The following is a 55,181-nucleotide window of genomic DNA, read 5'->3' on the forward strand; positions in this document are numbered from 1 at the left end:
CGTCGGACGCGCCCAGGGCTCGCCGGTGCGGTGCTGCTCGTAGACCGTCTCGATGCGGTCCTCCAGCTCGTCGGCAAGCTTGTGGCCGCCGCGTGCGAAGAACTTGATGCCGTTGTCCGGCATGGCGTTGTGGCTCGCGGAGAGCATCACGCCGATGTCGGCGCCGAGCGCGCCGGTGAGATACGCCACGGCGGGGGTCGGCAGCACGCCGACCCTCAGGACGTCCACGCCCGCGCTGGCCAGGCCCGCCACGACGGCGGCCTCCAGGAACTCTCCGGAGGCGCGGGGGTCACGGCCCACCACGGCTGTCGGCCGGTGTCCCTCGAAGGTGCCTGCCTCGGCCAGTACGTGCGCCGCAGCGACCGAGAGCCCGAGCGCGAGCTCGGCCGTCAGGTCCGCATTGGCGACACCGCGCACGCCGTCCGTGCCGAAGAGTCGTCCCACTGGTGTCCTCCGAAGGTGCTCCGAAACCACAAAACCAAAGTACTCAAAACAGGGCACAGCAAGGCAATGCGCAGCAAAGTGAGGCGCGATCGAGGCCGCCGGCCCTATAAACGTCTTAAGCCGTTATACGCCCGCGGGCGCCGATAAACGAACGCCCCAGCAGCACGAGGTGTGCCGCCGGGGCGAACGTGTAAAGCAGACGAGCAGGCGATTTAGCGCTTGCTGTACTGCGGGGCCTTGCGGGCCTTCTTGAGACCGGCCTTCTTGCGCTCGACCGCACGGTCGTCACGGCAGAGGAAGCCGGCCTTCTTCAGCGTGGCGCGGTTGTTGTCCACGTCCGCCTCGTTCAGCGAGCGGGCCACGCCGAGGCGCAGGGCGCCGGCCTGACCGGAGACGCCGCCACCCGAGATGCGGGCGATGACGTCGTAGCGGCCGTCGAGCTCGAGCACCTTGAAGGGCTCGTTGACTTCCTGCTGGTGCACCTTGTTGGGGAAGTAGTCCTCAAGGGTGCGACCGTTGATCTTCCACTTGCCGGTGCCCGGAACGATCCGGACGCGGGCGATGGCGTTCTTGCGACGGCCAAGGCCGGCCGCGGGCTGCGGGTCGCCGAAGCGGCCCGCGAGCGACTCGGAGGTGTACTCACCCTCGACGGGGACCTCCGACTCGAAGGTGGTCACCTCGGCGAAGGTCTCTTCGCCCTCGGTGCCCTCGACGGGCGTCTCAACAGTGGTCTCGGCCACGATTCTCCTCAGATCTTTCTTTACGTCTTAGGGGGGAGGCCGGAACTACTGCGCGACCTGGGTGATCTCGAACGGGACCGGCTGCTGCGCAGCGTGCGGGTGCTGGTCACCCGCGTAGACCTTCAGCTTCGAGATCATCTGACGACCCAGGGTGTTCTTGGGGATCATGCCCTTGATGGCCTTCTCGACAGCCTTCTCCGGGTTCTTGGAGAGCAGCTCGTCGTAGCGCACGGAGCGGAGACCGCCCGGGAAACCGGAGTGGCGGTACGCCATCTTCTGGGTCTTCTTGTTGCCGGAGAGGTGAACCTTCTCGGCGTTGATGATGATGACGAAGTCGCCCATGTCCATGTGGGGGGCGTAGATCGCCTTGTGCTTGCCTCGGAGGAGGTTCGCAGCCGTGGTGGCCAGACGGCCCAGGACGATGTCCTCGGCGTCGATGATGTGCCACTGGCGAGTGACATCGCCGGGCTTGGGGCTGTACGTACGCACTTCGTAGCCTTCGCTTCTTCAGTGGATGGGGTCCAGACACACGGCACCCCTGAAGCGATCGTGCAGCTGGGGCACACAATGCCGGGGACGCTGCCCGTATGCGTGCCACTGGTAACTGCTCCAGGGAACCTACGTAAGGGCCCTTCGCGTGAGAACGACGAAGCCAATACGCATAACAGTCCCCGACACTACCCGCCCCGCCCCGGACGGGTCAAAACGACCCCGCCCGGGGTACCCCTCAGCGTGCGCGTTCCACCCTGCGCTCGTCCCAGACCGGCTCCGTGGACTCCCGTACGACCCCGTCCGAGCCGAAGACCAGGTACCGGTCGAAGGACCTCGCGAACCAGCGGTCGTGCGTGACGGCCATCACGGTCCCGTCGTACATCTCCAGCCCGTCCTGCAGCGCCTCCGCCGACTCCAGGTCCAGGTTGTCCGTCGGCTCGTCCAGCAGGAGCGCGGTGGTGCCGGCCAGCTCCAGCAGCAGGATCTGGAAGCGCGCCTGCTGCCCGCCGGACAGCCTCTCGAACGCCTGGTCCCCCTGGCGCTCCATCTCGTACCGCCGCAGTACGGACATGGCCCCGCCCCGGTCCTTGGCGTGCTCCGTCCACAGGATCTCGACGAGCGTCTTGCCCAGCAGCTCCGGGTGGGCGTGCGTCTGCGCGAAGTGCCCCGGCACGACCCGCGCCCCGAGCTTCCAGTCCCCGGTGTGCGCCACCGGCTCCCCCGCCAACAGCCGCAGGAAGTGCGACTTCCCCGACCCGTTGGAGCCGAGGACGGCGACCCGCTCCCCGTAGTAGATCTCCAGGTCGAACGGCTTCATCAGACCGGTCAGCTCCAGGTTCTTGCAGGTCACCGCCCGCACCCCGGTCCGACCGCCGCGCAGCCGCATCTTGATGTCCTGCTCGCGCGGCGGCTCCGGCGGCGGGCCCGCGTCCTCGAACTTCTTGAAGCGGGTCTGCATCGCGTGGTAGCGGTTCGCCATGTCGGGACTGTTCGCCGCCTGCTGCCGCATCCGCAGGACGAGCGCCTTCAGCCGGGCGTGCTCCTCCTCCCAGCGACGCAGGAGCTCCTCGAAGCGCGCGAACCGCTCCTTGCGTGCCTGGTGGTACGTGGCGAATCCGGCACCGTGCACCCAGACGTCCGAGCCTGCCGCGCCGGGCTCCACGCTCACGATCTTCTCGGCGGCCCGCGAGAGCAGCTCCCGGTCGTGGGAGACGAAGAGCACCGTCTTGCGGGTCTCCTTGAGCTTCTCCTCCAGCCACCGCTTCCCGGGGACGTCCAGATAGTTGTCCGGCTCGTCCAGGAGCAGCACCTCGTCCGGGCCCCTCAGCAGCGCCTCCAGGACCAGCCGCTTCTGCTCGCCCCCGCTGAGTGTGCGCACCTCGCGCCACCGGGCCTTCTCGTACGGGATCCCGAGCGCGGCCGTCGTGCAGATGTCCCAGAGGGTCTCGGCCTCGTACCCGCGCACCTCGGCCCAGTCGCTGAGGGCCTGCGCGTACGCCATCTGCGCGGCCTCGTCGTCCACGGTGAGGATCCGCTCCTCCGCCACGTCGACGGCCTTCGCCGCTTCCCTGATGCGCGGCTGGGCGACGGACACCAGCAGGTCACGCACGGTCCGCCCGTCCCGCACGGAGCCCACGAACTGGCTCATCACGCCCAGTCCGCCGCTCACCGACACCGAGCCGCCGTGCGGCTGGATCTCCCCGGCGAGCAGCCTCAGGAGCGTCGTCTTGCCCGCCCCGTTCGCTCCGACGAGGGCGACGACCGCCCCGTCGGCCACCCGGAACGAGGCATCGCCGAGCAGCACCCGCCCGTCCGGTAGGTAGTACTCCAGGTGGCCCGCTTCAAGATGTCCCATGCACAGCATTGTCACGGGCGGCGAACCCCTGGCCCAACCGGATTACACAGGCTCTAGGATTCACGGCATGAGCTTTGGGCAAGGGGGGCCCTCCTGGGGGCCGGGAGACAGCAGGACTCCGGACTGGGCGGCACTGGCCGACGAGTCCGCGGCACGCAGCCGCCGCAAGAAGTGGCTGCTGATCGGGGGCGGCGCACTGGCGACGGCCGCCGTCGCCGCGATCGTGGCCACGGCCGTCGTGACGGCGAACGACACCGGCAGCCCCCGGTCGGACAAGAACGCGAGCGATCTGCCCGCCCCCGCCGACCTGCCCTCGGACACCTCGCAGCCGCAGCCCTCCTTCTCCTCGGTCGCACCGCCGCCCCCGCCGGACCCGAAGGACTACATATCCGACGCCCGGAAGGACAAGGCACCGGTCACCGTCGACGCCTTCTTCCCCGGCAAGAAGGTCACGGCGGGCGACCGCGTCCACACCAAGGGCGCGACGAACCGCACGAACAGCTGCGCCGCGACCACCCAGGGCGCCCTCGGCTCGATCCTCACGTCGAACGGCTGCGACCAGGTCATCCGCGCCACCTACAGCAGCGGCGGCGTCGCGGTCACCGTCGGCCTCGCGGTGTTCGGCACCGAGGCCGAGGCGAAGAAGGCGGCCCAGCAGGCGTCCGGCGGCATCGCGTCCCTGAGCGGCGCGGGCGTCCCCACGTTCTGCCGCGGTGGTGCCGTCTGCCGCCGCACCGCCAACTCATACGGTCGCTACGCCTACTTCACCGTCAGCGGCTACACGAGCGGCAAGAACGTCACGACCGCGAGCAAGGACGTGTACGCGGTGGGCGACGACCTGACGGAGTTCACGTTCCGTCAGATCCACCACCGCGGCGAGGTCCAGGCATCGGCGGCGGCCGGGCTCCCCACCGCCTGACACCGCGCCACCTCTCCCCCCACGCACCAGTCCCGTCCCTCCCCTGCCCCGAGGACCCGCCGCCGTGCGTCTGACCGCCCTGTTCACCATCCCGCGCGTCCTGCGCCACAGCGACGCGATAGGCGCCGACCTGCCGCCGGACGAGGCCGTCGTCCTCGACGCACCGGACCCCTCGCTGCGGGACGCGCTGGCCGCCGCCGCGGCCGGTGACCACGGTCCGGCCGCCGAACTGCTCGCCGCCACCCGCGAGCACGCCCAGTGGGAACGCAGGGACGCCTGTGTCTCCCGGCTGGCACGGGCCTCGCTGCACCACCCCGGCTGGCTGGACAGCTGGCTCGAGGAGTCGCCGCAGGACCCCGACGCCGTACTGGTCAAGGCGGACCAGTACGTCTACCAGGCCTGGCAGATACGGACCGGCGCACGCGCCAAGCACATCGAGCACGACCAGTTCCAGGCGTTCCACGCCGTCCTGCGGGACGCGGTCCCGGTCATCTCCGAAGCCGCCGAGCTCAATCCCGGCGACCCCGTCCCGTGGCGCATCGCCCTCACCCAGGCCCGCGGCATCCAGGCACCGCGCGAGGTCTTCGACTCCTACCTCGCCGAAGCGGCCGACTGCGACCCGCACCACGAGGGCTGCCACATCCAGGCGCTCCAGTACCTCTGCGACAAGTGGTACGGCTCGCACGAGGAGATGTTCGACTTCGCCGAGCGGTCGGCGGAACAGGCACCGCCCGGCTCCAAGCTGCACGCCCTGCCCCTCCAGGCGGTCGTGGAGTACATCGTCTCCGACGACGAGGCGCGCGACCCCGACCCGTTCACGCCCCGCGCCGAGGCGGCCGTGACCCGCGCGCAGGCACTGTCGGACAGCTACGCCCCGGGAGACCGGGAAGCGGCCGGCTTCCGCAACCACCTGGCCATGATCCTGTGGTCGATGAACCGCTTCGAGGAAGCCCTCACCGTCTTCCGCTCCATCGGGGTGCACGCCACCACCTACCCCTGGACCTACTTCGGCGACGCACGTGCCGAGTTCCTCGAAGCCCGCTCCGACACCCGGGTCGAGCTGGCGATGAAGGTCCCCTTCTTCCGCTCCCCGCCGAAGCCCCCGGCCTCCGAAATCCCTGACTGGGAAAGGGAGCTGGCGCCCCGGTCGCTCGCCATCGCCGCCACCGGACCCACCGAGGTCGCCCAGGCCGCACTGATCTGCGGCCACAGCCTGCGCACCGCCCCGGCGGGCCGTGGCCACACGTACGTCGAGATCGTCCCGGACCCCGTGCGCGGCAAGCGCGCGGCCCTGCTCCCCGAGGACCCCCTCACCTCCGCGGCGGACAACTTCACGACCGGCGAGGACTGGCCCGCCCTGGTCCTGCACCGCACCCCGGAGCGCAGCAGCTTCACGCTCCTGCACCGGGGCAAGAAGGTGGCGGCCCACTCCTGGGAGACGGCGGCCCCGGCCGCCGACCACACCGAGGTGACCGAGACTGCCACGGTGCTGGCCCGGGTCTACGGGCTGTCCGACCCCCGCCCGCTGATCCACCTCCTGCGCGCCACCGGCGACCCCGCCCGCCACCAGGGCGGCCTCGTCGCGGCCCTGGGCCTCCCGCCCCTGCCCGCGGGCTACGGCGGCGAGCAGGAGATACTCGCCGGCCTCCCGGGCGCCCGCGTCCTTGCCCGGCGCGGCTTCCTTGCGGGCATGCGGGACACGATGTCCACGAAGGACGGCGTCCACCCCGAGGCCCCGGCCCCGGCCGAGCCCCACCCGCCCCTGTGGTGGGTCCTGCGCGTCCTGGGCCTGCTGCTGTTCACCGCGGCGGCGGTCTACGCCTGGTGGACCCCCGACATCGGCTGGTTCCGCTCCACCATGTCCAGCTTCGTCGCCGTGTACTTCGCGGCCAAGCTGGTACGGGCCCTGCGCCGCCGCCGGATCAGCAGCAGCCCGCCCCCGGCAACGTCCTGACGTTCCGGGCCTCTTCGGCCCTGGCCGCCAGCAACGCGTCGGCCGGGTAGGCCACTTCCTCGAGAGTCAGCCCGTGCGGACGCACCACGTGCACCGCGGGATCGCGCACCTTCGCCGCCAGCACCTCGGCCGGCCACGCGGCCGGACGGCGCCCGTCCCCCACGAACAGGGCCGCGCCGATCAGCGCCCGCACCATGTTGTGGCAGAAGGCGTCGGCCTGCACCGTCGCGCCGAGGACCCCGGACTCCGCGTCCCGCACCCAGGACAGCTTCTGAAGCGTCCGGATGGTCGTGGCGCCCTCACGCTTCTTGCAGTACGCCGCGAAGTCGTGCTCACCGACCATCAGGGCGGCCGCCTCGTTCATCGCGTCGATGTCCAACGGCCGGTCGTGCCACAGCACATGACCCCGGGTCAGCGGATCCACTCCGCCCGGCCGGTCCGCGACCCGGTAGACGTAGCGCCGCCACAGCGCGGAGAAGCGCGCGTTGAACCCGGCGGGCGCCTCGGCCGCCCGCCAGATCCGGACATCCAGCGGCAGCCGCCCGGCCATCCGCCGCAGCAGCTTCTCCTCGTGCTCGGCCCACACCTCGGCCGGCAGATCCACATGCGCCACCTGGCCGCGCGCGTGCACCCCCGCGTCGGTGCGCCCGGCGACGGTCAGGTCGTAGGTGACCGAGGACCGCGTCACGGTCCGCAGCGCGTCCTCGATCTCACCCTGCACCGTGCGCCTGCTGGTCTGCTTCGCCCAGCCGGAAAAGTCCTTCCCGTCGTACGAAAGGTCCAGCCGTACCCGTACGAATCCGGGCTCTGCCTCATCACTCACCAGCGCATCCTCTCAAAACAGAACGGGCCCGCACCGCCCCGAAGGGTGATGCGGACCCGTACCGGGGTCTCAGGACGCTCAGGCGTCCTTGGACTCCTCGGTAGCGGCGTCGGCCGGCTTGGCGTCCTCGACGGTCTCGGCCGGAGCCTCGTCCTTCTTGAGGGCGTCTTCCTTGACCGCACGCTTCGTCGCAGCCTCGGCCTCACCGGTGGCGGCCTGCGCCACGGTCAGGGCCTCGACGAGCTCGATGACAGCCATCGGGGCGTTGTCGCCACGACGGTTGCCGATCTTGGTGATGCGGGTGTAACCACCGGGGCGGTTCTCGTACCGCGGGGCGATCTCGGTGAAGAGCGTGTGCACGATGCCCTTGTCCGTGATCGACTGCAGCACCAGGCGACGGTTGTGGATGTCGCCCTTCTTCGCCTTGGTGATGAAACGCTCGGCGACCGGACGCAGGCGGCGGGCCTTGGCCTCGGTCGTGGTGATGCGGCCGTGCTCGAACAGCGACTTCGCGAGGTTGATGAGAAGAAGCTTCTCGTGCGCAGCGCTGCCGCCCAGACGGGCACCCTTGGCGGGCTGAGGCATGGTTTTTCTCCTTGTGTGCTGCACCGGCCGTATCAGGTACCGGTGTCAGTTCCCGCGAGGCGGCTGCCCCGCGGAAGTTCTGGATCAAGCCGACCGGGGCTCGTTCGAGCCCGTCCGGCGAGGACGAAAGCCCTCACCCCGGCGCGGGCACCCGGAACCCGGGCGCCCCCGCCGGAGGCGGATCAGTACTGCTCGGTCTCCACGAAACCGGCGTCCGCGTCGTCGTCGGCGCCGAAGGCGTCGGCCGCGGCCGTCGGGTCGAATCCGGGCGGGCTGTCCTTGAGCGCCAGGCCCATGCCTGCCAGCTTCGCCTTGACCTCGTCGATCGACTTCGCACCGAAGTTGCGGATGTCGAGCAGGTCGGCCTCGGAGCGGGCCACGAGCTCACCCACGGAGTGGATGCCCTCGCGCTTGAGGCAGTTGTACGAACGGACCGTGAGCTCGAGCTCCTCGATCGGCAGCGCCAGATCGGCGGCGAGCGCGGCGTCCGTCGGGGACGGGCCCATGTCGATGCCCTCGGCGTCGATGTTGAGCTCGCGCGCCAGACCGAACAGCTCGACCAGGGTCTTACCGGCCGACGCCATGGCGTCACGGGGACGCATGGCCTGCTTGGTCTCGACGTCGACGATCAGCTTGTCGAAGTCGGTGCGCTGCTCGACACGGGTCGCCTCGACCTTGTACGTGACCTTGAGCACCGGCGAGTAGATGGAGTCGACCGGAATCCGGCCGATCTCCTGGCCCGCCTGCTTGTTCTGGACGGCGGAGACGTAGCCGCGACCGCGCTCGACGGTCAGCTCCATCTCCAGCTTGCCCTTGCCGTTCAGCGTGGCCAGGACGAGGTCCGGGTTGTGGACCTCGACACCGGCCGGCGGGGCGATGTCAGCAGCGGTGACCAGGCCGGGACCCTGCTTGCGCAGGTACATCACGACCGGCTCGTCGTGCTCCGAGGAGACGACCAGCTGCTTGATGTTGAGGATGAGGTCGGTCACGTCCTCCTTGACGCCCGGCACGGTGGTGAACTCGTGCAGGACACCGTCGATCCGGATGCTGGTGACAGCGGCACCGGGGATCGAGGAGAGGAGGGTACGACGCAGGGAGTTGCCGAGGGTGTAACCGAAGCCCGGCTCCAGCGGCTCGATCACGAACCGGGAGCGGAACTCGTCGACGACCTCTTCGGTCAGCGACGGACGCTGAGCGATAAGCATGAAGGAATCCTTCAGTCGTGGGCACCCACTATTTGATGCCCGACAGATGTAACAAGGGTACGGGCGGCACACCCCCGAAGAGGCATACCGCCCGGACCCGCACTACTGACCGACGGCCGTCACCGGCCGTCGAACATCAGACGCGACGACGCTTCGGCGGACGGCAGCCGTTGTGCGGCGTCGGGGTGACGTCCTGGATCGAACCGACCTCGAGGCCCGTGGCCTGGAGGGAGCGGATCGCGGTCTCGCGGCCGGAGCCCGGACCCTTCACGAAGACGTCAACCTTGCGCATGCCGTGCTCCTGCGCGCGGCGGGCGGCCGACTCGGCGGCCATCTGCGCGGCGAAGGGGGTGGACTTGCGCGAGCCCTTGAAGCCGACGTGGCCGGCGGAGGCCCAGGAGATCACGTTGCCCGAGGGGTCCGTGATCGAGACGATGGTGTTGTTGAACGTGCTCTTGATGTGCGCGTGCCCGTGAGCGACGTTCTTCTTTTCCTTGCGACGCACCTTCTTGGCTGCGCCCTGACGACCCTTGGGGGGCATGTCTTGACTCCAGATGGAGAGGGGAGGTGATCGGTCCTACAGCGAAGACCGCTGGTTGCTGCGAAGGTCCGGTGGCCCGGACACCCGCAGTGCGTCCGCTGAGGACTACTTCTTGCCCGGCTTCTTCTTACCGGCGATCGCGCGACGCGGGCCCTTGCGGGTACGCGCGTTGGTGCTGGTGCGCTGACCGTGGACCGGCAGACCGCGACGGTGCCGGATGCCCTGGTAGCAGCCGATCTCGATCTTGCGGCGGATGTCGCCCTGGATCTCGCGGCGAAGGTCACCCTCGGTGCGGAGGTTGGCGTCCACGTACTCGCGGATCTTGACCAGGTCCTCTTCGGCCAGGTCACGAACGCGGGCATTGGGGTTCACGCCGGTGGTGGCGAGGATCTCCTTGGACCGGGTGCGCCCGATACCGAAGACGTAGGTGAGGGCAACCTCCACGCGCTTTTCGCGCGGGATGTCAACACCTGAAACGCGTGCCATTCAATGGCTCCAGTTGTTATTTCGGGGGTCTTCCGCAGTACCACTCCCGAACGCCGACCTGATCCGTGCTGGAAGAGGTGGTACGTCCGGGTCCCCGGCCCCCGCCGGAGGTGTCGTCAGCCGAAGCTTGGACGGGCACTGCGTATGTACGTTTACGTGCGTCGCGCGAAGAGCTGCGAGATGCAGGTGGTCGTGCGTCAGCCCTGGCGCTGCTTGTGGCGCAGGTTGTCGCAGATGACCATGACCCGGCCGTGACGGCGGATCACCTTGCACTTGTCGCAGATCTTCTTGACGCTCGGCTTGACCTTCATGGGATGTCAGGTTCTCCGGGTCAGTGCCCTCACCGCGCCGTAGCAGCGGTGGCGGCAAGATCTACTTGTACCGGTAGACGATCCGGCCACGCGTCAGGTCGTACGGAGACAGCTCCACCACGACCCGGTCATCCGGGAGGATGCGGATGTAGTGCATCCGCATCTTGCCGCTGATGTGCGCGAGGACCTTGTGACCGTTCTGGAGTTCCACCTTGAACATGGCGTTCGGGAGGGACTCGATCACGGTGCCCTCAATTTCGATGGCACCTTGCTTCTTGGCCACGCTTCGCCTTTCGAATCGGCTACCTTGATCGACTTCGGCCGCCGCATGCGGACACACGGATGCACGAGAGCCGACGAGTCAGTCTACGTCAGCGGACTCCAAAAGACGAATCCGTCAAGTTTGCCCACCGGGACTGATCCTTAGACACGTATTCCCGACGCAGTCCTTGCGGACCCGGTGCCGGGACACGGCGCCAGCGGCTCAGCCGAGGGGGTCCGGCGCCACCTCGACGCCGTACTGCGCCAGCCTCGCCCGTCCGCAGTCCGGTGCCGTCAGGACCAGCGGCCCCTGCTCCGTGAGTGCGATCGAGTGCTCCCAGTGGGAGGACGGGCTGCCGTCCGTCGTGAGGACGGTCCACTCGTCGGCGAGGACCTTCGTCTGCGCCGTACCCAGCGAGACCATCGGCTCGATCGCCAGGCAGACGCCCGGAACCAGCTTGATGCCCTTGCCGCGCTTGCGGGAGACGTAGTTCAGCAGGTGCGGGTCCATGTGCATCTCGGTGCCGATGCCGTGGCCGCCGTAGTCCTCGATGATCCCGTACTTGCCCGTCGCCGGCCGGGGCTGGCGGCGGATGTAGGACTCGATGGCCTTCGAGATGTCCACGAGCCGGTTGTTCACCTTCATCGCGGCGATCCCGGCCCACATGGACTCCTCGGTCACCCGGGAGAGCTCGACGAGCTCCGGAGCGTGACCGGTGCCCACGAAGGCCGTGTAGGCCGCGTCCCCGTGCCAGCCGTCGATGATGGCACCGGCGTCGATCGAGATGATGTCGCCGTCCTTGAGGACGGTCTTCTCGTCCGGGATGCCGTGGACGACGACCTCGTTGACCGAGGTGCAGATCGTCGCGGGGAATCCGCCGTAGCCCAGGAAGTTCGACTTCGCTCCGTGATCGGCGATCACCTTGCGTGCGACCTCGTCCAGGTCCTTCGTGGTGGCTCCGGGGACGGCCGCCTCGCGCGTCGCGGCGTGAATGGCAGCGACCACCAGGCCCGCCTCGCGCATCTTCGCGATCTGCTCGGGGGTCTTGATCTGCACCATTGCTCGGCGCCTCTCTGCGTTCGATGGGGACGGTCTGGGCCGTACTCCACGATACGGCGCAAACAACAGGCCGCGACGCCCTGAGGCGCCGCGGCCGGCTGCAGTGGTGGAACGCGGGGCGTCAGCCCTCGTCGGAGCTCTTGAGAGCCTCCATGGCCCGCTCGGTCACATCGGTGACCTTGCCGAGCGCGGAGATCGTCACGACCAGGCCCTGGGCCCGGTAGTAGTCGATGATCGGCTCGGTCTGCGTGTGGTAGACCTCGAGCCGGGTACGAACCGTCTCTTCGCTGTCGTCGTCGCGCTGGTACAGCTCGCCGCCGCACTCGTCGCAGACTCCGCTGGTCTTCGGCGGGTTGTACGTCACGTGAAAGACGTGAGCGCTCTCGTTCCGGCAGATGCGGCGGCCGGCGATGCGCTTGACCACCTCGTCCTCGGGGACCTCCAGGTCCAGCACCGCGTCCAGCTTGACGCTCTCACTCCTGAGCATCTCGTCAAGCGCCTCGGCCTGCCCCACGTTGCGGGGGAAGCCGTCGAGCAGGAAGCCGTTCACGGCGTCCGGCTGGGACATGCGGTCCTTGGCCATTCCGATGGTGACTTCGTCCGGCACCAGCTGTCCCGCGTCCATGTAGGCGCGGGCCTGCTTGCCAAGGTCGGTGCCCTGGCTGATGTTGGCGCGGAAGAGGTCGCCCGTGGAGATGTGCGGAATCGACAGGTTCTTGGCAAGGTACGCAGCCTGCGTTCCCTTGCCGGCACCGGGCGGCCCGACGAGGACGATTCGCATCAGCGGAGGAACCCTTCGTAATTGCGCTGCTGGAGCTGACTCTCGATCTGCTTCACGGTTTCCAGACCCACACCCACGATGATCAGGATGCTTGTCCCGCCGAACGGGAAGTTCTGGTTGGCACCGCCGAAGCCTGCCAACGCCATCGTCGGCACGAGTGCGATCAGACCCAGATACAGCGAGCCCGGCCAAGTGATCCTGTTGAGCACGTAGCTCAGGTACTCGGCGGTCGGGCGACCAGCCCGGATACCCGGGATGAAGCCACCATACTTCTTCATGTTGTCGGCGACTTCCTCGGGGTTGAACGAGATCGCCACATAGAAGAAGGCGAAGAACACGATCAACAGGAAGTACGTCGCGATGTAGTACGGGTGGTCACCCTTGACGAAGTGGTCCTGGATCCAGGTCGCCCAGCCCGCAGTGGAGTTGGAGAACTGGACGATCAGAGCCGGGATGTAGAGCAGCGAAGAAGCGAAGATGACGGGAATCACACCCGCCTGGTTCACCTTCAACGGGATGTAGGTGGACGTACCGCCGTACGACCGGCGGCCGATCATGCGCTTCGCGTACTGCACCGGAACCCGGCGCTGGGCCTGCTCGACGAAGACGACGAGGCCGACCATGACGAAGCCGATGAGGATGACGGTGATGAACTCGATCCAGCCGTCGGCGAGCTTGCCGCTCTGCTTGATGGCCCACAGCGCGCCGGGGAAGCTGGCGGCGATCGAGATGAACATCAGGATCGACATGCCGTTGCCGATGCCGCGGTCGGTGATGATCTCACCGAGCCACATGACGGCGGCAGTTCCGGCGGTCATGGTGACCACCATGACGACGGTCGTGAAGATCGACTGGTTGGGGACGATCTGGTCGGCGACGGGGCAGCCGCTGAACAGCGCCCCGCTGCGGGCGGTTGCCACCAGACCCGTGCCCTGGAGGATCGCCAGCGCCACGGTCAGATAACGCGTGTACTGCGTGATCTTTGCCTGGCCCGACTGCCCCTCCTTCTTGAGGGCTTCCAGTCTGGGGATGACGACGGTCAGCAGCTGAAGAATGATGCTGGCCGTGATGTACGGCATGATGCCGAGCGCGAAGATCGTGATCTGCAGCAGTGCACCACCGCTGAACATGTTCACCAGGCCGAAGAGGCTGTTATTGCCCTTACTGGCCTGGTCAACACAAATCTGGACGTTCTCGTAGCTCACCCCGGGTACGGGAATGTGCGCCCCGAGACGGTAGAGCACGATGATGCCGAGCGTGAAGAGCAGCTTCTTGCGCAGGTCGGGCGTCTTGAACGCCCGGGCGAACGCGGTGAGCACGGTGCCTCCTGCGACCCCCGCGCAATGCGTAGAGGTGACGGTCTTGAGGATCGACGATTAGGTAACAGTCAATGGTCCCCGGGCGCTTGCCCAGGACTTACCACAGCAACAGTGGACGCCACCTTACCGGCGGACATGCCCCCTAGGAACGACCAACCGGGGATGCCCCATATGAGAGGCATCCCCGGTCGGATGTTCAGACCACCGAATTGTCCGTGTTGTCTCAGACGAGTTCGGTGACGGTGCCGCCGGCGGCGGCAATCTTCTCCTTGGCGGAGCCGGAAACGGCGTCAACCGAAACCTGCAGTGCCACGGAGATCTCGCCCTGTCCGAGGACCTTGACGAGGTGGTTGTTGCGCACAGCGCCCTTGGCGACCAGATCGGCCACCGTGACCTCTCCACCCTCGGGGTAGAGCGTCGCGAGCTTGTCCAGGTTCACGACCTGGTACTCCGTGCGGAACGGGTTCTTGAAGCCCTTGAGCTTCGGGAGACGCATGTGGAGGGGCATCTGGCCACCCTCGAAGCGCTCCGGAACCTGGTAACGAGCCTTCGTACCCTTGGTACCACGGCCTGCGGTCTTACCCTTGGACGCCTCACCACGACCCACACGGGTCTTGGCGGTCTTGGCGCCCGGGGCAGGCCGGAGGTTGTGGGCCTTCAGCGGGTTGTTCTCCGCCATATCAGTCAACCTCCTCAACCGTCACGAGGTGGCGGACGGTGTGAACCATTCCGCGGAACTCGGGGCGGTCCTCCTTGACAACTACGTCGTGCAGGCGCTTGAGCCCGAGCGAACGCAGGGTGTCGCGGTGGTTCTGCTTGCTGCCGATGTACGACTTCGTCTGCGTGATCTTGAGGCGAGCCATTACGCACCCGCTCCCGCACGTGCACGAAGCAGAGCCGCGGGGGCGACGTCCTCGAGGGGCAGACCACGGCGAGCCGCGATCTCCTCGGGACGCTGCAGGCCCTGGAGGGCCGCCACGGTCGCGTGCACGATGTTGATCGGGTTCGAAGAACCGAGCGACTTCGACAGGATGTCGTGAACGCCGGCGCACTCCAGAACGGCGCGCACCGGGCCACCCGCGATCACACCGGTACCGGGGGAAGCAGGCTTGAGCAGGACAACGCCCGCAGCCTTCTCGCCCTGGATCGGGTGAGGGATGGTGCCCTGGATACGCGGAACCTTGAAGAAGCTCTTCTTGGCCTCTTCGACGCCCTTGGCGATGGCCGCGGGAACTTCCTTGGCCTTGCCGTATCCGACACCGACGGTGCCGTCACCATCGCCCACCACGACCAGCGCGGTGAAGCTGAAGCGACGACCACCCTTCACAACCTTGGCGACGCGGTTGATCGCGACGACGCGCTCGACGTACGCGGTCTTCTCGGCGGCGCTGGCGCCACCGTCACGGCCCTTCCGGTCCCGCCGCTCGCCGCCACCGGCACCGCTTCCGCGGCGCTGGGGTCCAGCCATTGGAATTACCTCTCTCTGTTACGTCCGCTGTGCGTAGGAACCGGGGCTTAGAACTTCAGCCCGGCTTCACGGGCGGCGTCAGCCAGAGCGGCAATCCGCCCGGCGTACTGGTTACCACCGCGGTCAAACACGACGGCCTCGACGCCTGCGGCCTTGGCGCGCTCGGCGACCAGGGCCCCGACCTGCTTGGCCAGGGTGCTCTTGTCACCCTCGCCACCACGGATGGAGGCGTCCAGGGTCGATGCCGAGGCGAGCGTGTGGCCCGCGACGTCGTCGATGACCTGAGCCACCATGTGGCGGTTGGAACGCGTCACAACCAGGCGCGGCCGCTCCGGCGAACCGGAGATGTGCTTGCGGACGCGGATGTGGCGGCGCTTGAGGGCGGCACGCTTGTAGGCGTCACCCTTGGCGATCTTTACACCGTATGCCATGGCTTACTTACCCGCCTTTCCGACCTTGCGGCGGATAACCTCGCCGGCGTACTTGACGCCCTTGGCCTTGTACGGGTCGGGCTTCCGCAGCTTGCGGATCTTCGCGGAGACCTCGCCGACCTTCTGCTTGTCGATGCCCTCGACACTGAACTTCGTGGGCGACTCGACCTTGAAGGTGATGCCATCCGGAGCCTCGATGAGGATCGGGTGGCTGTAGCCCAGGGCGAACTCCAGGTTGGAGCCCTTCGCCTGGACCCGGTAACCGACACCGCTGATCTCGAGCGCCTTGCTGTATCCCGCGGTCACGCCGGTGATCATGTTCGCCACCAGCGTGCGGGACAGGCCGTGAAGGGCCTTGTTCTGACGCTCGTCGTTAGGGCGGACGACGTTGAGCACGCCGTCCTCACCCTTGGTGACCTCGATCGGCGCGGCAACGGTGTGCGAGAGGGAACCCTTGGGGCCCTTCACCGCGACCGTGCGGCCATCGATGGTGACGTCCACACCGGCGGGAACCTGGATGGGGAGCTTGCCGATTCGCGACATGAGCTATTCCTCCGTTCCCGACTACCAGACGTAGGCGAGGACTTCCCCACCTACGCCCTTCTTGCTGGCCTGCTGGCCGGTCAGGAGACCGTGGGACGTGGAGATGATCGCCACGCCCAGGCCGCCGAGAACCTTCGGCAGATTGGTGGACTTTGCGTATACACGCAGACCCGGCTTCGAAATGCGCTTGATGCCGGCAATCGAACGCTCGCGGTTCGGCCCGAACTTCAGCTCGAGAACGAGGCTCTTGCCGACCTCGGCGTCCTCGACCTTCCAGCCGGTGATGAAGCCCTCCTGCTGGAGGATCTCCGCGATGTGCGACTTGATCTTGCTGTGCGGCATTGCGACATCGTCGTGATACGCCGAGTTCGCGTTACGCAGACGCGTGAGCATGTCTGCGATGGGATCAGTCATGGTCATGAGTTGGCCTTCGGCCTCTCTCGCCGGGGTTTCCTGTATGCGCCATCCCTCTCCCCACTCAGTGGCGGGACGGGTGCGGTGCGGGGACCTACGGCGTAGTAAGTCGGTCAGGGCGGCAGGCGCCCAACCCTTCAAGCCTACGGCATGAAGAACAGGGCTCCTGCCGACCAGATACTTACCGAGAGCTTTCTGGTCCTCCCAAGCCCCTAGGGGCGAAGGAGAATTACCAGGAGCTCTTGGTCACGCCCGGCAGCTCGCCACGGTGAGCCATCTCACGAAGGCACACGCGGCACAGGCCGAACTTGCGGTAGACGGAGTGGGGCCGGCCGCAGCGCTGGCAGCGGGTGTACCCGCGCACGCCGAACTTCGGCTTACGGGCGGCCTTAGCGATCAGAGCCTTCTTCGCCACGGTCAGTTCTCCTTGAACGGGAAGCCGAGGTGACGAAGCAGGGCACGACCCTCGTCGTCGTTGGTCGCCGTGGTGACCACGGTGATGTCCATGCCCCGGACCCGGTCGATCTTGTCCTGGTCGATCTCGTGGAACATGACCTGCTCCGTGAGACCGAAGGTGTAGTTGCCACGGCCGTCGAACTGCTTCGGCGACAGGCCACGGAAGTCACGGATACGCGGAAGCGCGAGCGACAGCGTACGGTCCAGGAACTCCCACATGCGGTCACCACGGAGGGTGACGTGGCAGCCGATCGGCTGCCCCTCGCGCAGCTTGAACTGCGCGATCGACTTGCGGGCCTTGGTGACGGCCGGCTTCTGACCGGTGATCGTGGTGAGGTCCCTGACGGCACCGTCGATCAGCTTGGAGTCGCGGGCGGCGTCGCCCACACCCATGTTGACCACGATCTTGACCAGACCGGGGATCTGCATGACGTTCTCGTAGGAGAACTCCTCACGCAGCTTGCCGGCGATTTCCTCGCGGTAGCGCGTCTTGAGACGCGGCGCAGTGGTGGTCGTCATCAGATGTCCTCACCGGTCCGCTTGGCAACGCGGATCTTCTTGCCCTCGTCGTCAAAGCGGTAGCCGACGCGGGTGACGACCTTGTTGCCGTCCTTCTCCACGACCAGCTGAACGTTGCTGACGTGAATCGGGGCCTCGGTGGTGACAATGCCACCCGTCTGCGAGCCGCGAGCCGTCTGACCGGCCTTGGTGTGCTTCTTGACCCGGTTGACACCCTCGACGAGGACGCGGTCCTGAGCGGGGAAGGCAACGATGACCTTGCCCTGCTTGCCCTTGTCCTTACCGGTGATGACCTGAACCAGGTCGCCCTTCTTGATCTTCATGCTTACAGCACCTCCGGCGCGAGCGAGATGATCTTCATGAACTTCTTCTCGCGCAGCTCACGGCCCACCGGGCCGAAGATACGGGTGCCGCGGGGGTCGCCGTCGTTCTTGAGAATGACAGCGGCGTTCTCGTCGAAGCGGATGTACGAGCCATCCTGGCGACGACGCTCCTTGACGGTGCGAACGATGACGGCCTTGACGACGTCACCCTTCTTCACGTTGCCACCGGGGATCGCGTCCTTGACGGTGGCGACGATGACGTCACCGATGCCCGCGTAGCGGCGACCCGAGCCACCGAGAACACGGATGGTGAGAATTTCCTTCGCACCCGTGTTGTCGGCGACGCGCAGTCGCGACTCCTGCTGGATCACGTCTATCTCCTGATCGTCTGCCGGTTCCCGGCGGGGGCTCCGGTGAAGGAGCCCCCGCCGAGCCTGGCGGAACTTGCCTGAGGGGGATGCCCTTCAGGAATTACTTGGCCTTCTCGAGGATCTCGACGATGCGCCAGCGCTTCGAAGCGGACAGCGGACGCGTCTCCATGATGATGACGCGGTCGCCGACGCCTGCAGCGTTCTGCTCGTCGTGGGCCTTGAGCTTGTTCGTACGGCGGATGACCTTGCCGTACAGCGCGTGCTTGACGCGGTCCTCGACAGCGACGACGACGGTCTTGTCCATCTTGTCGCTGACGACCAGACCCTCACGGGTCTTGCGGAAACCGCGGTCAGTGTTGGTCTCAGTCACAGTCTTCTCGCTCATCAGACGCTCTCCACCGTCTCGATGCCCAGCTCGCGCTCGCGCATCAGGGTGTAGATCCGGGCGATGTCCTTACGGACGGACTTGAGCCGACCGTGGTTCTCGAGCTGCCCCGTCGCCGCCTGGAAGCGGAGGTTGAACAGCTCTTCCTTGGCCTCGCGGAGCTTGTTGAGGAGCTCCTCGTTGCCCAGCTCGCGCAGCTCGGACGCCTTGGTACCGGCCGACATCACGACTCACCTGCCTCGCGCCGAACGATCCGGCACTTCATCGGAAGCTTGTGAGCAGCGCGGGTGAGCGCCTCACGAGCAATCTTCTCGTTCGGGTAGGACAGCTCGAACATCACCCGACCGGGCTTGACGTTCGCGATCCACCACTCGGGAGAACCCTTACCGGAACCCATGCGGGTCTCGGCAGGCTTCTTCGTCAGGGGGCGGTCCGGGTAGATGTTGATCCAGACCTTGCCGCCACGCTTGATGTGGCGGGTCATCGCGATACGAGCTGCCTCGATCTGGCGGTTCGTCACGTACGCCGGGGTCAGCGCCTGGATGCCGTACTCGCCGAACGCAACCTGCGTGCCACCCTTGGACATACCGCTGCGCTTCGGGTGGTGCTGCTTGCGGTGCTTGACCCTACGGGGGATCAGCATTTCGGTCAGGCCTCCGTTCCGGTGCTCTCAGCCGGAGCAGCGGCGGCGGGAGCGTCGGCCTTGGGGGCCTCCGCTGCCGGCGCGGACTGCTGCGGCTTGCGGCCGCGACCGCCACGCTCGCCACCACGGCCACCACGGCCGGCCGGGCGGTCAGCGCCGCCACGAGCCGGACGGTTGCCGGCGCGAGCCGCTGCGTTCTCGGCGCGGACCTCGGCGATGTTCTTGACGTCGCCCTTGTAGATCCAGACCTTCACGCCGATGCGGCCGAAGGTCGTCTTGGCCTCGAAGAAGCCGTAGTCGACGTTCGCACGGAGCGTGTGCAGGGGCACGCGGCCCTCGCGGTAGAACTCCGAGCGGGACATCTCGGCGCCGCCGAGGCGGCCACCGCACTGGATCTTGATGCCCTTTGCGCCGGCCTTCATCGTGCTCTGCATGCTCTTACGCATGGCACGACGGAAGGAGACGCGGGAGGAGAGCTGCTCGGCGACGGCCTGGGCCACCAGCTGAGCGTCGACCTCGGGGTTCTTGACCTCGAGGATGTTCAGCTGGACCTGCTTGCCGGTCAGCTTCTCCAGCTCGCCACGGATGCGGTCGGCCTCGGCGCCACGGCGACCGATGACGATGCCCGGGCGGGCGGTGTGGATGTCAACGCGGACGCGGTCGCGGGTGCGCTCGATCTCAACCTTCGAGATACCGGCACGCTCCATGCCCTTCGTCATCATGCGACGAATGGCGACGTCTTCCTTGACGTAGTCCTTGTACAGCTTGTCGGCGTACCAACGGGACTTGAAGTCCGTGGTAATGCCGAGCCGGAACCCATGCGGGTTAACCTTCTGGCCCATTACCGGGTTCCTTCCTTGCTGCTGACGACCACGGTGATGTGGCTGGTCCGCTTACGGATCCGGTAGGCACGGCCCTGAGCACGCGGACGGAACCGCTTCAGGGTCGGGCCCTCGTCCACGTACGCCTCGCTGATGACCAGCGAAGAGGCGTCAGGGTGGTCGTAGTTGTGTGCAGCGTTGGCGATGGCACTGTCAAGCACCTTGCCAACCGGCACGCTCGCGGCCTGCGGGGCGAAACGCAGGACCGCCTGAGCCTCCGTGGCATCCATGCCACGGATGAGGTCCACCACTCGGCGGGCCTTCATGGGCGTGACGCGGATGTACCGCGCCTGGGCCCTGGCTTCCATGGTTGTCCCTTCGGTGTGAGTCATAGTCGTTTCCACCCCGCGCTAGCGGCGCTTCGACTTCCGGTCGTCCTTGACGTGGCCGCGGAAGGTGCGAGTCGGCGAGAACTCGCCGAGCTTGTGGCCGACCATCGACTCGGTGACGAACACCGGGACGTGGATCTTGCCGTTGTGCACCGCGATGGTGTGGCCCAGCATGGCCGGGATGATCATCGAGCGACGGGACCAGGTCTTGATGACGTTCTTGGTGCCTGCCTCGTTCTGTACGTCCACCTTCTTGATGAGGTGGCCGTCGACGAAGGGCCCCTTCTTGAGACTGCGCGGCATCTAAACCCGCTCCTAGCGCTTCTTGTTCGTCTTGCGGCGGCGGACGATGTACTTGCTCGATGCCTTCTTCGGCGAGCGAGTACGACCCTCCTTCTGACCCCACGGCGAGACCGGGTGACGTCCACCGGAGGTCTTGCCTTCACCACCACCGTGCGGGTGGTCAACCGGGTTCATCGCGACACCGCGGACGGTCGGGCGTACGCCCTTCCAGCGCATACGGCCGGCCTTGCCCCAGTTGATGTTCGACTGCTCGGCGTTGCCGACCTCACCGATGGTGGCGCGGCAGCGGGCGTCGACCAGCCGGATCTCGCCGGAAGGCATACGAAGGTGGGCCATCGTGCCCTCCTTCGCCAGCAGCTGCACGGAGGCACCCGCGGAACGGGCGAACTTCGCGCCGCCGCCGGGCCGCAGCTCGATGGCGTGGATGGTCGTACCGACCGGGATGTTGCGCAGCGCCAGGTTGTTGCCCGGCTTGATGTCTGCGGTCGGCCCGTTCTCGATGCGGTCACCCTGCGACAGACCACGGGGAGCGACGATGTAACGCTTCTCGCCGTCCGCGTAGTGCAGCAGCGCGATGCGCGCAGTGCGGTTCGGGTCGTACTCGATGTGCGCGACCTTGGCCGGCACGCCGTCCTTGTCGTGACGACGGAAGTCGATCACTCGGTAGGCGCGCTTGTGGCCACCGCCCTGGTGGCGAACGGTCACACGACCGGCGTTGTTACGGCCGCCCTTGCTGTGCAGGGGGCGGACCAGCGACTTCTCCGGCGTGGACCGCGTGATCTCGACAAAGTCGGCGACGCTGGAGCCACGACGGCCCGGGGTCGTCGGCTTGTACTTGCGGATACCCATTTCTCAGTCCTCGTCCGATTCCGGACGACTCGACCTCCGTCAGGAGGTCGGGCCGCCGAAGATGTCGATACGGTCGCCCTCGGCGAGGGTCACGATGGCGCGCTTGGTGTCAGCGCGCTTGCCGAAGCCGGTCTTGGTCCGCTTGCGCTTGCCCTGCCGGTTGATCGTGTTGACCCCGGTGACCTTGACCGAGAAGACCGCTTCCACGGCCTGCTTGATCTGGGTCTTGTTGGAGCCCGGCGCGACGATGAACGTGTACTTGTTCTCGTCGAGCAGCGCGTAGCTCTTCTCGGACACAACCGGCTTGACGAGAACGTCGCGCGGGTCCGAGTAGGTCTTGCTCGTGATGGTCGAGCTGGTAACGGTCGCCTCGCTCATCAGGCGTCGCTCCCTTCGGTCTCAGCGGTCTGGGGGCCAGACACGAAGGACTCGAAAGCGGCCTGAGTGAAGACCACGTCGTCAGAGACGATCACGTCGTACGTGTTCAGCTGGCCCGGCTCCAGGATGTGCACCTGGGGCAGGTTGCGTGCGGACAGCCACGCGGCCTCGTCGGCGCGGTCGACGACCAGGAGCAGGTTGCTGCGCTCCGAGATCTTGCCGAACAGCGTCTTGGCGGCCTTCGTGGAAACTCCACCCTCGACCACGCCGGTGATGACGTGGATGCGGGAGTGACGCGCCCGGTCGGAGAGGGCACCACGCAGGGCGGCGGCCTTCATCTTCTTCGGGGTGCGCTGCGAGTAGTCACGCGGCTTCGGGCCGTGGACGACGCCACCGCCCGCGAACTGCGGCGCGCGGGTCGAACCCTGGCGGGCGCGGCCGGTGCCCTTCTGGCGGTAAGGCTTACGGCCACCACCGCGGACTTCACCGCGGCGCTTGGTCGAGTGCGTGCCCTGACGGGCAGCTGCCAGCTGTGCGACAACGACCTGGTGGATCAGCGGAACGCTGGTCTTCGCGTCGAAGATCTCCGCGGGGAGCTCGACGGTACCGGCCTTGTCGCCTGCCGGCGAAAGGATGTCAATGGTGCTCATTACCTCAAGCCCCCTTGGCCGCGGTACGGACCAGGACGAGGCCGCCGTTCGGACCGGGGACTGCGCCCTTGATGAGCAGCAGACCCTTCTCCGCGTCAACCGCGTGGATGGTCAGGTTCTGGGTGGTGACGCGCTCGTTACCCATCCGGCCGGCCATGCGCATGCCCTTGAAGACACGCCCAGGGGTGGCGCAGCCACCGATCGAACCGGGGGAACGGTGCTTGCGCTGGACGCCGTGGCCGGCGCCGAGGCCCTTGAAGTTGTGACGCTTCATGACACCGGCGAAGCCCTTGCCCTTGCTCTTGCCCGTGACGTCAACCTTGACGCCGGACTCGAACACCTCGGCAGTGATCTCCTGGCCCAGCGTGTACTCGCTGGAGTCAGGGGTGCGGAGCTCCACCAGGTGGCGGCGCGGGGTCACGTCGGCCTTGGCGAAGTGGCCCTTGAGGGGCTTGTTCACCTTGCGCGGGTCGATCTCGCCGAAGGCGATCTGGACCGACTCGTAGCCGTCGCTGTCGTTCGTACGAACCTGCGTCACGACGCACGGACCGGCCTTGACGACGGTCACCGGGACAACCCGGTTGTTCTCGTCCCAGACCTGGGTCATGCCGAGCTTCTCGCCCAGGACGCCCTTGATGTTCTTGCTCATCTCGGCCCGTCCCCTCAGAGCTTGATCTCGATGTCGACGCCAGCCGGCAGGTCGAGGCGCATCAGCGAGTCAACCGTCTTCGGCGTGGGGTCGAGAATGTCGATGAGGCGCTTGTGCGTGCGCATCTCGAAGTGCTCGCGAGAGTCCTTGTACTTGTGCGGCGACTTGATGACGCAGTACACGTTCTTCTCAGTGGGCAGCGGCACCGGGCCTGCGACCGACGCACCAGTGCGGGTCACCGTCTCGACGATCTTCTTCGCCGAGGAGTCGATGACCTCGTGGTCGTAGGCCTTGAGCCGGATGCGGATCTTCTGTCCCGCCATGGCTACTAGTAGTCCTGTCTCTCATAACGCTCTGGAACCCGGGAGTTCTAAGAACTCCACCTCCGACCCACGCGGTCGGGCGTGTCGCATCCCCTCTACGAAAATCTCCCGAAGGAAATCCCAACCAAGGGGGTGCGGGCCTGAGACCTCGCGGCCGGGGGCGAAACACCCACCGGGTGCCTGGTCTGCGCCCTGCTGAACTTCCCGAAAGATTCCCGTACGTCCGGCCCGCATGGGGCCGACGAGTACTGTGGGACTCGCTTCCGGTCCTCCCGGCGGGAGGCGCGCAGCATTGACACTCAACCGAGCAACCTGGCTAGTGTGCCATACGGGCCGCAGGCCTGGCCAATCGGGCGGAGGATCTTACCCCCCGTGGTCGGATGGTCAAACGCGGGCACGCCCGGGTCGGCCACCGGACCCCCGCACCCCTCCTGCGAAACTCTCCGCGTGGATACGAACACGGCCCCCGACTGGACGCTGCGGCCCGCTGACCTGCGGGACCTCGAGCCGATCGCGGAGCTCCGCGCGGCCGTGATGCGCCCCGATCTGGAGCGTCTGGGCCGCTACGACGAGCATCGCGTGCGGCAGCGACTTCGGGACGCCTTCGCACCCGAGCACACCTCGGTCGTCGAGTCCGAACGGGCTTTCGCGGGCTGCGTCGCCCTGCGCCCGCGGGAGAACGGCCACTGGCTGGAGCACTTCTACCTCTCCCCCGCCCTCCAGGGCCGGGGGCTCGGCTCCGCCGTCCTCCGCGCACTCCTGGCCCGCGCGGACGCCCAGGGCACCACCGTCCGGCTGAACGTTCTCCGGGGCAGCGCGGCAAGGCGTCTGTACGAGCGCCACGGCTTCGTCCTGGAGGACGAGGACCCCGTCGACGTCTTCATGGTCCGGGCACCGAGGAGCTGACCGGGGCAACCTGACCGCGCGCATCTCCGTCTATCCCCCCGCGGGACCGGGCCGACCGACCCTGACCTGCGCCGAGTTGGTCGTACGCAGCACAGGGCCGCCCATGCGTCCGCTGCGGGGGAAGCGGACGGAGTACGCGGCGTGACGGATCGACCTGCCCTGCCCGGAAGAGGGGTGCCCCGGCGCACCACCCTGCTGGCGGCCACCGCGACGGCCGCCCTGAGCGCCTGTGCCGTACCGGCCCCCAGGCGCCGCAACCCCACACCGAACCCCGCCCCGGGCTTCCCGATCAGCCGTGCGCGGCGTGCCCTGCTCATGCAGATACTCGCCCACCCGGACGACGACCTGTACTTCATGAACCCGGACACCCGGCAGCTGCTCGACGCCGGGACGCCCCTGGTCTGCGTGTATCTCACGGCGGGCGAGGCCGACGGGGTCAACAGGATCCCCGGCGCCGGACGTCCCGCCCCGGACAGGGCCGCGTACTCCTCCTCGCGCCACCAGGGCCTCCGGCAGGCGTACGCGACCATGCTCGGGCTCGGCGTGTTCACCCCCTGGCGGCGGTCCGTCGTCACCCTGCACGGCGGCCACCTGGCCGAGGTCGACGTCCTCGCGAACGGCGCGCGCCGGGTCGAGCTGATCTTCCTCGACACCGCCATGCACACCTCGCGCGGCCGTCTCGGGCTGCCGAGCCTCTGGCGTGACCGCCACCTCGTCCTGCGTACCGTCGTCGCCGCCGACTCACCGCTGCGCAGGGCCGGTTCCTACACGTACGAGGGCCTCATCGACGTCCTCGCCGGGCTCCTGGAGCGCTACCGGCCCACCGTCGTCCACACCCTGGACCCCGATCCGGACATCCAGCACAGCACCGAGGCGGTCCGTCGGCGGGACAGCGAGCAGCGCGGGTACTCCGACCACGCCGACCACACGGCTGCCGGCTGCTTCGCCTGGGCGGCGATGATCCGCTGGGTGGCCCGGTCGACCGGGGACGGCGGTGAGGTGCCAGGCTTCGCCGTCACCTCGTTCCGCGGCTACTACAACCGGCACTGGCCCAAGAACCTGCCGCCCGGTGTGCTGGCCGAGAAGGCCGGCCACCTCGTCCCGTACGGCGGGTCCCCGGACTGGGAGTGCGGCAATCCGTCCGGGTGCGGGGACTACAACGTGGGCGGCGACCGCCCCCTGACCAACAGGAAGGGCTGGGTCCGCTCCACCCACCACCGCTACCCGGGAGCCCGGCCCGCCGTCACCGCCGAGCCGGACGGCCGGCTCGTCGCGTACGGGGTGCTGGGGCTGCGCGCGGTCCGGTGGCGCGAGAGCGCGCCCGGCAGCGGGGTCTGGGACGAGCCGGACGACCTCGGCGGCGGCCCGCTCGCCCCGGCCCTGGGTTCGGCGGTGCTGCCCGACGGCAGACAGCTGCTCCTCGGACTGCGCTTCGCGGCCCTCGGCGGGCACGGCAGCGACGACGAGCGCGAGATCGTACTGCTGGAGCAGCGCTCCCCCGGCGGCGGCTTCCGTGCCTGGCGAGGGCTCGGCAATCCCGCCCGGGGGCAGGACCACGGGCGCCGCATCGGCGTCCCGGTGGCCGTCGCGGCCCCCGACGGGCGGGTCCACCTCTTCGTGAGGAACGCCGAGAACGGGCTCAGCACCCGGATACGCGACGCGGCAGGCCGGTGGAGCGGCTGGCGGGACCTGGGCGGCGGCGCGGTCCAGGACGGGCTGAGCACGGCGGTGGACGGAGCGGGCCGCGTCCACGTCCACGCGGCCGGCCGTCACGCCGTGCACCACTGGACGCAGGACGCGCCCGGCGACGGGCTCACCGCCCGCGCGCGGCTCACCGGGGCGCCGGTGCCCGGGGACCCGCCGACCGCGCTCGTGGGCGCCGACGGGTCCGTGGAGCTGTTCTACCGGGCCAGGGCGTCGTCCCGACTGACGGCCGTGCGGGCGGGTGCCGCAGCGGACCGCGACGACTTCGACGGGTACGGACCCGTGGCCGCCGCCGCCACCCCGCTCGGCACGATGCTGCTCGGCCGCACCGAGGAGGGCCGCATCCAGCTCCGTACCGGCCGAGGCCTCACCGTACGGACCCGAGGGCCCGCGGCCCTCGACGGGACCGCGCTCCACCTCGGTGCCGACGGCCGCCCCACGGTGATCGGCCTGGGACCGGACGCCGTGCCGTGGGTCTGGCGGCCGTAGGCGGGCAAGCAGGCCGCCACAAGGGTCCCGGGCATGCCGAAGGGCCCCGGTCCACCGCTTGCGCGGCGGGCCGGGGCCCCTCTTGGTGCTCTGTGCGGAGCTACCAGGTCAGACGATCAAGTAATTACTTGATGATCTTGGTGACCTGGCCGGCGCCCACGGTCCGGCCACCCTCACGGATGGCGAACTTCAGGCCCTCTTCCATGGCGACCGGCTGGATCAGCGCGACGTCCATGAGGGTGTTGTCACCCGGCATGACCATCTCGGTGCCCTCGGGGAGGGTCACAACGCCCGTCACGTCCGTGGTACGGAAGTAGAACTGCGGGCGGTAGTTGTTGAAGAACGGGGTGTGACGGCCACCCTCGTCCTTCGACAGGATGTAGGACTGCGCCTGGAACTCGGTGTGCGGCGTGACCGAACCCGGCTTGATGATGACCTGGCCGCGCTCGACGTCCTCGCGCTTGATGCCACGAAGAAGCAGACCGACGTTCTCACCGGCCTGGCCCTCGTCGAGCAGCTTGCGGAACATCTCGATGCCGGTGACCGTGGTGGTGGTCTTCTCGGTCTTGATACCGACGATGTCGACGGTCTCGTTGACCTTCAGGACACCACGCTCGATGCGGCCGGTGACGACCGTACCGCGACCGGTGATCGTGAAGACGTCCTCGATGGGCATGAGGAACGGCTTCTCGACGTCACGCTCGGGCTGCGGGATGGCCTCGTCGACGGCGGCCATGAGGTCCAGAACGGTCTGGCCCCACTCCTTGTCGCCCTCGAGCGCCTTGAGCGCCGAGACCTTGACGACCGGAAGGTCGTCGCCCGGGAACTCGTACTCGGAGAGGAGCTCACGGACCTCGAGCTCGACGAGCTCCAGGATCTCCTCGTCGTCCACCATGTCGGCCTTGTTCAGGGCGACGACGATGTAGGGAACGCCGACCTGGCGGGCCAGGAGCACGTGCTCCTTGGTCTGCGGCATCGGGCCGTCGGTCGCGGCAACCACGAGGATCGCGCCGTCCATCTGCGCGGCACCCGTGATCATGTTCTTGATGTAGTCCGCGTGACCGGGGCAGTCGACGTGGGCGTAGTGACGCGACTCGGTCTGGTACTCAACGTGAGCGATCGAGATCGTGATACCACGCTGGCGCTCTTCGGGAGCCTTGTCGATCTGGTCGAAGGCCGAGGCCTCGTTCAGGTCGGGGTACGCGTCGTGCAGCACCTTGGTAATGGCGGCCGTGAGGGTCGTCTTACCGTGGTCGATGTGACCGATGGTGCCGATGTTGACGTGCGGCTTAGTCCGCTCGAACTTTGCCTTCGCCACTGGGGTCCTCCTGAGTGGTTCTGTACGCCTTGCTTCATCGGCGCCAGGTGATCTTTGCTGGAATGCCGGTGCCGGGGGCATTCGCCGCATTGCTTGCGCGCTGCGGCGAATGCCCGGCCAGGCTCCGGTGACAAGCCTAAAGCGTGGACTCGGAAGAGTTACTCGCCCTTGGCCTTCGCGATGATCTCCTCGGCGACGTTCCGCGGAACCTCGGCGTAGGAGTCGAACTGCATCGAGTAGCTTGCGCGACCCGAGGTCTTGCTGCGGAGGTCTCCGACGTAGCCGAACATCTCCGAGAGGGGCACGAGGCCCTTCACGACGCGAGCGCCGCTGCGCTCCTCCATGGCCTGAATCTGGCCACGGCGGGAGTTGAGGTCGCCGATGACATCGCCCATGTAGTCCTCGGGCGTGGTGACCTCGACGGCCATCATCGGCTCGAGGAGCACGGGGGACGCCTTGCGGGCACCCTCCTTGAACGCCTGCGAACCGGCGATCTTGAAGGCGAGCTCCGAGGAGTCGACCTCGTGGTAACCACCGTCGAGAAGGGTGACGCGGACGCCGACCATCTCGTAACCGGCCAGGATGCCGAACTGCATGGCTTCCTGGGCACCCGCGTCCACCGAGGGAATGTACTCACGGGGGATGCGGCCACCGGTGACCTTGTTGACGAACTCGTAGGAGGCGTCGCCACCCTCGATGGGCTCGAGGGCGATCTGCACCTTCGCGAACTGGCCGGTACCACCAGTCTGCTTCTTGTGCGTGTAGTCGATGCGCTCGACGGTCTTGCGGATCGTCTCGCGGTACGCGACCTGGGGCTTGCCGACGTTCGCCTCGACGCGGAACTCGCGCTTCATGCGGTCGACGAGCACCTCGAGGTGAAGCTCGCCCATACCACCGATGATGGTCTGGCCGGTCTCCTCGTCGGAGTGCACCTGGAAGGAGGGGTCCTCCTCCGAGAGACGCTGGATGGCTACACCCAGCTTCTCCTGGTCACCCTTGGACTTGGGCTCGATGGCGACCTGAATGACCGGCGCCGGGAAGTCCATGGACTCCAGGATGACCGGGTTCTTGTCGTCACACAGCGTCTCACCGGTGGTGGTCTGCTTCAGGCCCATGACGGCGACGATGTCACCGGCGCCCACCGAGGGGATCTCCTCACGCTTGTTCGCGTGCATACGGTAGATCTTCCCGATGCGCTCCTTCTTGCCCTTGACCGAGTTCAGCACCGCGGTGCCGGCCTCGAGGCGACCGGAGTAGATCCGGACGAAGGTGAGCTTGCCCAGGTGCGGGTCGCTCGCAATCTTGAACGCCAGGCCGGAGAACGGCTCGTCGTCCGAAGGCTTCCGCTTGATGACCTGCTCCGGGTCCTTCACGTCGTGGCCTTCGATGGCCTCGACGTCCAGGGGGGAAGGCAGGTAGCGGACGACCGCGTCGAGCAGGGGCTGGACGCCCTTGTTCTTGAACGCGGTGCCACAGAACACCGGGGTCACGGTGACGGAGTCGGCCGTGCCCTTCGACGCGAGGGTGATCCGACGGATCGCCTCGTGCAGCTGCTCCTCGGTGGGCTCGACGCCCTCCAGGTACAGCTCCATCATCGCGTCGTCGTTCTCCGAGACGGCCTCGAGCAGCTTGCCGCGCCACTCCTCGGCAGCCTCGACGTGCGTGTCGGGGATGTCGACGGTGTCGTACATCTCGCCCTTGGCGGCCTCTTCCGACCAGACGAAGGCCTTCATCGACACGAGGTCGACGACGCCCTTGAAGTCGGCTTCGGCGCCGATGGGAAGCTGCATGACCAGCGGAACAGCGCCGAGGCGCTCGATGATCATGTCGACGCAGCGGTGGAACTCGGCACCCGTGCGGTCGAGCTTGTTGACGAAGCAGATACGCGGCACACCGTAGCGGTCCGCCTGACGCCAGACAGTCTCGGACTGGGGCTCGACGCCCGCCACACCGTCGAACACGGTGACGGCACCGTCGAGGACGCGGAGCGAACGCTCCACCTCGACGGTGAAGTCGACGTGACCCGGGGTGTCAATGATGTTGATCGTGTGATCAACCTCATTGAGCGGCCAGTGACAGGTCGTCGCGGCCGACGTGATCGTGATGCCGCGCTCCTGCTCCTGCTCCATCCAGTCCATCGTGGCTGCGCCGTCGTGGACTTCACCGATCTTGTACGAAACGCCGGTGTAGAAGAGGATCCGCTCGGTGGTGGTCGTCTTGCCCGCGTCGATGTGGGCCATGATCCCAATGTTGCGGACCTTGGCCAGGTCAAGCGAAGTGGTGGCCATAAGGCTCAATCTTCTCTCGGTCTCGATGGGGTAAGCGACTACCAGCGGTAGTGCGCGAAGGCCTTGTTCGACTCGGCCATCTTGTGGGTGTCCTCGCGCTTCTTGACAGCTGCGCCAAGACCGTTGGAGGCGTCGAGCAGCTCGTTCATGAGGCGCTCGGTCATGGTCTTCTCGCGACGGGCGCGGGAGTAACCGACGACCCAGCGCAGAGCGAGGGTGGCGGCGCGACCGGGCTTGACCTCGATCGGCACCTGGTAGGTGGCGCCACCGACACGGCGGGACTTGACCTCGAGCGAGGGCTTGACGTTCTCAAGCGCGCGCTTCAGCGTGATGACCGGGTCAGCGCCGGTCTTCTCGCGGAGGCCTTCCATGGCGCCGTACACGATCCGCTCGGCAGTGGAACGCTTGCCGTTGAGCAGGATCTTGTTGATCAGCGAGGTGACAAGAGGAGAACCATAGACCGGGTCAATGATGACCGGGCGCTTCGGGGCGGGGCCCTTACGAGGCATTCTTACTTCTCCTTCTTGGCGCCGTAGCGGCTGCGGGCCTGCTTGCGGTTCTTGACACCCTGGGTGTCAAGGGAGCCGCGGATGATCTTGTAACGAACACCCGGCAGGTCCTTCACACGGCCACCACGCACGAGCACGATGGAGTGCTCCTGCAGGTTGTGTCCCTCACCCGGAATGTAGGCCGTGACCTCGATGCCGGAGGTCAGACGCACACGCGCGACCTTACGGAGGGCCGAGTTCGGCTTCTTCGGGGTGGTCGTGAACACACGCGTGCAGACGCCGCGACGCTGGGGCGAACCCTCGAGCGCGGGCGTCTTGTTCTTCTCGACCTTGTCCTGCCGGCCCTTCCGGACCAGCTGCTGAATCGTAGGCACTACTTCTCCGGTTTCTGTGTGCCGTCGGTGAAACTAACCTGAAACACTCGCCGACCCACGCGGTCGGGTGTGTCGAATACTGCAAGCCCCTGCCCTGAGGCAGGAGGAACGCAGATTGCGGTGGCCACTTACGGACTCGCCATGCGGTTGAGGACACGCACCCGAGCCCAGGCACACCCCAGGCACAAGGCTTGAGCGTACCTACCTCACGGACTCCGGTCAAAACAAATGCCACGGGGCACGGTCCGGCCCGAAGCCCCACCTGCCGCCACGGGGCACACAGAGGCCCGCACCGGCCTCCACCACCGGGTGCGAATCCCCCGGCCACCAGGGGCCGGGCCGCACCCGTACGGCCGGTACAGCGCTTCCCACCAGCCTAAACGGCCCACCGCGCGCCCGCCCACCGGCGCACCCGCACCACGCCGGACCCTCACCCGGCACCGCGGTCCCGGGTGAGGCACCTCACGGTCCGCCGGCCGGCACGCCGAAGGGCGGCCACCCCGTACGAAACGGGGTGACCGCCCTTCGGTCGTATCAAGCGACTCGCTTACTGGTTGTACGGACCGTAGTCGTAGTCCTCCAGCGGAACGGCCTGGCCGGAGCCCGTGCCGAACGGCGAGTAGTCGATGTCGTCGTAGCCGACGGCCGAGTACATCGCGGCCTTGGCTTCCTCGGTCGGCTCGACCCGGATGTTGCGGTAGCGGGAAAGACCCGTACCGGCCGGGATGAGCTTACCGATGATGACGTTCTCCTTGAGGCCGATCAGGGAGTCCGACTTGGCGTTGATCGCCGCGTCGGTCAGAACCCTGGTCGTCTCCTGGAAGGACGCCGCCGACAGCCACGACTCGGTGGCGAGCGAGGCCTTGGTGATACCCATCAGCTGCGGACGGCCGGAGGCGGGGTGACCGCCCTCGGTGACCACACGACGGTTCTCGACCTCGAACTTCGACCGCTCGACGAGCTCGCCCGGCAGCAGCTCCGCGTCGCCGGACTCGATGATCGTCACTCGGCGCAGCATCTGCCGGATGATGATCTCGATGTGCTTGTCGTGGATCGACACGCCCTGCGAGTTGTAGACCTTCTGGACTTCGCCGACCAGGTGGACCTGGACCGCGCGCTGACCGAGGATCCGCAGCACGTCGTGCGGGTTCGTGGCACCGACGGTGAGCTTCTGGCCCACCTCGACCGCGTCGCCCTCGCCGACCAGCAGACGGGCACGCTTGGAGATCGGGAACGGCGTCTCCTCGCTGCCGTCGTCCGGCGTGACGACGAGCTTCTTGGTCTTCTCGGTCTCCTCGATCCGGACACGGCCCTTGGCCTCCGAGATCGGGGCGACACCCTTGGGTGTACGTGCCTCGAAGAGCTCGACGACTCGGGGCAGACCCTGCGTGATGTCGTCACCGGCCACACCACCGGTGTGGAAGGTACGCATCGTCAGCTGGGTACCGGGCTCACCGATGGACTGGGCGGCGATGATGCCGACCGCCTCACCGATGTCGACCAGCTTGCCGGTGGCGAGCGAGCGTCCGTAGCAGAAGGCACAGGTGCCGACCGCGGACTCACAGGTCAGGACCGAGCGGGTCTTGACCTCCTCGACGCCGGCGCCCACCAGGGCGTCGATCAGGACGTCACCGAGGTCGACGTTGGCAGGCGCGATGACCTTGCCGTCGACGACGACGTCCTCGGCGAGCATGCGGGCGTAGACCGAGGTCTCGACGTCCTCCGTCTTGCGGAGCACACCGTCCGCACCCTTGACGGCGATCTTCAGCTTGAGGCCGCGGTCGGTGCCACAGTCCTCCTCGCGGATGATCACGTCCTGCGAGACGTCCACCAGACGACGGGTCAGGTAACCCGAGTCGGCGGTACGCAGGGCGGTGTCCGCCAGACCCTTACGGGCACCGTGCGTGGAGATGAAGTACTCCAGAACGGTGAGGCCCTCACGGAAGGACGCCTTGATCGGACGCGGGATGGTCTCGTTCTTCGCGTTCGACACCAGACCACGCATACCCGCGATCTGACGCATCTGCATCATGTTTCCTCGGGCACCCGAGTCAACCATCATGAAGATGGGGTTCGTCTTCGGGAAGTTCGCGTTCATCGCCTCGGCAACCTCGTTGGTCGCCTTGGTCCAGATCGCGATGAGCTCCTGCGTGCGCTCGTCCTTGGTGATCAGACCGCGCTCGTACTGCTTCTGGACCTTCTCGTCCTGCTCCTCGTAGCCCTTGACGATGGCCTTCTTGGCCTCGGGGACGACGATGTCGGCAACAGAGACGGTGACCCCGGAACGGGTCGCCCAGTGGAAGCCAGCGGCCTTCAGGTTGTCGAGCGTCGCCGCCACGATGACCTTGGGGTAGCGCTCGGCCAGGTCGTTGACGATCTCGGAGAGCTGCTTCTTGCCTACCGAGTAGTCGACGAACGGGTAGTCCTCGGGCAGCAGCTCGTTGAAGAGCGCGCGGCCCAGGCTCGTACGCAGCCGGAAGGTGTCACCCGGCTGGTACTCGGGCTCGCCCTCCTCGGCGACCGGCGGCACCCAGCCGCGCGGAGGCATGGTGCCCACCGGGAAGCGGATGTCCACCTGCGCCTGGAGCGAGAGCTCGCGGGCGTCGAAGGCCATGATCGCTTCAGCCGTCGAACCGAACGCCCGGCCCTGACCGATGACCTTGCGCTCCTCCTCGTCCGTGGTGAGGAAGAAGAGGCCGAGCACCATGTCCTGGGTGGGCATGGTGACGGGACGGCCGTCGGCCGGCTTCAGGATGTTGTTCGAGGACAGCATCAGGATGCGGGCCTCGGCCTGCGCCTCCGCGGAGAGCGGAAGGTGCACGGCCATCTGGTCACCGTCGAAGTCCGCGTTGAACGCGGTGCAGACGAGCGGGTGGATCTGGATGGCCTTGCCCTCGACCAGCTGGGGCTCGAAGGCCTGGATGCCGAGGCGGTGCAGGGTGGGTGCACGGTTCAGCAGCACCGGGTGCTCGGCGATGACCTCTTCGAGGACGTCGTACACGACGGTGCGGCCACGCTCGACCATGCGCTTGGCCGACTTGATGTTCTGCGCGTGGTTCAGGTCCACCAGGCGCTTCATCACGAACGGCTTGAAGAGCTCCAGCGCCATCGCCTTCGGCAGACCGCACTGGTGCAGCTTGAGCTGCGGACCGACGACGATCACGGAACGCGCGGAGTAGTCCACGCGCTTGCCGAGGAGGTTCTGACGGAAACGGCCCTGCTTGCCCTTCAGCATGTCGCTGAGGGACTTCAGGGGACGGTTACCGGGACCGGTGACCGGGCGACCGCGGCGGCCGTTGTCGAACAGTGCGTCGACGGCCTCCTGCAGCATCCGCTTCTCGTTGTTCACGATGATCTCGGGGGCACCGAGGTCAAGGAGACGCTTGAGGCGGTTGTTGCGGTTGATCACACGGCGGTACAGGTCGTTCAGGTCGGAGGTCGCGAAGCGGCCACCGTCCAGCTGCACCATCGGACGCAGGTCCGGCGGGATGACCGGCACGCAGTCGAGCACCATGCCCTTGGGCTTGTTGCTGGTCTGCAGGAACGCGGAGACGACCTTGAGGCGCTTGAGCGCACGGGTCTTCTTCTGGCCCTTGCCGGTGCGGATGATCTCGCGGAGGCGCTCGGCCTCCTCGTCGAGGTCGAAGGACTCCAGGCGCTTCTGCAGGGCAGCAGCACCCATGCAGCCGTCGAAGTACGTGCCGAAACGGTCACGCAGCTCGCGGTAGAGCAGCTCGTCGCCCTCGAGGTCCTGGACCTTGAGGTTCTTGAAGCGGCTCCACACCTCGTCGAGACGGTCGATCTCGCGCTGCGCACGGTCGCGCAGCTGCTTCATCTCACGCTCGGCACCTTCGCGCACCTTGCGGCGCACGTCGGCCTTGGCACCCTCGGCCTCGAGCTCGGCCAGGTCGGTCTCGAGCTTCTTGGCACGGTTCTCGAGGTCCGAGTCACGGCGGTTCTCGACCTGCTGGCGCTCGACGGAGACATGCGCCTCCAGCGACGGGAGGTCGCGCGTGCGGCGCTCCTCGTCGACGAACGTGATCATGTACGCGGCGAAGTAGATGACCTTCTCGAGGTCCTTCGGCGCGAGGTCCAGCAGGTAGCCCAGGCGCGACGGGACGCCCTTGAAGTACCAGATGTGGGTGACGGGAGCGGCAAGCTCGATGTGGCCCATGCGCTCACGACGCACCTTGGCGCGCGTGACCTCGACGCCACAACGCTCACAGATGATGCCCTTGAAGCGGACACGCTTGTACTTGCCGCAGTAGCACTCCCAGTCCCGGGTCGGACCGAAGATCTTCTCGCAGAAGAGTCCGTCCTTTTCGGGCTTGAGCGTGCGGTAGTTGATGGTCTCCGGCTTCTTCACTTCGCCGTGGGACCAGGTCCGGATGTCGTCCGCGGTGGCAAGGCCGATCCGCAGCTCGTCGAAGAAGTTGACGTCGAGCACTTGTCGTCAATCCCTCTTTCGGGGGTTCGAGCCCCCTCGCCTGAGCGAGAAATCGGGGCACTTCAGCAATGGTCTGAACGGGTCCGGGGAGAGCCGGCCGGATCACTGGGATCCGGCCGGCCAACCCGTCAGACCTCTTCGACGCTGCTCGGCTCGCGCCGGGACAGGTCGATACCGAGCTCCTCCGCCGCGCGGAAGACGTCCTCGTCCGTGTCACGCATCTCGATGGACATACCGTCCGAGGACAGCACCTCCACGTTGAGGCAGAGCGACTGCATTTCCTTGATGAGCACCTTGAAGGACTCGGGAATGCCGGGCTCGGGGATGTTCTCGCCCTTGACGATCGCCTCGTAGACCTTCACGCGGCCGGTCACGTCGTCGGACTTGATCGTCAGCAGTTCCTGGAGGGCGTATGCGGCGCCGTAAGCCTCAAGGGCCCACACCTCCATCTCACCGAATCGCTGCCCACCGAACTGTGCCTTACCACCCAGCGGCTGCTGCGTGATCATGGAGTACGGTCCGGTCGAACGGGCGTGGAGCTTGTCGTCGACCAGGTGGTGCAGCTTGAGGATGTACATGTAACCGACCGAGACCGGCTCGGGGAACGGCTCACCGGAGCGGCCGTCGAACAGGTTGGCCTTGCCCGAGGGCTGGACCAGCCGGTTGCCGTCGCGGTTCGGGATCGTGGCCTCGAAGAGGCCGGTGATCTCGTCCTCACGGGCGCCGTCGAAGACCGGCGTCGCGACGTTGGTGCCGGGGGCGACCTGGTCGGCGCCGATGGACTGCAGGCGCTTGGCCCACTCGTCACCGAGGCCGGAGACGTCCCAGCCGCGGCTGGCGAGCCAGCCGAGGTGGATCTCCAGTACCTGTCCCGGGTTCATTCGGGACGGGACACCCAGCGGGTTGAGGATGATGTCGACCGGGGTGCCGTCCTCCAGGAACGGCATGTCCTCGATCGGCAGGATCTTCGAGATGACGCCCTTGTTGCCGTGACGGCCGGCGAGCTTGTCACCATCGGTGATCTTGCGCTTCTGCGCGACGTAGACGCGGACCAGCTGGTTCACGCCCGGCGGCAGCTCGTCGCCCTCTTCGCGGTCGAAGACGCGAACGCCGATGATCTTGCCGATCTCGCCGTGCGGGACCTTCAGCGAGGTGTCGCGCACCTCGCGCGCCTTCTCACCGAAGATCGCGCGGAGCAGACGCTCCTCCGGCGTCAGCTCGGTCTCACCCTTGGGCGTGACCTTGCCGACGAGGATGTCCCCGGCCGTGACCTCGGCACCGATACGGATGATGCCGCGCTCGTCGAGGTCCGCGAGGACCTCTTCGGAGACGTTCGGGATGTCCCGGGTGATCTCCTCCGGGCCGAGCTTGGTGTCACGGGCGTCGACCTCGTGCTCCTCGATGTGGATCGAGGAGAGGACGTCGTCCTGCACCAGACGCTGCGACAGGATGATCGCGTCTTCGTAGTTGTGGCCCTCCCACGGCATGAACGCCACGAGGAGGTTCTTGCCGAGCGCCATCTCGCCCTGCTCGGTCGCCGGACCGTCCGCGAGGACCTGGCCCTCGACGATCCGGGCGCCCTCGTCGACGACGACCTTCTGGTTGACCGAGGTGCCCTGGTTCGAGCGGGAGAACTTGGCGATGCGGTACGTGGTGTACGTGCCGTCGTCGTTGGTGACGGTGATGTAGTCCGCGGAGACCTCCTGGACCACACCGTCCTTCTCCGCCTTGATGACGTCACCGGCGTCGACCGCGCAGCGGTACTCCATGCCGGTGCCGACGAGGGGAGCCTCGGACGTGATCAGCGGCACGGCCTGACGCATCATGTTCGCGCCCATGAGGGCACGGTTGGCGTCGTCGTGCTCGAGGAACGGGATCATGGCGGTCGCGACCGACACCATCTGGCGCGGCGAGACGTCCATGTAGTCGACGTCGTCGCCGGGGATGTAGTCGACCTCTCCGCCACGACGGCGGACCAGGACGCGCGGCTCGGTGAACCGCATGTCCTCGGAGAGCGTCGCGTTCGCCTGGGCGATCACGAAGCGGTCTTCCTCGTCGGCGGTCAGGTAGTCGACGTCGTCGGTGACGACACCCTCGACGACCTTGCGGTACGGCGTCTCGACGAAACCGAACGCGTTGACGCGTCCGTACGAGGCGAGCGAACCGATCAGACCGATGTTCGGGCCTTCAGGGGTCTCGATCGGGCACATGCGTCCGTAGTGGGACGGGTGCACGTCTCGGACCTCGAAGCCGGCCCGCTCACGGGACAGACCACCCGGGCCAAGAGCCGACAGGCGGCGCTTGTGGGTGAGACCCGACAGCGGGTTGTTCTGGTCCATGAACTGCGACAGCTGGCTGGTGCCGAAGAACTCCTTGATGGAGGCGACGACCGGCCGGATGTTGATAAGGGTCTGCGGCGTGATCGCTTCGACGTCCTGGGTCGTCATGCGCTCACGCACGACGCGCTCCATACGAGCCAGACCCGTACGGACCTGGTTCTGGATGAGCTCGCCGACGTTGCGCAGACGACGGTTGCCGAAGTGGTCGATGTCGTCGGTCTCGACGACGATCTGGGTACCGCTCTCGCCGACCGTCTCGGTCTCCCCGGCGTGCAGCTTCACCAGGTACTTGATGGTCGCGATGATGTCGTCGCTGGTGAGGACACCGGCGTCGAGCGGCTCGTCGGCGCCGAGCTTCTTGTTCACCTTGTAGCGGCCGACCTTCGCGAGGTCGTAGCGCTTCGGGTTGAAGTAGAGGTTCTCGAGCAGCGTCTGAGCGGCCTCACGTGTGGGCGGCTCGCCCGGGCGCAGCTTGCGGTAGATGTCGAGCAGCGCGTCGTCCTGGCCCTGGGTGTGGTCCTTCTCCAGGGTGGCGCGCATCGACTCGTACTCGCCGAACTCCTCGAGGATCTGCTCGGTGGTCCAGCCGAGAGCCTTCAGGAGGACGGTGACGGACTGCTTGCGCTTGCGGTCGATGCGGACACCGACCATGTCGCGCTTGTCGATCTCCATCTCCAGCCAGGCACCCCGGGAAGGGATGATCTTGGCGGAGAAGATGTCCTTGTCGGACGTCTTGTCGATGGAGGAGTCGAAGTAGACACCCGGCGAGCGGACCAGCTGCGACACGACGACACGCTCGGTGCCGTTGATGACGAAGGTGCCCTTGTTGGTCATGAGCGGGAAGTCGCCCATGAAGACCGTCTGGGACTTGATCTCGCCGGTCTCGTTGTTGGTGAACTCGGCCGTGACGAAGAGCGGCGCGGCGAACGTGAAGTCGCGCTCCTTGCACTCGTCGATGGAGTTCTTCGGGGGCTCGAAGCGGTGGTCGCGGAACGTGAGCGACATCGACCCGGAGAAGTCCTCGATCGGCGAAATCTCCTCGAAGATCTCCTCCAGGCCGGACTTGGTGGGGACGTCTTGTCCGCTGTCCAGAGCAGCCTCGACGCGAGCCTTCCAGGCGGCGTTGCCGAGGAGCCAGTCAAAGCTCTCGGTCTGCAGCGCGAGGAGGTTCGGAACCTCGAGGGGCTCCCTGATCTTTGCAAAAGAGATGCGCAGCGGGGCGGTGCTGGCACCGTTGTTCGTATTCGAGGTCGAGGCGTTGCGCGAGGCGGCCAAGAGGGGGTCCTTCCGAGGGCTCGGACTCACTACGCGCGTACCGGCCCCAAGCCGCACACAGAGACAGAAATCCCAAGGTCAGGGAGTCGGTCATCGGTGCCAGGCGTGGGCATGCCCCTGGTGACGGGCAGGAGGCAGCTAACAGGCAGCGCAAAGGGTCAGTGTAGCCAAGCGGCACACTGATGTCCAGTCGGGGTTCTCAGAGACCCACGTTGCTCTCAACAGCTGTTCTCAACACCTATGAATAGCCCTCGCGCGGTGTGCGCTCTTCTTTACTGCCCTCTTCGTTCTCGATCCATGCCTCGGATGCGGATCGAGATGACGACGCGTCCTGAGAATTGCGCGCCGCGTGCGGTTCGTCAAGGCCCCCGAGCACCGGACGGACATCCGGCGATCTTCACCTGGGCCCCCAGGACGCCCGTTGACGCCCCCTGGGAGACGCACGGCGAAGATCACCCTACTCGTCGCCCACGGAAGATCAAGGCAGCGTCAGGGGGTACGCCAAAGGGCGACCACCCGATTGGGTGATCGCCCTTTGCGATGTGACATCCCCGCCTCGCGGCAGGGACGGTCCTGAGGAGTCAGATGACTCGCAGGGTCACTTGACCTCGACGGAGGCGCCGGCGGCCTTGAGGGACTCGGCAGCCTTGTCAGCGGCCTCCTTGGCGACCTTCTCGAGGACGGGCTTCGGGGCGCCGTCCACGAGGTCCTTGGCCTCCTTGAGGCCCAGGGAGGTCAGCTCACGCACGACCTTGATGACCTGGATCTTCTTCTCGCCGGCACCCGTGAGGATGACGTCGAACTCGTCCTGCTCCTCGGGGGCGTCAGCGACGGCACCCGGGCCGGCGGGGCCGGCAACGGCGACCGCGGCGGCGGCGGTGACGTCGAACTTCTCCTCGAACGCCTTAACGAACTCGGAGAGCTCGATGAGGGTGAGCTCCTCGAACTGGGCGAGCAGGTCTTCCTGGCTGAGCTTCGCCATGATGGCGTCCTTCCACTAATTCGGCAGGTGCCGGATGTATATGTAGGCGGGCGTACGGGCCCGCTGCGAGCCGTGGGGGCGGAGTGTTACTCCGCCACCTCGGCGTCGGCGGGAGCCGGCGTACCGGCACCGCCCTGCTCGGCCTTCTTGGCGCGAAGCGCTTCCGCGGTGCGGACGAACTTCGACGGCAGAGCCTGGAAGAGCTGCGCAGCCTGAGTCTGCTTGCCCTTCATGGCGCCGGCCAGCTTGGCGAGCAGAACCTCGCGGGACTCGAGGTCCGCGAGCTTCTTGATCTCATCGGCAGACAGCGCCTTACCGTCAAGGACACCGCCCTTGATGATGAGGTTGGGGTTGTCCTTGGCGAAGTCACGAAGACCCTTCGCCGACTCCACCGGGTCACCGGTGACGAAGGCAACCGCCGTCGGACCCGAGAACAGGTCGTCCAGCGTGTTGATCCCGGCCTCGTTGGCCGCAATCTTGGTCAGCGTGTTCTTCACCACGGCGTACTGGGCGTTCTCACCGAGCGAACGGCGCAGCTCCTTGAGCTGTGCCACGGTGAGACCCCGGTACTCGGTCAGCACAGCGGCGTTCGAGCTGCGGAACTGGTCCGTCAGCTCGGCTACCGCGGCAGCCTTGTCGGGCCTTGCCATGAGCGTCGGCCTCCTTCCGGGTGATGAGGACCGCTCAGAAGGGGCCGGGAAAGACGAAACGCCCCGGCGCAGGCGCCAGGGCGTAGCTCGACCGAATGAATTCGGGAGCTTTCCACAGTCACCTGCGCAGGTCGTCCGTTTTCGACGGATCCTTCGGTCACCGTCCCTCTTGCGAGAGCGCGGCAACGACCAGCGGTCTTTGGCTTCCTGAGGAGCGTACGCGACCGGGGCGCCCCGGAGCAAATCCGTCCCGGTTCGACCGGTGCGAGAGGTTTGGGACGCGTATCAGGAGGGACCTGTGGTGCCGCGCGAGCTGCGCCGCCGGGCGTCCGGCGGTGCTTGCCGCCCCTGCTCGCGGCGAGCCCCCAACGGCCTGCTGCCGTCCCTCGCGGGCCTTTCGGAGCTCTGGGCGGTACGCGTACCCCTGCCGTTGCTCACGGGCTCTCCCGCACGTACGAGGACGGGCCCCGCACCCTCGAAAGGTTGCGGGGCCCGTCCCATGCCGTGAAACCGGCTACCGGGTGAGCACGAGGGCTCAGACGGAGGCCGGGTCCTCCTCGACGAGGAGGTTGCGCACGCGGTTGGAGTCCAGCGGGATGCCGGGGCCCATCGTCGTGCTCATGGTCGCCTTCTTGATGAAGCGGCCCTTGGCGGCGGACGGCTTCAGGCGGAGGATCTCCTCGAGAGCCGCACCGTAGTTCTCGACCAGCTTCGTGTCATCGAAAGAGGTCTTTCCGATGATGAAGTGCAGGTTCGAGTGCTTGTCGACGCGGAACTCGATCTTGCCGCCCTTGATGTCGTTGACAGCCTTGACGACATCGGGGGTGACGGTGCCGGTCTTCGGGTTCGGCATCAGACCACGCGGACCGAGCACGCGGCCCAGGCGGCCGACCTTGCCCATGAGGTCCGGGGTGGCGACGACGGCGTCGAAGTCCAGACGGCCCTTCGCCACCTCGTCGATGAGCTCGTCGGCGCCGACGATGTCGGCGCCCGCGGCTTCCGCGGCCGCAGCACGGTCACCGGTCGCGAAGACCAGGACCCGGGCGGTCTTGCCGGTGCCGTGCGGGAGGTTCACGGTGCCACGGACCATCTGGTCGGCCTTGCGCGGGTCTACACCCAGGGCAAACGCGACCTCGACGGTGCTGTCGAACTTCGTGGAGGCGGTGTCCTTGGCGATACGGACGGCCTCGAGCGGGGCGTACTGGCGCTCCCGGTCGATCTTCGCGTCCGCAGCGCGGAGGTTCTTGCTGCGCTTCACTTCTACTCCTGTGGTTATCAGAGTGTGGAGTCGTGGTGCGGACCAGCGCTTGGTCCTACCACTAGGGGCTTACGGGGCTGAATCAGCCTTCGACCGTGATGCCCATGGAACGGGCGGTGCCAGCGATGATCTTCGACGCGGCGTCGAGGTCGTTGGCGTTCAGGTCGGGGAGCTTCGTCGTGGCGATCTCGCGGACCTGGGCAGCCGTCAGCTTGGCAACCTTGGTCTTGTGCGGCTCGCCGGAGCCCTTCTCCACGCCCGCAGCCTTGAGGATCAGCTTGGCGGCCGGCGGAGTCTTCGTGATGAAGGTGAAGGAGCGGTCGTCGTAGACCGTGATCTCCACCGGCACGACCATGCCACGCTGCGACTCGGTCGCGGCGTTGTAGGCCTTGCAGAACTCCATGATGTTGACGCCGTGCTGGCCCAGTGCGGGGCCGACCGGCGGGGCCGGGTTGGCCGCACCGGCGTTGATCTGGAGCTTGATAAGCCCCGTGACCTTCTTCTTCTTGGGAGGCATTGCTCTCTCCGGGTCCTAGTGAGAGTGTTTCGCCGCCATTCCGGTCATCCGGATGGAGGCATACCGCACAACGATAACGGGTATAGCTGCGCGACCAAAAACCGAGCAGGTCAGACCGGCTGCGAAGCCGGTCTGACCTGCTCGGTAGGCATGTGTCCGGAAGCTGCGGAAACCGCTAGTTCTTCTGGATCTGGTCGAAGCTGAGCTCGACCGGGGTTTCGCGACCGAAGATCTCGACGAGGCCCTTGACCTTCTTCGAGTCGGCGTTGATCTCGTTGATCGTCGCCTGCAGCGTCGCGAACGGGCCGTCGGTGACGGTGACCGAGTCGCCGACCTCGAAGTCCAGCACCTGGACCTGGACCTTGCGGGCCGGAACCGGCTTGCCCTCGGCCTCTGCGGCCTCGCGGGCGGCCTTCTCCTCGGCCTCCGGGGCGAGCATCTTGACGATCTCGTCCAGGGTCAGCGGGTACGGGTCGTAGGCGTTGCCGACGAATCCGGTGACGCCGGGCGTGTTGCGCACAACGCCCCAGGACTCGTTCGTCAGGTCCATGCGCACCAGGACGTATCCGGGGAGCTTGTTCTGACGGACGTTCTTGCGCTCACCGTTCTTGATCTGGACGATCTCTTCCTCGGGCACTTCGGCCTGGTAGATGAAGTCCTCGACGTTGAGCGAGACGGCGCGCTGCTCCAGGTTGGCCTTCACGCGCTTCTCGTAGCCGGCGTACGTGTGGATGACGTACCACTCGCCGGGCAGACCGCGCAGCTCGTCGCGCAGGGCGGTGACGGGGTCGACGGGGGCGGCCGGCTCGGCCTCCTCCTCCGTGTCCTCGTCGGACTCGGCGGCGTCCGTGTCGTCAGCGGCCTCGTCGGACTCGGCGGCCTCCTCGGCCTCCGCTTCCTCGTCGGACTCGACGTGCACGGCGTCCTGCTCGGCGGGCTCGCCCGCGGCGTCGTCAGCAGCTTCGACCTGGTCCGGGGCCACGGCGTCCGCCGCCTCGACGATGTCGAGCTCGTCCTCGGCGGACTCGACGGCGCTCGCCGTGGGCTCGGCGTCGTCGTTCAGGTTCGGGTCAGACACGATGGCTGCTTCTTCCTGGATACAAATGGGTGGAACATGCGAAAGGGGCGCCTGTGAGGCGCCCTCCGCGAGATCAGCCGAAGACGTACTTGATGACCCGCGCGAAACCGAAGTCAATCACGGTAACGAGACCGATCATGACGACCACGAACACGATCACCACGGCCGTGTAGGTCGTCAGCTGGCTGCGAGTGGGCCAGACGACCTTGCGCAGCTCGGCAACGATCTGGCGGTAGAACAGCGCGAGCCGGCCCAGAGGGCCCTTCTTGCCGCGCTTGCCGCCCTTCCGGGTCTTCTTCTTCGACTCGGGGGCCTCATCATCGGCATCAGGCATGTCGATGGAGCCCACGGCGTCCGTCACGCTACTCACCTGATTCCGGGTCGTGGCCGTGCCGCGCCCGGTGGAGCCGCACGGCGATGCATTGAAGTACGTACATGCGCACACATCCTGGCGAAGGAGTGTGTAGCAGGGCCGGAGGGACTTGAACCCCCAACCGCTGGTTTTGGAGACCAGTGCTCTACCAATTGAGCTACGACCCTTTGTGGTTTCCACCAACCTACCGCATGTTCCCCGGTGGGCCGGGTGCAAAAACGGTGCGGCTGATGAAGGCCAACGACAGGTGAGTGTACGTGCTCAGGGGCGTCGCGTCGAACAGACAACTACCGACCGGTCCTGTCCGGATGCTGTCCGACTCCTGTCCGGTCCCTGAAACCCCTGTGCCGACGGCATTTCCGGTCTGCGAGCATGGGGGCATGAGCGCTGCAACTTCTCCGTCCGAGCGCCGGGTTTCGGCCCGCATCGGTGCGATCTCCGAGTCCGCCACCCTCGCCGTCGACGCCAAGGCCAAGGCCCTCAAGGCCGCTGGGCGTCCGGTGATCGGCTTCGGCGCCGGTGAGCCCGACTTCCCGACCCCCGGTTACATCGTCGACGCCGCGATCGAGGCCTGCTCCAACCCGAAGTACCACCGCTACACCCCGGCGGGCGGGCTCCCCGAGCTCAAGGCCGCCATCGCAGAGAAGACGCTGCGCGACTCCGGCTACGAGGTCGAGCCGTCCCAGGTCCTGGTGACCAACGGTGGCAAGCAGGCCATCTACGAGGCCTTCGCCGCGATCCTGGACCCGGGCGACGAGGTCATCGTCCCCGCCCCGTACTGGACCACCTACCCCGAGTCCATCCGTCTGGCGGGCGGCGTCCCGGTCGAGGTCGTGGCCGACGAGACCACCGGCTACCGGGTCTCCGTCGAGCAGCTCGAAGCGGCCCGCACCGAGCGCACGAAGGTCGTCCTGTTCGTCTCGCCCTCCAACCCGACGGGCGCCGTCTACAACAGGGCCGACACCGAGGCGATCGGCCGCTGGGCCGTCGAGCACGGCCTGTGGGTGCTGACCGACGAGATCTACGAGCACCTGGTCTACGGCGACGCGGAGTTCACCTCGCTCCCCGCACTCGTGCCCGAGCTGCGCGACAGGTGCATCGTGGTCAACGGAGTCGCCAAGACCTACGCGATGACCGGCTGGCGGGTGGGCTGGATCGTCGGCCCGAAGGACGTCGTCAAGGCCGCGACCAACCTGCAGTCGCACGCCACGTCCAACGTCAGCAACGTCGCCCAGGTCGCCGCGCTGGCCGCGGTCTCCGGCCCGCTGGACGCGGTCGCCGAGATGCGGACCGCCTTCGACCGCCGCCGCCGGACGATCGTGCGCATGCTCAACGAGATCGACGGCGTGCTCTGCCCCGAGCCCGAGGGCGCGTTCTACGCGTACCCGTCGGTGAAGGGGCTGCTCGGCAAGGAGATCCGGGGCAGGCGTCCGGCCGACTCGGCCGAGCTCGCCGCCCTCATCCTGGACGAGGCCGAGGTCGCCGTCGTACCGGGTGAGGCCTTCGGCACCCCGGGCTACCTGCGCCTGTCGTACGCGCTGGGCGACGACGACCTCGTCGAGGGCGTCTCGCGGCTCCAGAAGCTGCTGGGCGAGGCCCGCGACTGACCCGCATACGTCGGAAATGAGAAGTGGCCCCCGGCTCCGGCCGGGGGCCACTTCTTTGTTCGATCGGTAACTCAGGAGGGAATCCGGCTACCGCGACACCCCTCATGTGCGGCAAGATCCTTCAATGGAGCGTGACGTAAGGCTGTTGCCCAAGGCCCACCTGCACCTGCACTTCACCGGGTCGATGCGGCCGACGACCCTGCTCGAACTCGCGGACAAGTACGGGGTGCACCTCCCCGAGGCGCTCACCAGCGGCGAGCCGCCCAGACTGCGGGCGACCGACGAGCGCGGCTGGTTCCGCTTCCAGCGCCTCTACGACATCGCACGGTCCTGCCTGCGCTCCCCCGAGGACATCCAGCGGCTCGTGCGCGAGGCGGCCATGGAGGACGTGGCGGACGGCTGCGGGTGGCTGGAGATCCAGGTCGACCCCACCTCGTACGCCCCACTGCTCGGCGGGCTCATCCCGGCCATCGAGATCATCCTGGACGCCGTGGACAGCGCGGCCCGCGATACCGGGCTCGGGATCCGGGTCGTCATCGCGGCGAACCGGATGAAGCACCCGCTGGACGCCCGGACGCTGGCCCGCCTCGCCGTGCGGTACGCGGACCGGGGCGTCGTCGGCTTCGGGCTCTCCAACGACGAGCGCCGCGGCATGGCCCGCGACTTCGACCGCGCGTTCGCCATCGCCCGCGAGGGCGGCCTCCTCGCCGCCCCGCACGGCGGCGAGCTCTCCGGACCGTCCAGCGTCCGGGACTGCCTGGACGACCTCGACGCGTCCCGGATCGGGCACGGCGTGCGGGCGGCCGAGGATCCCCGGCTGCTGCGCAAGCTCGCGGAGCGCGGGGTGACCTGCGAGGTCTGCCCGGCCTCCAATGTGGCGCTGGGCGTCTACGAGAAGCCCGCGGACGTACCCCTGCGCACTTTGTTCGACGCGGGGGTCCCGATGGCGCTCGGCGCGGACGACCCGCTGCTGTTCGGTTCGCGGCTGGCTGCCCAGTACGACCTCGTACGGCGCCACCACGCCTTCACCGACGAGGAGCTGGCCGAGCTGGCGCGGCAGTCCGTACGCGGGTCGGCGGCACCTGTCGACGTCCGGGAGAAGCTGCTGGCCGGAGTCGACGCGTGGCTCGCTAGCTGATTCCGGCCAGCAGGGTGCGGGCGATGGAAGCGGCGAACGCGTCCAGCGGCTGCGGGGGCCTGCCCTCGGGTGCCATCTCGTAGGCGAAGGCGCGCTGGGCGCAGGCGCCCAGCAGCAGGGACGCGGCGGCGTAGGTGTCGGCGTCCGCCCTGATGCGGCCGGCCCGCTGTTCGGCGCGCAGGTAGGCGTCGAGTCCCTGGATCGGCTTGTGCGGTCCGGTGCCCATCTCGCGCATCGCCGCCCGGTGGCGGCGCTGGAGCTGGGGCTCGGCGTAGAGCGACGCGGCCATCGGGAAGGTCTGCTGGTAGAAGAGCGCGGCCCGGCGCGCGATCTCGGTGAGGTTCTGCTCGATGTCGCCCTCCCCCGGCTCCAGATGGCTCAGGAGCGCCCCGAGCCCGGGCAGCCGTTCGCCGAGCACGGTCACGAAGAGCTCTTCCTTGCTGGCGAAGTACTTGTACAGCGCCGCCTCGGAGCAGCCGGCCGCCTTCGCGATCTCCTTCGTCGTCGTCCGCGCGAGTCCCAGGCCGAGCATGAGCTCATGGGCCGCGTCGACGATTCGGACGCGGGCCGGTTTCTGCTCCATGCGTGCTCCCGACAGCCTTGACGAGTGGGTGAGTGTCCACTCACTCTAGGGGTGAGTGAACACTCACCCACTCGGAGAGGGCGTGCACGATGAGGCTCACAGTGTTCGGTGCGACAGGGGCCGTCGGCCAGGAGATCGTGGGGCAGGCGCTCGGGGCGGGGCACGAGGTGACGGCGGTGGTCCGCGATCCCGCCCGGCTCCCGGAGGGGCCGGCCTGGTCCGATCTTCACGCGGTGGTGCGGCTCGGCGACGAGGAGGCCGTGCGCGCGGCGGTGGCGGCGCGGGACGCGGTGCTGTCCGGGCTCGGATCGCGGGGGCGGAAGTCGGGCGATGTCGCGGAGAGGCTCACCGGGCAGGTTCTGCGCGCGATGGAGGCCACGGGGGTCCGCCGGCTGCTGGTCGTGAGCGCGGCCCCGGTCGGGCCGGAGGCGGCGGACGAACCCCTGCCGGACCGTCTGATGCGCAGGGCGATCGGCGGGGTCCTCAAGGAGCTGTACGCGGATCTGACGCGGATGGAGGCCGCGCTGGCCCGGAGCGCCACGGACTGGACGTCCGTACGGCCGCCGAAGCTGACGAACGGCGCCCGGACGGGTGTGTACCGGACGGTCGTCGGCGGCACCCCGCGCAGCGGCCGGTCCATCTCACGGGCCGATGTGGCGCATGCGATGCTCGCGCTGATCGATGACCCGACGGCCGTCAAGCAGGGTGTGGGCGTCGCCTACTGAGGGCCCGGTTGCGGCCTCCCGCCGGACTCCTGCCGCAGGCCGGCCCCGACCCGACGACGGGCCCCGGCTACAGGCTGACGCCGACCGTCACCGGTTCGTTGACGAGCGTGACTCCGAAGGCCTCGTGGACCCCGGCGACGACCTCGCGGGCCAGGGCCAGCAGGTCCTCGGTCGTCGCGCCGCCCCGGTTGGTGAGGGCGAGCGTGTGCTTGGTGGAGATGCGGGCCGGGCCCGTGCCGTAGCCCTTGGTGAAGCCCGCCTTGTCGATGAGCCAGGCCGCGGAGGTCTTCACACGGCCCTCGCCCGCGGGGAAGGCCGGAGGCGTGACGTCCGCGCCCAGGCGCTCCTCGGCGCGTGCGAGGAAGGCGGCGTGCTGCGCCTCGTCGAGGATCGGGTTGGTGAAGAAGGACCCTGCCGACCAGGTGTCGTGGTCCTCCGGGTCGAGGACCATGCCCTTGCCCGCCCTCAGCTTCAGGACCGTTTCGCGGGCGGCCGCGGCGGGAACGCGATCACCCTGCTCGACGCCCATGGCACGGGCCGTCTCGGGGTAGCGCAGGGGTGCGGACTGCCCGCCCGCGTCTTCCAGCTCGAACCGGACACGGAGCACGACGAAGCGGTCGGGCTCGGCCTTGAAGCGGCTGTGCCGGTACGAGAAGGCGCACGCGGCGTTCGGGACGGTGACCGTCTCCCGGGTGGACCGGTCGTAGGCGACGACCTCGGTGATGACCGAGGACACCTCCTGCCCGTACGCACCGACGTTCTGGATCGGCGTCGCCCCGGCGGACCCGGGGATCCCGGCGAGGCACTCGATGCCCGCCAGGCCGGCCTCGACCGCGCGGGCCACGGCGTCGGTCCAGACCTCGCCGGCCGCCAGTTCCAGCTTCGTGCCCGAGAGGTCGAAGCCCTTGGTCGCGATGCGCAGGGCTGTTCCGTCGAAGCCCTTGTCGCCGATGACCAGGTTGGAGCCGCCGCCGATGACCAGGAGCGGGGTGCCGCTCTCGTCGGCCTCGCGCACGGCGGCGACCACCTCGGCGTCGGTGGTGGCCGTCAGAAGGCGGCCGGCGGGGCCGCCGAGCCGGAAGGTGGTCAGGGGGGCGAGGGGGGCATCGTGGAGTTCCTGCACGGGGACAAGAGTACGGTCCGCGGTCCCACCGCTCGGGCGGGGCCACGGACCGTACGCGCAGGGCCGCAGGTCGGGCTGCGGCAGGAGTCCGGCGCACGCCGGACCCGTACCTCAGGCCAGCCGGACCACGGCGCGGGACATGCCCAGCACCTTCTTGCCGTCACTCATCGCCGTGAGGTCCACGCGCACCAGGTTGTCGTCCAGCTTCGCGCCGACCCTGCCGCTGACCTCGACGGACGCACCCGTGTCGTCGTTCGGCACGACGACCGGCTTGGTGAACCGCACCCCGTACTCGACGAGAGCGCCCGGGTCACCGGTCCAGTCCGTGACCACCCGGACCGCCTCGGCCATGGTGAACATGCCGTGCGCGATCACGTCCGGGAGCCCGACCTCGCGCGCGAACTTCTCGTTCCAGTGGATCGGGTTGAAGTCACCCGACGCGCCCGCGTACTGCACGAGCATCGCCCGGGTGACCGGGAACGACTGCGCCGGCAGCTCCGTACCGACCTCGACCGCCTCGTACGCGATCCTCGCCGTCATCACGCCTCCTCGGCGGCACGCGCCACCAGCTTCGTCCACGCGGTCACGACGTGCTCACCGCTCTCGTCGTGCACCTCGCCGCGGATGTCCACGATGTCGTTGCCCGCCATCGACTTGACCGCCTCGATCGTCGAGGTGACCGTCAGCCGGTCCCCCGCCCGCACCGGACGCACGTACGCGAACTTCTGGTCGCCGTGCACCACACGGCTGTAGTCCAGGCCGAGCTGCGGGTCCTGGACCACCTGGCCGGCGGCCTTGAACGTGATCGAGAAGACGAACGTGGGCGGAGCGATCACATCCGAATGACCGAGGGCCTTTGCGGCCTCGGGATCCACGTACGCAGGATTGGTGTCACCCACCGCCTCTGCGAACTCCCGGATCTTCTCCCGGCCGACCTCGTACGCCGGGGTGGGCGGATAGGTCCGCCCCACGAAGGACTGGTCGAGCGCCATGAGCTCGCTACCTCCTGATGAAAGTCGAATTGGGCGAAGTCCAACCCATACAACGACACGAGGCCGCCCCCAAAGGGGACGGCCTCGTGTACGAGCCTGTTTTCAGCGCGTTTCGCGGTGCGCAGTGTGCGAGTTGCAGCGCGGGCAGTGCTTCTTCATCTCAAGACGGTCCGGGTTGTTACGCCGGTTCTTCTTGGTGATGTAGTTCCGCTCCTTGCACTCCACGCAGGCCAGCGTGATCTTCGGGCGGACGTCGGTGGCAGCCACGTGAGTGCTCCTTGGACGGACGATGGACGGATGAACGCAAAAAAGAGTAGCCGATCGAAGGACCGACCCCACAATCGGCTACCGTTAGTAGCGGTGACCGGACTTGAACCGGTGACACAGCGATTATGAGCCGCTTGCTCTACCGACTGAGCTACACCGCTTTGATGACGAGTTCCCCCGCCGAAGCGGGGTCACCCGATCACCAGAGCCCCAATGCGGAATCGAACCGCAGACCTTCTCCTTACCATGGAGACGCTCTACCGACTGAGCTATTGGGGCGAGCGAGGAAGACATTACACGGTCCCTCGCCGATCGCCCAAATCCGTTTCGTCCGCCCACCGCCGGACCTTGATCGGCCCCTGGCCACCCCTCCTCCGGACCCCCTGATCAGGCCCTTGATCAGGGGCTGATCAGGGGCTGACGCGGGTTTGGCCGGCAACGGTCCGGAGCGGCGGCGCCACCGCCTCGCACGGGCCGGCAGCCCCCGTGGACACACCCGCCCCGCGCACGCCGCCGAGCCACACCGGTACGACTTTCCGGCTCCTCCTCGAAGCGCACCCGGCACCCCCATAGGCTCGGCCCACTCTGCGTGATCATGTCGCCCCCTGGAGCGCGATGCCCCACAGTGAGCCGCACCGGCCGGACAGCAACGCGGCGGGCCCCGGAGCCACCCCCGGCGCGGCCGCGCTCCTCCTCAGCGGGGCCCGGCTCACCGACGGGCGCACCGTCGACGTGAGGATCCGCGGCCACCACATCGAGGCCGTGGCCGCGGCAGGCACCCTCACCGCCCACGGAACGCGCCTGGACCTGCGCGGCCACCTCCTGCTCCCCGCCCCGGCCGAGCCCCACGCACACAGCGACACGGCACTCACCGCCGACAGCCCCGGCCCCCCGCCGCACCCCGTCGAGGACATCCGGCGCCGCACCACCGAAGCCGCCCTGATCCAGCTCAGCCAGGGCGCCACCGCGCTGCGCAGCCACGTACACATCGGGGACGGGCAAGGCCTCGCGCCCCTCGAAGCCGTCCTCCAGGCCCGCCGCTCCCTGCGGGGGCTCACCGAGATCGTCGCCGTCGCCGTACCCGGGCTCCTCACAGGCACCGCGGGCGCCGACAACCTCGCCATGCTCCGCGACGCCATGGACATGGGCGCGGGCGTCATCGGCGGCCGCCCGGGCCTGGACCCCGACCCGGACGGCTACACCGAAACGGTCCTGGACATCGCCGCCGCACTCGACCGCCCCGTCGACCTCCACACCGACGGTGACGACCCCGTCCGGCTGGCCCGCCTCGCGGCCATGGCTCAGGGACTGCGCCCCGGCGTCACCGTCGGCCCCTGCGCGGCCCTCTCCCGGCTCCCCGCCGACGCCGCCACCCGCACGGCCGACCGGCTCGCCTCCACCGGCGTAGCGGTGGTCTGCCTCCCCCAGGGCAGCTGCTCGGGCGCCGCACACCGCGGAACCCCGCCCGTGTCCCTGCTGCGCTCCGCAGGGGTACGTGTCGCCGCAGGCAGCGGGGCCCTCCGGGACGCCGCGAACCCCGTCGGCCGCGGTGACCCCCTGGAGGCCGCCTACCTCCTCGCCTCGCAGAACGGCCTGAGCGCCGAGCACGCGTACGACGCCGTCTCCACCACCGCCAGGTCGGCCATGGGACTTCCGGGCGTACGGATCGAAGCCGGCTTCCCGGCCGAACTGCTCGCGGTACGCGGAGAAGGGCTCTCCGGGGTGCTCTCCCTCGCGTACAGCCGGATCGTGGTGCACCGGGGACGCGTGGTCGCCCGGACCAGCGCGGTACGCGAGTACTGCGACTCCGAGACCACCACGCCGGGCCTCCCCCGCCAGGGGCGCACCGATTCCGGCCCCGGCGGCGGACCTTGAGCGCGAACGCGCGCTCCGGCGTACGGTCGTGAGCATGCGCATTGTCATTGCAGGCGGACACGGTCAGATCGCGCTGCGGCTGGAGCGGCTGCTCGCCGCGCGCGGCGACGAAGCGGTGGGCGTCATCCGCAACCCGAAACAGATCGAGGACCTCCGGGCGGCAGGAGCCGAACCCGTGGTCCTCGACCTCGAATCGGCCTCCGTCGAAGAGACCGCGGAGGTCCTGCGCGGGGCGGACGCGGTGGTCTTCGCCGCCGGTGCCGGCCCGAACAGCGGCGGCGAACGCAAGGACTCGGTGGACCGCGGTGCGGCGGTGCTCTTCGCGGACGCCGCGGAACAGGCGGGGGTGCGCCGCTACGTCGTCGTCTCCTCCATGGGCGCGGACCCCGACCACCCCGGCAACGAGGTGTTCGACGTCTACCTGCGCGCCAAGGGCGCCGCGGACGCCGACGTGCGTTCCAGGGCAGCACTCGACTGGACGATCCTGCGCCCCGGGATGCTGACGAACGACGCGGGCACCGGCCAGGTGCTGCTCGCCGCCTCGACGGGCCGCGGCCCGGTCCCGCGTGACGATGTGGCAGCGGCTCTGGTGGAGTTGCTGGACACGCCGGCGACTGCGGGCCTGACCCTGGAACTGATCTCCGGGAGCGTGCCGTTGACGGTCGCGGTGAAGGACGTCGCCGGGAACTGATTCCCGGCCCGCACCTACGCCGCCCCGGGAGCTGGGGAGTCGGGCGCTTTCGCTCCCTCAGTCGATCAGCTCCCGGATAGCGTGTTCGGACCAACGGCCTGCCGCCCCTCGCGCGGAGGCGATGTAGGCAGCCACGGTTGCCGCATCCCACGCCCCGGCTGCCAACAAGCCCGAGGCGATGAAGCGCACGTAGTCACGGGACGGCGGCACCGGGGCCACGTCGTCGGCGCTCCACGGGGCCGTGAAGGTGAGCACAGGGACCCCGTCCAAGAGGCCCGCGCAGATCAACGTCTCGTACCGACCGCCCCCGATCCTGGCAACCCCCGAGGTGAGCACCTCGCTGAGGTCCAGGTCCTCCCCGGGCTCCCTGTACATCTCCTGGGCGGCGATGTCCGCGAACTGCGACGCCGAGACGAGGTGGGCCCGGGCATGGAGCAGCCCTTCGCCTTCCGGGTCGTAGAAGGCCCGCCCGCCGCCCCAGACCGGCGACTCGGTGGCGAAGTGGAGGGCTCCCGCCAGTTCCACAGGAACGGACCGTCCGGGCAGCCGCCGGTCCCTGCAACCCGGATACGCCCTGCCGGCCCCCGGCGGCCTGCCGCCCTTGAGGTAGCAGGCGAGCCGCTCCAGATGCATGTTGGAGCCGTAGGAGGCGTACCAGACGCGCCGCGGCGCGGTGTCCTCCACGAGCACCGGCTGAATCCGATGCGCCATCACCACAGTGCCTCCCGCGGATCGGCGTGGTCCATCGTCACACTCGCACACGCGCAGAAATCCCGCCCGACCTGTTGTTCGAGCAGGTCGTACGGGGTTTCCCGTCCTGTGACGGCGCCAGGCCGCACCGGCTCTGCAGCCCGGAAATACCGTCGCCCGTCTCGTGCCGCCGGAGAACAATGCCGGGCATGGGGACAGACATACACGGCTTCATCGAATGCCGCTGGGATCGCTGGCTGGACGAGGACGATCGCGCGTGGAACCAGGCCATCGACCTTTCACACCTCCAGAACGGGCGCGACTACGTTGCCTTCGGATCCCTCTTCGGTGTCCGCGACACCACATCGTTCCGCGCACTCGCCGATCACCGGGGCCTCCCCCATGACGTGTCGAAGGAGGTCCTCGCTGACTTCGAGCCCTGGAGTGACGAGTTGCACGGCGAGTCCTGGATCTCCTGGGCGGAGCTGGCAGCCGCCGACTGGGACGAAGTCTCGAACGAGGTCGACAGCTGTGTTCACGAGTTCCGCCGGAGCTCCGACGGCAGCTGGAAGATGCACGGACGGAACTCCGGCCTCACCCGCTTTGCCGAACTCTCCGGACTCACCGATGCCCGGCAGCTCCTCTCCGCGGGCAGCGTCTTTCCCGAGAACACCGAGTGGCCGGACGGCGACCGGCTCTTCCGCGTCGGCCGCCTGCGGCGAAAGGACGCCGTACCCGACAGCGAATGGGGCGCCGTCTGGTCGGTCATGCGCACGCTGGCGAATCTGCACGGCGACGAGGGAGTCCGCCTGGTCGTCTGGTTCGACGGCTGACTCCACCAACAGGGTGGCATCGGACGCGACCACTTCCACGGCTGAAGGGACGTCATCCTCGCTACGGTTCCTACAGCTTGTCGTAGACGAGCGGCCATCCGGCGAAACCGTCCGCGGTCCGGTAGACCAGCTCCACGTACTCCTCGCCGAGCAAGTCCTTCAGGTCGTCGCCGGGCTCGCTCGGCAGCAGCACCACGACTCGCAGAATCTCGTCCCCGGGGATGTGCCGGCGGTAGTCCGCCAACTGCCCGATCGTCATCCGAATACTGGCCCGCGTCGTCAGTCCCTTCGCCTCGTACAGTGCGTGGTCCTTCGCGTCGTACAGGTCGGGAGTGAGCACACCGGGCTCGCCCTCCACAGCGATCTGAAAGCTGTGAGTCCTGTGTCCCGCGGCCTCCAGGTGAGCTGCGAACGCTGTGACCAGCTCTCCCTTGCGGCGCAATACCTTGCGCTGCCCCG

64 protein-coding genes and 3 tRNA genes (2 of these 67 running past the window's edge) are annotated in these 55,181 nt (G+C 67.8%); 10 read left to right on the plus strand and 57 right to left on the minus strand.

The window, feature by feature from the left end; translation table 11 throughout:
* From glmM to OG844_RS23355, 4 genes are all read right to left on the minus strand, one after another.
* On the minus strand, nt 1-444 hold the start of the coding sequence (gene glmM / locus OG844_RS23340) for a phosphoglucosamine mutase (protein WP_406392834.1). It extends 915 nt beyond the left edge of the window; only the first 444 of its 1,359 coding nucleotides appear in the window; the start codon lies at nt 442-444; its stop codon lies off the left edge, out of view.
* A 212-nt stretch (nt 445-656) separates the two neighbouring features.
* On the minus strand, nt 657-1,184 hold the full coding sequence (gene rpsI / locus OG844_RS23345; protein ID WP_329208277.1) for a 30S ribosomal protein S9: 528 nt from the start codon (nt 1,182-1,184) through the stop codon (nt 657-659).
* A 45-nt stretch (nt 1,185-1,229) separates the two neighbouring features.
* On the minus strand, nt 1,230-1,673 hold the full coding sequence (gene rplM, locus OG844_RS23350) for a 50S ribosomal protein L13 (RefSeq protein ID WP_031096418.1): 444 nt from the start codon (nt 1,671-1,673) through the stop codon (nt 1,230-1,232).
* A gap of 238 nt (nt 1,674-1,911) precedes the next feature.
* Nucleotides 1,912-3,531 (minus strand): ABC-F family ATP-binding cassette domain-containing protein, encoded by a 1,620-nt coding sequence (locus tag OG844_RS23355; RefSeq protein WP_406392837.1) that lies wholly within the window; start codon nt 3,529-3,531, stop codon nt 1,912-1,914.
* A gap of 67 nt (nt 3,532-3,598) precedes the next feature.
* Here OG844_RS23355 and OG844_RS23360 point away from each other — a divergent pair, with 67 nt between their 5' ends.
* Together OG844_RS23360 and OG844_RS23365 are read left to right on the plus strand one after the other, a co-directional pair.
* Complete coding sequence (locus OG844_RS23360) at nt 3,599-4,450, plus strand: hypothetical protein (protein WP_406392839.1); 852 nt, start codon at nt 3,599-3,601, stop codon at nt 4,448-4,450.
* A gap of 64 nt (nt 4,451-4,514) precedes the next feature.
* Complete coding sequence (locus OG844_RS23365) at nt 4,515-6,404, plus strand: hypothetical protein (protein WP_406392841.1); 1,890 nt, start codon at nt 4,515-4,517, stop codon at nt 6,402-6,404.
* Here the strand turns inward: OG844_RS23365 and truA are convergent.
* From truA to rpsJ, 31 genes are all read right to left on the minus strand, one after another.
* On the minus strand, nt 6,373-7,227 hold the full coding sequence (gene truA / locus OG844_RS23370) for a tRNA pseudouridine(38-40) synthase TruA (protein ID WP_329208284.1): 855 nt from the start codon (nt 7,225-7,227) through the stop codon (nt 6,373-6,375). The genes OG844_RS23365 and truA overlap by 32 nt on opposite strands.
* Before the next feature lie 78 nt (nt 7,228-7,305).
* Complete coding sequence (gene rplQ, locus OG844_RS23375) at nt 7,306-7,812, minus strand: 50S ribosomal protein L17 (protein ID WP_406392843.1); 507 nt, start codon at nt 7,810-7,812, stop codon at nt 7,306-7,308.
* A gap of 182 nt (nt 7,813-7,994) precedes the next feature.
* On the minus strand, nt 7,995-9,017 hold the full coding sequence (locus OG844_RS23380; RefSeq protein ID WP_024755423.1) for a DNA-directed RNA polymerase subunit alpha: 1,023 nt from the start codon (nt 9,015-9,017) through the stop codon (nt 7,995-7,997).
* A gap of 136 nt (nt 9,018-9,153) precedes the next feature.
* Nucleotides 9,154-9,558 carry a 30S ribosomal protein S11 gene (rpsK, locus tag OG844_RS23385; RefSeq protein WP_003956432.1) on the minus strand — a complete coding sequence of 135 codons (405 nt, stop codon included), beginning with the start codon at nt 9,556-9,558 and terminating at the stop codon, nt 9,154-9,156.
* Nucleotides 9,559-9,663: 105 nt separating this feature from the next.
* Nucleotides 9,664-10,044, minus strand: a complete 381-nt coding sequence (gene rpsM, locus OG844_RS23390; protein WP_307125430.1) for a 30S ribosomal protein S13 — start codon at nt 10,042-10,044, stop codon at nt 9,664-9,666.
* A gap of 197 nt (nt 10,045-10,241) precedes the next feature.
* A complete protein-coding gene (rpmJ, locus tag OG844_RS23395; RefSeq protein WP_003956441.1) occupies nt 10,242-10,355 on the minus strand; it encodes a 50S ribosomal protein L36 in 114 nt (37 codons plus the stop codon).
* A 61-nt stretch (nt 10,356-10,416) separates the two neighbouring features.
* Nucleotides 10,417-10,638: a translation initiation factor IF-1 gene (infA, locus tag OG844_RS23400; RefSeq protein WP_003956442.1), complete on the minus strand. Its 222-nt coding sequence runs from the start codon at nt 10,636-10,638 to the stop codon at nt 10,417-10,419.
* 201 nt (nt 10,639-10,839) lie between these two features.
* Nucleotides 10,840-11,676, minus strand: coding sequence for a type I methionyl aminopeptidase (gene map, locus OG844_RS23405; RefSeq protein ID WP_406392846.1), 837 nt, complete (start codon nt 11,674-11,676; stop codon nt 10,840-10,842).
* A 121-nt stretch (nt 11,677-11,797) separates the two neighbouring features.
* A complete protein-coding gene (locus OG844_RS23410) occupies nt 11,798-12,457 on the minus strand; it encodes an adenylate kinase (protein WP_329208288.1) in 660 nt (219 codons plus the stop codon).
* Nucleotides 12,457-13,776 carry a preprotein translocase subunit SecY gene (secY, locus tag OG844_RS23415; protein ID WP_329208290.1) on the minus strand — a complete coding sequence of 440 codons (1,320 nt, stop codon included), beginning with the start codon at nt 13,774-13,776 and terminating at the stop codon, nt 12,457-12,459. Before secY ends, OG844_RS23410 begins: the two co-directional genes overlap by 1 nt.
* Nucleotides 13,777-13,999: 223 nt before the next feature.
* On the minus strand, nt 14,000-14,455 hold the full coding sequence (rplO, locus tag OG844_RS23420; protein WP_351277474.1) for a 50S ribosomal protein L15: 456 nt from the start codon (nt 14,453-14,455) through the stop codon (nt 14,000-14,002).
* A 1-nt stretch (nt 14,456) separates the two neighbouring features.
* Complete coding sequence (rpmD, locus tag OG844_RS23425; RefSeq protein WP_018550611.1) at nt 14,457-14,639, minus strand: 50S ribosomal protein L30; 183 nt, start codon at nt 14,637-14,639, stop codon at nt 14,457-14,459.
* Nucleotides 14,639-15,244: a 30S ribosomal protein S5 gene (gene rpsE / locus OG844_RS23430; protein ID WP_056796577.1), complete on the minus strand. Its 606-nt coding sequence runs from the start codon at nt 15,242-15,244 to the stop codon at nt 14,639-14,641. The genes rpmD and rpsE overlap by 1 nt, the downstream gene beginning before the upstream one ends.
* A gap of 47 nt (nt 15,245-15,291) precedes the next feature.
* Nucleotides 15,292-15,675 carry a 50S ribosomal protein L18 gene (gene rplR, locus OG844_RS23435; RefSeq protein ID WP_328905327.1) on the minus strand — a complete coding sequence of 128 codons (384 nt, stop codon included), beginning with the start codon at nt 15,673-15,675 and terminating at the stop codon, nt 15,292-15,294.
* A 3-nt stretch (nt 15,676-15,678) separates the two neighbouring features.
* Nucleotides 15,679-16,218: a 50S ribosomal protein L6 gene (gene rplF / locus OG844_RS23440; RefSeq protein ID WP_351170209.1), complete on the minus strand. Its 540-nt coding sequence runs from the start codon at nt 16,216-16,218 to the stop codon at nt 15,679-15,681.
* A 21-nt stretch (nt 16,219-16,239) separates the two neighbouring features.
* On the minus strand, nt 16,240-16,638 hold the full coding sequence (gene rpsH, locus OG844_RS23445) for a 30S ribosomal protein S8 (protein WP_014154584.1): 399 nt from the start codon (nt 16,636-16,638) through the stop codon (nt 16,240-16,242).
* Between the two features lie 223 nt (nt 16,639-16,861).
* A complete protein-coding gene (locus tag OG844_RS23450) occupies nt 16,862-17,047 on the minus strand; it encodes a type Z 30S ribosomal protein S14 (protein ID WP_003948630.1) in 186 nt (61 codons plus the stop codon).
* Nucleotides 17,048-17,049: 2 nt separating this feature from the next.
* Nucleotides 17,050-17,607 carry a 50S ribosomal protein L5 gene (gene rplE / locus OG844_RS23455; protein WP_018550615.1) on the minus strand — a complete coding sequence of 186 codons (558 nt, stop codon included), beginning with the start codon at nt 17,605-17,607 and terminating at the stop codon, nt 17,050-17,052.
* Entirely contained in the window at nt 17,607-17,930 is a 324-nt protein-coding gene (gene rplX, locus OG844_RS23460) for a 50S ribosomal protein L24 (protein WP_014047788.1), read from the minus strand. Before rplX ends, rplE begins: the two co-directional genes overlap by 1 nt.
* Nucleotides 17,931-17,932: 2 nt before the next feature.
* Nucleotides 17,933-18,301, minus strand: a complete 369-nt coding sequence (gene rplN, locus OG844_RS23465; protein ID WP_003966950.1) for a 50S ribosomal protein L14 — start codon at nt 18,299-18,301, stop codon at nt 17,933-17,935.
* Nucleotides 18,302-18,401: 100 nt separating this feature from the next.
* A complete protein-coding gene (rpsQ, locus tag OG844_RS23470; protein ID WP_073718385.1) occupies nt 18,402-18,686 on the minus strand; it encodes a 30S ribosomal protein S17 in 285 nt (94 codons plus the stop codon).
* On the minus strand, nt 18,686-18,910 hold the full coding sequence (gene rpmC, locus OG844_RS23475; protein ID WP_014047786.1) for a 50S ribosomal protein L29: 225 nt from the start codon (nt 18,908-18,910) through the stop codon (nt 18,686-18,688). Before rpmC ends, rpsQ begins: the two co-directional genes overlap by 1 nt.
* On the minus strand, nt 18,910-19,329 hold the full coding sequence (gene rplP, locus OG844_RS23480; RefSeq protein WP_014047785.1) for a 50S ribosomal protein L16: 420 nt from the start codon (nt 19,327-19,329) through the stop codon (nt 18,910-18,912). The genes rpmC and rplP overlap by 1 nt, the downstream gene beginning before the upstream one ends.
* A gap of 5 nt (nt 19,330-19,334) precedes the next feature.
* Nucleotides 19,335-20,171, minus strand: a complete 837-nt coding sequence (gene rpsC / locus OG844_RS23485) for a 30S ribosomal protein S3 (protein WP_014047784.1) — start codon at nt 20,169-20,171, stop codon at nt 19,335-19,337.
* Nucleotides 20,171-20,518 carry a 50S ribosomal protein L22 gene (gene rplV, locus OG844_RS23490; protein WP_026290933.1) on the minus strand — a complete coding sequence of 116 codons (348 nt, stop codon included), beginning with the start codon at nt 20,516-20,518 and terminating at the stop codon, nt 20,171-20,173. The genes rpsC and rplV overlap by 1 nt, the downstream gene beginning before the upstream one ends.
* Before the next feature lie 42 nt (nt 20,519-20,560).
* Nucleotides 20,561-20,842, minus strand: a complete 282-nt coding sequence (gene rpsS / locus OG844_RS23495) for a 30S ribosomal protein S19 (RefSeq protein WP_023539342.1) — start codon at nt 20,840-20,842, stop codon at nt 20,561-20,563.
* A gap of 12 nt (nt 20,843-20,854) precedes the next feature.
* Nucleotides 20,855-21,691, minus strand: coding sequence for a 50S ribosomal protein L2 (gene rplB, locus OG844_RS23500; RefSeq protein WP_031096363.1), 837 nt, complete (start codon nt 21,689-21,691; stop codon nt 20,855-20,857).
* A gap of 39 nt (nt 21,692-21,730) precedes the next feature.
* Nucleotides 21,731-22,069, minus strand: coding sequence for a 50S ribosomal protein L23 (rplW, locus tag OG844_RS23505; protein WP_031096361.1), 339 nt, complete (start codon nt 22,067-22,069; stop codon nt 21,731-21,733).
* Nucleotides 22,069-22,719, minus strand: a complete 651-nt coding sequence (rplD, locus tag OG844_RS23510; protein WP_351176419.1) for a 50S ribosomal protein L4 — start codon at nt 22,717-22,719, stop codon at nt 22,069-22,071. The genes rplW and rplD overlap by 1 nt, the downstream gene beginning before the upstream one ends.
* Before the next feature lie 4 nt (nt 22,720-22,723).
* Entirely contained in the window at nt 22,724-23,368 is a 645-nt protein-coding gene (gene rplC, locus OG844_RS23515; protein WP_328905321.1) for a 50S ribosomal protein L3, read from the minus strand.
* Nucleotides 23,369-23,382: 14 nt separating this feature from the next.
* Nucleotides 23,383-23,691, minus strand: a complete 309-nt coding sequence (gene rpsJ, locus OG844_RS23520) for a 30S ribosomal protein S10 (protein ID WP_003948644.1) — start codon at nt 23,689-23,691, stop codon at nt 23,383-23,385.
* 447 nt (nt 23,692-24,138) lie between these two features.
* On the opposite strand from rpsJ, the gene OG844_RS23525 reads away from it, so the two are divergent.
* Both OG844_RS23525 and OG844_RS23530 read left to right on the plus strand, forming a co-directional pair.
* On the plus strand, nt 24,139-24,597 hold the full coding sequence (locus OG844_RS23525; protein ID WP_406392852.1) for a GNAT family N-acetyltransferase: 459 nt from the start codon (nt 24,139-24,141) through the stop codon (nt 24,595-24,597).
* A gap of 174 nt (nt 24,598-24,771) precedes the next feature.
* Nucleotides 24,772-26,790: a PIG-L family deacetylase gene (locus OG844_RS23530; RefSeq protein WP_406396227.1), complete on the plus strand. Its 2,019-nt coding sequence runs from the start codon at nt 24,772-24,774 to the stop codon at nt 26,788-26,790.
* A gap of 124 nt (nt 26,791-26,914) precedes the next feature.
* Here the strand turns inward: OG844_RS23530 and tuf are convergent, their stop codons facing one another.
* The 13 genes from tuf to OG844_RS23595 all read right to left on the minus strand — a co-directional run bounded on the left by tuf (nt 26,915) and on the right by OG844_RS23595 (nt 44,365).
* Nucleotides 26,915-28,108 carry an elongation factor Tu gene (tuf, locus tag OG844_RS23535; protein WP_351176412.1) on the minus strand — a complete coding sequence of 398 codons (1,194 nt, stop codon included), beginning with the start codon at nt 28,106-28,108 and terminating at the stop codon, nt 26,915-26,917.
* A 158-nt stretch (nt 28,109-28,266) separates the two neighbouring features.
* A complete protein-coding gene (gene fusA / locus OG844_RS23540; protein ID WP_356426706.1) occupies nt 28,267-30,396 on the minus strand; it encodes an elongation factor G in 2,130 nt (709 codons plus the stop codon).
* Between the two features lie 38 nt (nt 30,397-30,434).
* Nucleotides 30,435-30,905 carry a 30S ribosomal protein S7 gene (gene rpsG / locus OG844_RS23545; protein ID WP_014047773.1) on the minus strand — a complete coding sequence of 157 codons (471 nt, stop codon included), beginning with the start codon at nt 30,903-30,905 and terminating at the stop codon, nt 30,435-30,437.
* 2 nt (nt 30,906-30,907) lie between these two features.
* Nucleotides 30,908-31,279 carry a 30S ribosomal protein S12 gene (gene rpsL / locus OG844_RS23550; protein WP_003948652.1) on the minus strand — a complete coding sequence of 124 codons (372 nt, stop codon included), beginning with the start codon at nt 31,277-31,279 and terminating at the stop codon, nt 30,908-30,910.
* A 547-nt stretch (nt 31,280-31,826) separates the two neighbouring features.
* A complete protein-coding gene (locus tag OG844_RS23555) occupies nt 31,827-35,726 on the minus strand; it encodes a DNA-directed RNA polymerase subunit beta' (protein ID WP_351176403.1) in 3,900 nt (1,299 codons plus the stop codon).
* Between the two features lie 128 nt (nt 35,727-35,854).
* Nucleotides 35,855-39,340, minus strand: a complete 3,486-nt coding sequence (gene rpoB, locus OG844_RS23560; protein ID WP_406392855.1) for a DNA-directed RNA polymerase subunit beta — start codon at nt 39,338-39,340, stop codon at nt 35,855-35,857.
* Between the two features lie 598 nt (nt 39,341-39,938).
* Entirely contained in the window at nt 39,939-40,322 is a 384-nt protein-coding gene (gene rplL, locus OG844_RS23565) for a 50S ribosomal protein L7/L12 (protein WP_406392857.1), read from the minus strand.
* Between the two features lie 86 nt (nt 40,323-40,408).
* Nucleotides 40,409-40,972: a 50S ribosomal protein L10 gene (gene rplJ / locus OG844_RS23570; protein WP_383181591.1), complete on the minus strand. Its 564-nt coding sequence runs from the start codon at nt 40,970-40,972 to the stop codon at nt 40,409-40,411.
* Nucleotides 40,973-41,507: 535 nt separating this feature from the next.
* A complete protein-coding gene (gene rplA, locus OG844_RS23575) occupies nt 41,508-42,230 on the minus strand; it encodes a 50S ribosomal protein L1 (RefSeq protein ID WP_056796660.1) in 723 nt (240 codons plus the stop codon).
* Nucleotides 42,231-42,312: 82 nt separating this feature from the next.
* Complete coding sequence (rplK, locus tag OG844_RS23580; RefSeq protein WP_329208309.1) at nt 42,313-42,747, minus strand: 50S ribosomal protein L11; 435 nt, start codon at nt 42,745-42,747, stop codon at nt 42,313-42,315.
* A gap of 175 nt (nt 42,748-42,922) precedes the next feature.
* Entirely contained in the window at nt 42,923-43,825 is a 903-nt protein-coding gene (gene nusG / locus OG844_RS23585; protein WP_406392860.1) for a transcription termination/antitermination protein NusG, read from the minus strand.
* A 73-nt stretch (nt 43,826-43,898) separates the two neighbouring features.
* Nucleotides 43,899-44,186 carry a preprotein translocase subunit SecE gene (gene secE, locus OG844_RS23590; RefSeq protein ID WP_329208312.1) on the minus strand — a complete coding sequence of 96 codons (288 nt, stop codon included), beginning with the start codon at nt 44,184-44,186 and terminating at the stop codon, nt 43,899-43,901.
* A 106-nt stretch (nt 44,187-44,292) separates the two neighbouring features.
* A tRNA-Trp gene (locus tag OG844_RS23595) sits at nt 44,293-44,365 on the minus strand.
* A 213-nt stretch (nt 44,366-44,578) separates the two neighbouring features.
* Here OG844_RS23595 and OG844_RS23600 point away from each other — a divergent pair.
* Nucleotides 44,579-45,805, plus strand: coding sequence for a pyridoxal phosphate-dependent aminotransferase (locus OG844_RS23600; RefSeq protein WP_406392862.1), 1,227 nt, complete (start codon nt 44,579-44,581; stop codon nt 45,803-45,805).
* A 124-nt stretch (nt 45,806-45,929) separates the two neighbouring features.
* Nucleotides 45,930-46,943, plus strand: coding sequence for an adenosine deaminase (locus OG844_RS23605; protein WP_383181579.1), 1,014 nt, complete (start codon nt 45,930-45,932; stop codon nt 46,941-46,943).
* Here the strand turns inward: OG844_RS23605 and OG844_RS23610 are convergent.
* Nucleotides 46,936-47,526: a TetR/AcrR family transcriptional regulator gene (locus OG844_RS23610; RefSeq protein WP_406392864.1), complete on the minus strand. Its 591-nt coding sequence runs from the start codon at nt 47,524-47,526 to the stop codon at nt 46,936-46,938. The two genes, OG844_RS23605 and OG844_RS23610, sit on opposite strands and share 8 nt — an antisense overlap.
* Nucleotides 47,527-47,615: 89 nt before the next feature.
* On the opposite strand from OG844_RS23610, the gene OG844_RS23615 reads away from it, so the two are divergent.
* Complete coding sequence (locus OG844_RS23615) at nt 47,616-48,251, plus strand: NAD(P)-dependent oxidoreductase (protein WP_406392866.1); 636 nt, start codon at nt 47,616-47,618, stop codon at nt 48,249-48,251.
* A gap of 67 nt (nt 48,252-48,318) precedes the next feature.
* Here the strand turns inward: OG844_RS23615 and OG844_RS23620 are convergent, their stop codons facing one another.
* From OG844_RS23620 to OG844_RS23645, 6 genes are all read right to left on the minus strand, one after another.
* Nucleotides 48,319-49,374: a UDP-N-acetylmuramate dehydrogenase gene (locus tag OG844_RS23620; RefSeq protein WP_406392867.1), complete on the minus strand. Its 1,056-nt coding sequence runs from the start codon at nt 49,372-49,374 to the stop codon at nt 48,319-48,321.
* 111 nt (nt 49,375-49,485) lie between these two features.
* Nucleotides 49,486-49,914, minus strand: a complete 429-nt coding sequence (locus OG844_RS23625) for a MaoC family dehydratase (RefSeq protein WP_406392869.1) — start codon at nt 49,912-49,914, stop codon at nt 49,486-49,488.
* Nucleotides 49,914-50,366, minus strand: coding sequence for a MaoC family dehydratase N-terminal domain-containing protein (locus tag OG844_RS23630; protein WP_329208321.1), 453 nt, complete (start codon nt 50,364-50,366; stop codon nt 49,914-49,916). Before OG844_RS23630 ends, OG844_RS23625 begins: the two co-directional genes overlap by 1 nt.
* 102 nt (nt 50,367-50,468) lie before the next feature.
* Nucleotides 50,469-50,633 carry a 50S ribosomal protein L33 gene (rpmG, locus tag OG844_RS23635; protein WP_003956487.1) on the minus strand — a complete coding sequence of 55 codons (165 nt, stop codon included), beginning with the start codon at nt 50,631-50,633 and terminating at the stop codon, nt 50,469-50,471.
* Between the two features lie 88 nt (nt 50,634-50,721).
* Nucleotides 50,722-50,794: transfer RNA gene (locus OG844_RS23640), tRNA-Met, on the minus strand.
* Between the two features lie 45 nt (nt 50,795-50,839).
* Nucleotides 50,840-50,912 (minus strand) — tRNA-Thr (locus OG844_RS23645).
* A gap of 336 nt (nt 50,913-51,248) precedes the next feature.
* Between OG844_RS23645 and OG844_RS23650 the strand changes: the two genes are divergently transcribed.
* Entirely contained in the window at nt 51,249-52,508 is a 1,260-nt protein-coding gene (locus OG844_RS23650; protein WP_406392871.1) for an amidohydrolase family protein, read from the plus strand.
* A gap of 34 nt (nt 52,509-52,542) precedes the next feature.
* Entirely contained in the window at nt 52,543-53,199 is a 657-nt protein-coding gene (locus tag OG844_RS23655; RefSeq protein ID WP_406392873.1) for an SDR family oxidoreductase, read from the plus strand.
* A gap of 57 nt (nt 53,200-53,256) precedes the next feature.
* Here OG844_RS23655 and OG844_RS23660 read toward each other — a convergent pair whose 3' ends face one another.
* The gene (locus OG844_RS23660) at nt 53,257-53,910 is read right to left on the minus strand and encodes a histone deacetylase (protein WP_406392874.1); all 654 of its coding nucleotides are present in this window, start codon (nt 53,908-53,910) and stop codon (nt 53,257-53,259) included.
* A 188-nt stretch (nt 53,911-54,098) separates the two neighbouring features.
* Between OG844_RS23660 and OG844_RS23665 the strand changes: the two genes are divergently transcribed.
* On the plus strand, nt 54,099-54,722 hold the full coding sequence (locus tag OG844_RS23665) for a hypothetical protein (RefSeq protein ID WP_406392876.1): 624 nt from the start codon (nt 54,099-54,101) through the stop codon (nt 54,720-54,722).
* 70 nt (nt 54,723-54,792) lie between these two features.
* Here the strand turns inward: OG844_RS23665 and OG844_RS23670 are convergent, their stop codons facing one another.
* Nucleotides 54,793-55,181, minus strand: the 3' end of a protein-coding gene (locus tag OG844_RS23670) for a hypothetical protein (RefSeq protein ID WP_406392877.1). It continues 586 nt past the right edge of the window; 389 of the gene's 975 nt are visible here — the last part of the coding sequence; its start codon lies beyond the right edge, outside the window; its stop codon occupies nt 54,793-54,795.

The organism is Streptomyces sp. NBC_00887 (assembly GCF_045207585.1).

Bases quoted from the DNA above. Each gene is read 5' to 3' on its own strand.
- OG844_RS23355 (WP_406392837.1), bottom strand. From the start codon at position 3,531: ATGGGACATCTTGAAGCGGGCCACCTGGAGTACTACCTACCGGACGGG.
- OG844_RS23360 (WP_406392839.1), top strand. From the start codon at position 3,599: ATGAGCTTTGGGCAAGGGGGGCCCTCCTGGGGGCCGGGAGACAGCAGG.
- rplQ (WP_406392843.1), bottom strand. From the start codon at position 7,812: ATGCCTCAGCCCGCCAAGGGTGCCCGTCTGGGCGGCAGCGCTGCGCAC.
- OG844_RS23380 (WP_024755423.1), bottom strand. From the start codon at position 9,017: ATGCTTATCGCTCAGCGTCCGTCGCTGACCGAAGAGGTCGTCGACGAG.
- rpsK (WP_003956432.1), bottom strand. From the start codon at position 9,558: ATGCCCCCCAAGGGTCGTCAGGGCGCAGCCAAGAAGGTGCGTCGCAAG.
- rpsM (WP_307125430.1), bottom strand. From the start codon at position 10,044: ATGGCACGCGTTTCAGGTGTTGACATCCCGCGCGAAAAGCGCGTGGAG.
- rpmJ (WP_003956441.1), bottom strand. From the start codon at position 10,355: ATGAAGGTCAAGCCGAGCGTCAAGAAGATCTGCGACAAGTGCAAGGTG.
- map (WP_406392846.1), bottom strand. From the start codon at position 11,676: ATGGTGCAGATCAAGACCCCCGAGCAGATCGCGAAGATGCGCGAGGCG.
- OG844_RS23410 (WP_329208288.1), bottom strand. From the start codon at position 12,457: ATGCGAATCGTCCTCGTCGGGCCGCCCGGTGCCGGCAAGGGAACGCAG.
- rplO (WP_351277474.1), bottom strand. From the start codon at position 14,455: ATGGCGGAGAACAACCCGCTGAAGGCCCACAACCTCCGGCCTGCCCCG.
- rpmD (WP_018550611.1), bottom strand. From the start codon at position 14,639: ATGGCTCGCCTCAAGATCACGCAGACGAAGTCGTACATCGGCAGCAAG.
- rpsE (WP_056796577.1), bottom strand. From the start codon at position 15,244: ATGGCTGGACCCCAGCGCCGCGGAAGCGGTGCCGGTGGCGGCGAGCGG.
- rplR (WP_328905327.1), bottom strand. From the start codon at position 15,675: ATGGCATACGGTGTAAAGATCGCCAAGGGTGACGCCTACAAGCGTGCC.
- rplF (WP_351170209.1), bottom strand. From the start codon at position 16,218: ATGTCGCGAATCGGCAAGCTCCCCATCCAGGTTCCCGCCGGTGTGGAC.
- rpsH (WP_014154584.1), bottom strand. From the start codon at position 16,638: ATGACCATGACTGATCCCATCGCAGACATGCTCACGCGTCTGCGTAAC.
- rplE (WP_018550615.1), bottom strand. From the start codon at position 17,607: ATGACGACCACCACTGCGCCGCGTCTCAAGACGCGCTACCGCGAGGAA.
- rplX (WP_014047788.1), bottom strand. From the start codon at position 17,930: ATGAAGATCAAGAAGGGCGACCTGGTTCAGGTCATCACCGGTAAGGAC.
- rpsQ (WP_073718385.1), bottom strand. From the start codon at position 18,686: ATGAGCGAGAAGACTGTGACTGAGACCAACACTGACCGCGGTTTCCGC.
- rpmC (WP_014047786.1), bottom strand. From the start codon at position 18,910: ATGTCGGCCGGTACCAAGGCGTCCGAGCTGCGCGAGCTGGGCAACGAG.
- rplP (WP_014047785.1), bottom strand. From the start codon at position 19,329: ATGCTGATCCCCCGTAGGGTCAAGCACCGCAAGCAGCACCACCCGAAG.
- rpsC (WP_014047784.1), bottom strand. From the start codon at position 20,171: ATGGGCCAGAAGGTTAACCCGCATGGGTTCCGGCTCGGCATTACCACG.
- rplV (WP_026290933.1), bottom strand. From the start codon at position 20,518: ATGGAAGCCAGGGCCCAGGCGCGGTACATCCGCGTCACGCCCATGAAG.
- rpsS (WP_023539342.1), bottom strand. From the start codon at position 20,842: ATGCCGCGCAGTCTCAAGAAGGGGCCCTTCGTCGACGGCCACCTCATC.
- rplB (WP_031096363.1), bottom strand. From the start codon at position 21,691: ATGGGTATCCGCAAGTACAAGCCGACGACCCCGGGCCGTCGTGGCTCC.
- rplW (WP_031096361.1), bottom strand. From the start codon at position 22,069: ATGAGCGAGGCGACCGTTACCAGCTCGACCATCACGAGCAAGACCTAC.
- rplD (WP_351176419.1), bottom strand. From the start codon at position 22,719: ATGAGCACCATTGACATCCTTTCGCCGGCAGGCGACAAGGCCGGTACC.
- rplC (WP_328905321.1), bottom strand. From the start codon at position 23,368: ATGAGCAAGAACATCAAGGGCGTCCTGGGCGAGAAGCTCGGCATGACC.
- rpsJ (WP_003948644.1), bottom strand. From the start codon at position 23,691: ATGGCGGGACAGAAGATCCGCATCCGGCTCAAGGCCTACGACCACGAG.
- fusA (WP_356426706.1), bottom strand. From the start codon at position 30,396: ATGGCCACCACTTCGCTTGACCTGGCCAAGGTCCGCAACATTGGGATC.
- rpsG (WP_014047773.1), bottom strand. From the start codon at position 30,905: ATGCCTCGTAAGGGCCCCGCCCCGAAGCGCCCGGTCATCATTGACCCG.
- rplL (WP_406392857.1), bottom strand. From the start codon at position 40,322: ATGGCGAAGCTCAGCCAGGAAGACCTGCTCGCCCAGTTCGAGGAGCTC.
- rplJ (WP_383181591.1), bottom strand. From the start codon at position 40,972: ATGGCAAGGCCCGACAAGGCTGCCGCGGTAGCCGAGCTGACGGACCAG.
- rplK (WP_329208309.1), bottom strand. From the start codon at position 42,747: ATGCCTCCCAAGAAGAAGAAGGTCACGGGGCTTATCAAGCTCCAGATC.
- OG844_RS23600 (WP_406392862.1), top strand. From the start codon at position 44,579: ATGAGCGCTGCAACTTCTCCGTCCGAGCGCCGGGTTTCGGCCCGCATC.
- OG844_RS23605 (WP_383181579.1), top strand. From the start codon at position 45,930: ATGGAGCGTGACGTAAGGCTGTTGCCCAAGGCCCACCTGCACCTGCAC.
- OG844_RS23610 (WP_406392864.1), bottom strand. From the start codon at position 47,526: ATGGAGCAGAAACCGGCCCGCGTCCGAATCGTCGACGCGGCCCATGAG.
- OG844_RS23615 (WP_406392866.1), top strand. From the start codon at position 47,616: ATGAGGCTCACAGTGTTCGGTGCGACAGGGGCCGTCGGCCAGGAGATC.
- OG844_RS23625 (WP_406392869.1), bottom strand. From the start codon at position 49,914: ATGACGGCGAGGATCGCGTACGAGGCGGTCGAGGTCGGTACGGAGCTG.
- OG844_RS23630 (WP_329208321.1), bottom strand. From the start codon at position 50,366: ATGGCGCTCGACCAGTCCTTCGTGGGGCGGACCTATCCGCCCACCCCG.
- OG844_RS23650 (WP_406392871.1), top strand. From the start codon at position 51,249: ATGCCCCACAGTGAGCCGCACCGGCCGGACAGCAACGCGGCGGGCCCC.
- OG844_RS23655 (WP_406392873.1), top strand. From the start codon at position 52,543: ATGCGCATTGTCATTGCAGGCGGACACGGTCAGATCGCGCTGCGGCTG.
- OG844_RS23660 (WP_406392874.1), bottom strand. From the start codon at position 53,910: ATGGCGCATCGGATTCAGCCGGTGCTCGTGGAGGACACCGCGCCGCGG.
- OG844_RS23665 (WP_406392876.1), top strand. From the start codon at position 54,099: ATGGGGACAGACATACACGGCTTCATCGAATGCCGCTGGGATCGCTGG.